Origin of the sequence: Psychrobacter aquaticus CMS 56 (assembly GCF_000471625.1) — a bacterium.
In the GTDB taxonomy this organism is placed as follows: Bacteria; Pseudomonadota; Gammaproteobacteria; order Pseudomonadales; family Moraxellaceae; genus Psychrobacter; species Psychrobacter aquaticus.
The window spans coordinates 57,672-115,342 of the sequence record NZ_AUSW01000033.1 but is presented as its reverse complement, the minus strand read 5'-3'; the positions used below and the strand labels follow the sequence as shown (position 1 = coordinate 115,342).

Sequence of the window (57,671 nt, the reverse complement as noted above, 5' to 3'; positions counted from 1 at the left end):
GTTATAGACCTACCGTTAGATACTTAACAAACCATGGAAGCTGCTATGAGCATTTTGGTAGAAAAGAGTACAGACACCGTGATGAACATCACTGTTTTATATTTTGCCAGCTTGGCGGATGAGGCCAATTGCTATGAAGAAAACGTCGCTGTGCAACAGTTGACTTCCTTAACCGAGTTGTATGAACAACTACGCCAAAAGCATCGCTTTAGTCGTCCACAGTCGGAGCTGCGCGTGGCGGTGAATGATTATTTTGCTAAATGGACAGATCAAATTTATGATGGCGACAGTGTGGTTTTTATTACACCCGTGGCGGGCGGTTAGTTTAAATAAGCCCTTATATTAGGACAAGTGTCGATGACGCTTACCTGATATAGGCGATTTAATTTAAAAAATCCCATGTGGCTGAGATGAATGTTTCGAAGCCTCTGTCTGCGACGGTACAGCAAACGTGGCGACAGATTTCCCTGATCATCTGCGCGCCCTATTTAACAATCTGTAAATGACGGCCTTTTAGCGATGCTCGTCTGGGCGTTTGATACTATCTGGGCTAGCATCATAAATGGCATCTAGCGCTTCTTTTGTTAGATAGCTCTCAACCATGGGAAACAGCTCACGTTCTTCAAAACGAATATGATCGTATAGCAAAGTGCCCAGTTTTCTGACTTGTATCATCGTGACGGGATTGCTTTGAGACTGCGTGGATTCTTGAATCTCTGCCATAAGTACGTGCAGGGATTTATGTTGCTCATCGAGGGTATTTAGCGCCGATGCTACTGCTGGTTTGGCGTTGCGATACGGCTGTAAAGCGTTGGCGATTAGGTTGTCTTCAATCTGAAAATGGTTTTGCATCTCATTAATATAAGACGTTAGATTCAGCCAATGTTTGGCAATTTCTTTAGGTTCATCAGTACATTCTTTTGCATGACGAGATATATTCAGGCCAAGGTGATGTTGACGGGATAATGGCTGTAATTGTGCGGCGCGTTTCATAATTAAATCCCTCAGACAATCAAAATAAAGTCATGTTTTATGGATTTTAAGAATATCCATTTATGCTTAACTACATACTCATACTACACCTATTAGGGGCAACTATCTGGACAGATGGACATTTAATTTTGACCTTGGTGGTCTTACCAAAAGCGCTGTCATCACGTAATACTGACCCCTGCCATCAAATCTGTACAATCAAACTTTCGATATTGTAATTATGAAACCTAACGATAAAAGCCAAACCACATTTGCCTTAACGATCTGAAGTCTTTAACACCTGCTGACACCGACCCCGCCTGCCTATATGTCGTTATTTGTACCCTTGGCTGTTAGCTTATTACTCATCAATGTTTTAATAGTTGACTTTTCATACAGTAGAATGTGCTTTGCTAATCGCTCCTCATTGTAGTACAGCTCGATGTATCTAATAATATCGTTGATGGCTGCAAATCTGGTTTTGTAATCCTGATGGTATAAAACCTCATTCTTCAATATGCCCTAGAAACTTTCTATTGGCGCATTATCAAAGCTATTACCTTTACCACTTATTGAGCCTGTAAACTTATACTGTTTGATGATTTTATGATACTTATAGCTATAGTACTGACTGCCTCTGTCAAAATGTACAATCAGCCCTTAGCTTGGTCATCTATTCTTAATTGCCATATTGGGTGCATGACAGACTCAGTCTGCTGTCATATGCTTATTGATGGATTAGCCAATCAGCTCTTTAGTTTCGTTATCGCATGGGATATTAAAACTATCAAATGGATGGTGTGGCTGGCAAGGTGGTTTTGAAATAATGAGCTTTTGCAGAATTAACTTATATGCATATATTTAAAAGTTATTAGATGTGACTACCTATAATATTACGGGTCTATAAATAGTATTTATAGATATACTGATCACTAACCAAAATATGAACACATTATATTGATAGTCTATCTAAGCCTATTTATATAGGGCTTACAGCACAAATTGCTAATAATAAGATTTATCAGGTGTCTTTGTAAAAATCGGGGTTTGAACCTGCGACCAAAGGATCATGAGTCCTCTACTCTAACCATCTGAGCTATAGGCACTTATTCTGAACAATAAAAAACCCACCAAGTAGTGGGTTTTATCTAGATCTATCAATTTTATTTGTCTTTAGATGCTAGCTTATTGATAAGGTTCTGAAAGTCCTCTTGTCGAGCTTCTGCATCTTCATACCAAGCTACAGCAAATTGTCTGGCATAACTTAAAACTACTTTTTGGTTAGGAGGACTCATAGTTGCTACATATGTAGCTTTTGTAATAGCTTTGACGAACTCAAAAACTTTATCGTCAAAATCTGCTTGTGTCAATTGCATCGTATATCCTTATTTGCACCATTGAACTTACTTATTTTGTGGTTGGAAATAGGATTTCAAGATGCTAGACAAAACTCAATCTTATCAACATAATCCTGAGCGCCTTCTACGCCTCTATTCGCTCTGTCCCGTAAAAATTTGAGCCAATAATCCTTGGCGCACGACTCTTTTACCTCATGATAATAATCATAGGCTTGCTGGTTGGTTAGTTCGCACATAGCATCCCTGCTAAATTTTGGACGTAAAAAAGCCCGCGTAATTGCAGGCATAAAAAAAGCCACCTTGTTACTAAGATGACTTGTTAATATTTCATTTGCTAATCTCGCTTACGCGAACATTAGTGTTTCGGCTGTATGTGTATGGTGGACGAAAAGCTTTTATTTTTAATCACTACACCTTTGGGTGCTAGTGGCTCAAAGTCTTGATTAAATATCGTCCCGTCTTCTGCAGGGATGACATACTGAGCCATGTAATTGTTGCCTTTGTCATCTTGAATATCAGCAAACGAGGCATAGTATTTATTATATTTTCCAGCATCTACCTCACTTTGAACTGGTTTTATAAATTTACCCTGAATTAACTCAAGAGGATTGGTAGAACCGTGCTCGCGCGCTATGAACCAATACTTTTCATATGGCACTAAGTTAAGGGTAGAAATCCCTATCTCAGCCAAATCAATCCAGTTAGCGCATTGCTGTTCAAACATTTTCGAACGTAAATCCGCTCCTTCAAGCCAAGCAATGGCCATGTTTGTAGCACGCCTAATCAAATGATCATCAACACTTGCATTACTACTGCCATCGCTAAAGTCGATCATCTCTTTAGCAAATTCTAGTGAAAGCTTTTCAACATCCGCCTGATCAAATCTTTTTGTCATTTATTTTTATTCCTAGGATTATATTATATTGTGCCAAAATCAGCATAACCTAAGTTGTGATGCATAACAATATTTCAATATGCGGATATCAAAAAAGCCCTATCGTTAGATAAGGCTTTTTACTATAACTCTACTTCTATTTTTTCAAACTTCGAATCTCTTAAGAACAAATCGATAGCGGTATTATATTTCGTCGTCGCTATCACTATTCGCTGCTTACGGCGGTGGTGAGCCAAACTATCTTTGTAGCTGCTATCAGCTAAACATGCACCGAAATTTTCTTTTTTTAGATTACTAATAATATCGGCTTGCTTTGAGCAATAACGCTCAACTATACGTTGAATCATCAAGACCTCATAAATCAATTGGCTTCACTTACAATTGCCAGTGTGAGAAATACAACATCAACTGTCAGTGAGGGTCAAGTGTTAACGCTTTTTTGGAAGTTTTGGCAGTGTTTGGTCACTAAAAATCATTTAAAGGAAAGTCTATATCAATTATTTTCCAGCTTAAACCATCGCGATGCAACATAACCTTTACAGTCTTATCTGACTCTGCGTTATTGATATTAACATGGAAATCGCTAAAAGAATCGTAACCAGTCTCATACTCTAAATTATTAGATTTGTTTGATTCTTCTTGTGTACTAGCAGCTTCTGTAGAGTCTTGATCTTGTTTCTCTGACATCATAGCTGCTATTCCTTCTGGCGTAATTAAGCCATCAACTAGCGGATCTATCATTGCTGTAGCAAGCATTGAACCTAACGCTTCAAAGCCGTCACTATTTTCGTTTGCGATCATTTCTGTAGCAAACTTAGCTTTGATTTGCTCTTTAACACCCTGTTTTACACTTGGGAAATCAATATAACTAGATAGTTTTTCAGCGTCTCGTGCTTTAGCCGCATTCTTTATACTATTTAATGCTAAGTAAGGTGATGCATATAGATAGCCTGCTATCAAGACCAATAAGCCAGCTATTAAGATAGATGTCTTTTTCACAAACAATTCCTTAACATGAAAAAACAATACTTTAACATAATCATAGTCAACTATAGTTATGTTTTTCATTTATCAGTAATTATTAATTATTTAACTCATATCGATAATTAGCCACGTCTTGGTTGATGGAGCTCATTAGTTAGTCAATATCGTCTAGCATCTTCTTGAGCTATGCTGAAGAAACCGTAGAGATAAACTTGGTAAACTAAGCGTATTAATCGGAGTTTACCATGACCAAGAAAATCAGAACTTATAGCACAGAATTTAAAGGTGAAGCCGTCAAAAAGATAGCAGACAATAACGGCAATGTTTCAGCGACCGCAAAGCAGCTTGGTATCGCCATGCAGACCTTATCTAACTGGCAGAACAAAGCGAATGAATGCAAGCTTGTCGGCACTAAGCAGTATGATCCTGAACTCATGGCTATTATAGAAGAGAATAAACGTCTTAAACGTGATCTCAAGGTTGCTCAGGAGGAACGAGAGATACTAAATGAGGAGGGATAAAGCGAAGCACTGCTTCGCCCCGACGCAAGATGATAGCTATGCTCGAATGAGGCCACCGCGTACTTCGCGTCCTAATGAATCTTGGGTCAGCGATATTACTTATATCTGGACAAGCGAAGGCTGACTGTACTTGGCTGGTGTTAAAGACTTATATACCAAAGAGCTCGTCGGCTACGCTATAAGTAAGCGCATGACCGCTGATTTAGTTTGCCGTGCATTGAATATGGCAGTCAAGAACAAGAGGCCAAACCAAGGGCTAATAATCCACTCTGACAAGGGCAGACAGTATTGCAGTCATGCCTACCACAAGATTATGAAACAGCAGCAATTTACAGGCTCCATGAGCGCTAAAGGTAACCACTACGGGACAGCCCTCCGTCTTGCACTCGGATAAGTGTCTCCCAGACACTTACTCTCCTCGCTCATTTGATAATGCGCCAATAGAAAGCTTCTGAGGTACATTAAAGAATGAGCTTGTGTATCACTAGAACTATAAAACAAGGTTTACAGCGATCAACGATATCATCGGCTATATCGAGCTTGAGTACAATGAGGAGCGACTAGCAAAGCACTGCTTTGCAGCGACGCAAGACAAGAGCTGTGCTCGCAGTGAAACAAGAATTCAAAAGGGTTTGGGCTATAAATCGCCAAGGCAGGTGTGGTTTGACCGTACGGATTTGACGGTAGGGGTCATAATATATCACTTCATAACTTTATATAACTTACGATGGCTTTTCATACAAGGTACCGAATATCTGGCATCAATACTTATGCCAATCCGATCATACTTTTAGGATGTCCAAACTTATTCAAGATATAAAAGTAACTCTCCACTCTCAAAATCAGAAAAGCCTTTCAAGCTTTATACTTAATAGCTTGAAAGGCTTTTTCGATCGCATATTTTTATCTAGGTAAGAGGTTTAATATTGTGGTTTGCCTAAAGCCGCTCTTAATCTAGCTTCAACATCGATTTTGCCACAGCTTCGGCCACTTTAATGCCATCAATCCCTGCTGATAATATTCCACCTGCGTAGCCAGCGCCTTCGCCTGCAGGAAATAAGCCTTTGGTGTTAATACTTTGGAATTCTTTATTGCGTTTAATACTTATTGGTGACGATGTTCTGGTTTCTACGCCAGTTAGTAAACCGTCGTCAGATGAAAATCCTTGGATTTTTTTATTAAACGCTGGAATGGCTTCACGTATGGCATCCACGGCAAAATCGGGCAGTGCTTTGCTTAAATCGGTTAAGGTAATGCCCGGTGTGTAAGACGGGTTAACATCACCTAATTCTGAATTTGGTTTACCTTTTAAGAAATCGCCAATGGTTTGCGCTGGTGCACTGTAGTCTTTGCCGCCTAATTCAAATGCTAAGGTTTCTAATTGTCTTTGTAAGTCGATACCAGCAAGAGGGTGGTTTGGGTAATCTCGCTCTGGGTCGATGCCTACAACAATAGCACTGTTGGCGTTACGTTCGTTTCTTGAATATTGGCTCATGCCGTTAGTGACAACACGGCCTTCTTCTGATGCTGCGGCAACAACGGTTCCACCTGGACACATGCAGAAGCTATAAACAGAACGACCATTTTTGCAGTGATGAACAAGCTTGTAATCCGCAGCGCCAAGTATTTCGTTTCCAGCATTGTCGCCAAAGCGTGCTTGGTCTATGGTTGACTGTTTATGTTCAATCCTAAAGCCAATCGAGAAAGGTTTTGCTTCAACATACACGCCTTTATCATGGATCATTTCAAAAGTGTCTCGGGCGCTATGACCAACAGCAAGAACAACATGGTTGGTTTTTAAGATTTCGCCACTATTAAGTGTCACGCCAGTTACTTTTGAGTCAGTTATATGCAAGTCGTCTACGCGAGTAGCAAAACGGACTTCACCACCGAGTTCTATGATCTCGGCACGCATTTTCTCTACCATGCTGACTAACTTATAAGTACCTATGTGCGGTTTACTTACAAATAAAATCTCCTCTGGAGCGCCTGCTTTCACAAATTCTGTCATTACTTTACGGCCATAATGATTTGGATCTTTCACTTGACTATATAATTTGCCGTCGGAAAAGGTACCTGCTCCGCCTTCACCGAATTGTACGTTTGATTCAGTGTTTAATTTACGCTGACGCCAAAAGCCAAAGGTGTCTTTGGTGCGTTGTCTTACTTCATTACCACGTTCAATAATAATAGGTTTAAAACCCATTTGAGCAAGGGTAAGTCCTGCTAATAAACCACAAGGTCCAAAACCAATAACAACAGGGCGCTCAGTTAAGTTCTCTGGTGCTTCACCTACATATTTGTAGCTGGTATCTGGTGTTGCTTTAACATGGTTGTCTGACTCAAATTGAACCAGTAAATTATTGGTTAAATCCGAGTCGGTAAGTGTGATGTCTAACGTGTAAATTAATTGGATATTTCTTTTATTACGAGCATCATAACCACGTTTAAACATCACAAATGAAGCCATTTGCTCAGCAGAAATTTTAAGTTTTGTCGTTATAGCAGTCGTTAGATCTTCAGGTGCATGATTTAATGGCAATTTAATTTCAGTTAAACGTATCATTGGTTACTCATAAACTAGTGTAGAAAACTGTCTTGCATTTTACTGGTACTGATACAAATAAGCGAATAAATATTTTACTTACGCAGGGTAAATTTACAGATTTGTATTGTAGTTTGAAAATGACCCCTGCCGTCAAATCCGTACAGTCAAACTTGGGAGATTTTAGTTACGCAGCCTGATGCTGAAAGCTAAACCACATCTTTTCTGGCAATAGATAACTCAAACCTTTTTCAATCCTAGTCCCACTACGATCATAGCTTTTGTCTTGCATCGCTGCAAAGCAGTCCTTTGCTGATCGCTCCTCATTATAATCAAGCTCGATATACCTAATGATATCGTTGATCGCTACAAATCTTGTTTTATAATCTTGGTGATATACTAGCTCATTAGCATAAAGAGATAAAATCTTGAGTGCAAAGTCATCGCTAGCCGCTGATGTTATAGCCTACCAAACATTTATTATCTTTAAAATTATTTAGGTGACTTTCTTAATATTGGGGTTTGCATATATAGATTCACCATTTTTATGGTGAAAGAACTTTGTATAGAACAGTTATTGATTACAAATATTTTTTGCTAATTATTTATTCTAGAAAAACAAGCATTCATATTTGAATGACTAATTGCTAAAATAGCGGTTTAACACTCTTATATGATTGATTAAATTATGAATGTAAGGTTTGATTTTTATACACCAAGTGAGATTTCCGAGATTTTAGGTGAACGCTTAAAAGCTCAGCGATTATCATTGAATCTAACCCAAGCGGCTTTAGCAGAGAAAGCAGGGATTGGTGTTAGTACGGTTGCTCGTATTGAGTCTGGTCAAGGCAGTACGCTCGATAACGTGATTCGAATAGCTATCGCACTTGGCATGATTAATCATTTTTCCCAGCTTTTTGAGGTTACGCCTAGCAATATTGAAGATATTATTGCTAAGCAAAACCCGCGCCTGCGAGCCTCAAATAAAAATGGCGAGTAACTCTATGTATCAACCGATATCTGTTATTGATGTTTATTATCGAGGATTCGGGGACAAGCGTCTTATTGGTAAATTAACGATGGATGGACGGCGCCCTGCCTTTGGCTATGATGCAGTGTGGCTGGCTGATGGACTGGAGCTGTCACCCATTGAGATGCCATTACGATCAGCACCTTATTATGGTACTCATGCGTCGAGCCATTACTTATGCGGACTATTATCAGACAGCTTACCCGATGGTTGGGGAATGCTACTAATGGATAGGTTCTTTCGAAAAACAATGCCTCATGCTGCGCCAATCAATGTCTTAGATCGCCTCGCTTATATTGGTAATTCAGCAATGGGAGCACTTAGTTTTGAGCCTGAGCATGACTTATCTGATGCTATTGATACGAGTGAGCTGCCTTTAGCTAAGCTTGCTGCCGCCAATCAAACCATTTTATCAGGTCAAGACAGTGACATATTAGCGGAACTTATCGTTATTGGTGGCTCCCCTCAAGGTGCTAGACCAAAAGCGCTAGTGTTATAAGATAACTCCAGTGACTTTATTACCACTGATTTAACCTATGAGTACTCATCTGCAACGCCATGGCTGATTAAGTTCCCTGCTCAATCTGAGCATAAAATCGTTTGTTTATTAGAATCGCTTTATGCTGATATGGCAAAGCAAGCAGGCCTAAATATGCAGGCTCATCATTATTTTGATATTGATAACAAACATGCTGCTTTTGGGGTTGAGCGTTTTGACCGCATGGGCAATCAACGCGTCCATATACATACATTGGCGGGTTTGTTAGATATTGACTTTCGAATTCCTTCAATAGATTATTTGCAGTATTTGCGCTGCGTGCGTATGTTGACCCAATCACAAGTTGCCGTAGAGGCAGCCTTTAGACATGCTGTATTCAATGTGATCTTTAATAATAAAGATGATCATAGCAAAAACTTTTCTTTTATAATGGACGAGGCTGGCAGATGGTCGTTATCGCCCATTTATGATATCGCTTATAATTCAGGTATGAGTGGTTATCATCAAATGGCTGTGGCAGGTGAAGCTTGTCACCCTACCCGATCTGACTTACTAAACCTGGCTAAGTTGGCTGATATTAAGCAAAATAAGGCTCAAGCAATGATTGAACAAGTAGCGTCAGTCGCTGAGAACTTTTTGAGTGTTATTAATAACTATGATATTGAAAAAGAATTAGCAAATCAGGTTGCTTATGATATACAAGCTAATATCAACCGGATGGCAAATGGATAGTGCCACGCAAGTTGTTAAATTTGTTGTTAAAAATAATTCCTACAATTATAAAAACCTTATAATAAAAGGCTTTCACTAAATTAGTCGTTGTGTGGTGGACGCACCAACAAACATTATTATATTTACCGATAAACCCTTGTAAGCTCCGTGCTGCAAGGGTTTTTTATTTTTATTTGCCGATAACTACGTTAGTTTACGGTATTCACTGATTACAAAAAATATTTTTATTTTCAGTGAGTCGAGACTTTAGCGTATTGATACCATTCACATGCGCCCTACGAGCCAGCGCCTTTTGATCGGAAATTGGAATAACGCCAAAGTGTGCTGCAAGTCTTAGCTTGTTTTCAGTGCGGCCACCAATGAGGCGTAGCACTGACGTACTATTTTCCAGAAACCCCATCGTGTTCCAATAGGGCTCAGGAGCGACAGACGCCAAAAATTTTTGAATAAGATAAGCGATACCAGCTTCTACCTTCTGATCTTTCAAAGCCTGGTAATCTACGTTCTCCATGATGTTTGGTTTTTTAATCACACCTTTAGCAATTAAAGCATCAGACTCAATTTCTTCCCATTCGATATCAGTGGCTTTAACAGTGATACCGTCTTTGGCCAAATCTTTAATACGACTACTGGCGCATTCTTTGTGAGATCCTGCGCTATAGCCTGTATCAGCGTAACGATAATTTTCATCGTTTGGGTTGTCGCTGTAATCGTCCTCACCTGCACCATTCAATTCATAATCGGCAGCAGCTTGTCGAACCTCTTTTAACGTTAAGTATCCTAACGCACCAATATCTTTTAACACGTTGGTAAGCTCTTTTGCGGCCGTTAAGCGCGCTTTAATATCTATTGCTGATTGGAGGCTGGCAAGCGCTGTCTGCAGTCGTTTTAATTTAGCGAGTCTTTGTTTCATGATAATGGGCCCAGTTGTGTGTTTCGATGACAAATTATGGCAAACAAAAGGGCTGCGTCTTTTATAGTGTTCCATAAAAAAACCCTATCAATAAATAGTATTTTGCATAGCCCTATTTATCTAAGCATACCTCACCCATTACAAGTAATCTCAATATAATTTGAGTCCATCAAAGAACTTTTTTTCTTACTAAAATATAAAGATTCCTTCCAAAATATAAATTATATGTATACTTAGGTAATGTTATATTATAACATAACAATTAATCCTATTATTGATTTGCATTCACCTAACTTTTAATTTTGGTACTCTCATGTCTAAAAATTTTCATATCAATAGGTTAAAAGAGCCTTATTACGCTCCTATATCTTCCTTTAATTTTAGTCTTAAACAAGCCACGGTTATATTCTCAGTGACCGCTGCTCTATGCATGGCAAGCTTACCAGTCATGGCTGAGGTAACTTTATCAACAGACATTGAACTTATTACCTCTGCTGATAATGGGACGTCTAGTATGACGATGCCTTCAACCACATTAGATACTATTGTTGTTACCTCAAACCCTTTACTCCCACAAGCAAACGAGATGGCGACAGCAACCAGCATTGTTACTGGTGAGGCGCTAGATTCTCAAGTCAACAGTACGCTTGGTGATGCATTGGCAAACGAGGTTGGCGTATCTACTGATAGTTTTGGACAAGGCGCGAGTCGACCAATTATTCGAGGACAGAGCGCACCACGTGTTCAGGTCATGCAAAATGGTTTAAGTGTTCAAGATGCCTCCCAGATTTCTCCTGATCACCAAGTGTCTGTACCTATATTAGGTGCCAGACAAATTGAGGTTATCAAAGGTACATCAGCGTTGATGTACGGTGGCGGCGCTATAGGCGGGGTGGTCAATATTGTTGAAAACACCATTCCAAACCAATCGTCTCAGAAAAACCTGAATGGTAAAGTTTCGCTAATCGGTCAAAAAGCCACCGATGGTTATCTTGGTTATGCGGAGCTTAATGGTGGTATTGGTGATCACTGGCTTTGGACTGGGCGTTATCAAAAAACGGACAAAGGCAATATTCAAGTACCGCATTGGGACACGGATGAGATTAGCAATAGTTGGTATACCCAAGAGAATGGCAGTATTGGGTTGTCGTATGTGACTGATTTGGGGTATATCGGCGGCTCGTACCAACGTCAGTCCTCAGAATATGGTCTGCCATTTCATGTTCATAGCGAGTGCTCGCCTAGCAGCACCAATCCCAATAGTCTTATTTGTGCAGGTGAGCACGACCACGGCCATGACCACGATCATGACCACGATCATGGCGAAGCGCCTTATGTGGATTTAACTTCAAACGTTTATCAGCTCTACGCCGAGCGTCAAATACCTATGATTGGAGTTGATAATATCAATACCAAGATTAGTTATACAGATTATCGCCATGATGAGATAGATGAAGGCGTGGCTGGCACTACTTTCAAAAATAGGGCCATCAGTGCGCGTACCCAAGCAACGCATGCAACTCATAAAACGGGTAATTTAGGTTTTATGAAAGGGGTTGTTGGCATAGATTATACCAATAGCGAGTTTTCAGCCGTAGGACTAGAAGGGTATCTTCCCAAAACGGATCGCACTCAAGTGGGACTATTTTTTATTGAACGACTAACGCCGAATTACCTTGGTGCAAAAATAGAAAATGTCGATAAGTTCGCCGACAATACGTTTTCATCAGCTGATAAACATGCGGGGCACAATCACGGTGACAGTGCGGATTCTACTGATGAGAGTGCTAGCACTAATGCTATCGTAAGCAAACAAGGGAGAAGTCCTTGGTACATCGAATTTGGAGGTCGTCAAGATTTCCAAAACCTGACCGATACCGAAAACAACATCGACAAAGCACATACTGGTACTTCTGTCAGCTTAGAAGGGGGTAAGTACCTTACGCCCAACACACAACTGTCTGCAAGAATAAGTCATTCTGAAAGACTGCCCTCCTCACAAGAGTTATTCTCTAATGGTGCCCATCTAGCAACCAATACTTGGGAGCGCGGTAATGATCAATTAAAAGAAGAGTCAACCAATGGTATAGAACTTACATTGCGCTTTGACAATGGCGATAGCTTTGAGACCAGTATTTCTGCTTTTTATAATGACAGCAAAGACTATATCTACGCTAAAACACAAGATGTCGTTACAGAAGGAGAATCAGCAGGTTTTAGATTGGTTGACTACGTTCAAAGCGACGCAAAACATTATGGTGGCGAAATTCAATCCCGCTACTATCTTAACAATAACATCAGTATCGGTAGCTTTGCTGACATCGCATTAATAACGCTAGACAGTAATAATCTCACCAGTAAATATGCACCAAGATTGGTCGCACCTCGCATTGGTGGTGACATTACGACTCAATTTGGTCAGTTCGATTTAGTCCTTTCTGGATATCACCGTTTTGAGCAAGACCATATTGCTGACTTTGAAACCAACACGCCCAGTTATAACATGATTGACGCCAAGCTTGTCTATCACAGTCCTAGCGCTTATGACTATACCGCCTTTCTCGAAGTTAATAACCTTTTAAACGAGCTGGCATATAACCATGCGTCTTATTTGGTTGAACATGTACCTATGCCAGAGCGTTCGTTAAATGCTGGAGTGACCTATCGTTTTTAACCATCAGTCATCTAAATATTGGCTTTTCTGACTTTTTAATAGCAACTAGTAAAAATAATACCCATGAATGGAGCACCTTTATGATTCAGTTTCACCCATTAAGTAAATCTATTGCGCTAGCTTTATCTACCTTACTAACGGTTACAGCGCTTAGCGGTTGTGGCTCAGATGATGATCGCAAAACACCAACAACGCAACCAGACGATGGTCATGACCATGACCATGACGAAGAGTCAGACGTAACCGCTGAGCTGAGACAAGGGCGGATACTCATTACCGAAAAAGACAGTAATAAAGCTTATGTTTATAGTCTTGCTCAAAACAAAGTTATTCAAAATTTGGACTTAACAGGTCAAGCTGATGCACTACAAACCAGTCCAAGTGGTAATTATGTGCTGGTACTCGACCGTACTAATCAAGGGGTAAACTTTTATCATAGCGGGCTAGAAATTGAAGACCATGGCGACCACGACCATCCTTATGCTCGAGACGTCAGTAAGATGCCACTACAGTTAAATTATACCCGTCCCGTACATTATCAAACGTATGGCGAACAAGCTGGATTGTTTTTCGATGGCTTGGGTGCGGCAGGTAATCCAATAGAGAACCCTGCACAGGCGGCTGGATTTGCCCTAGTAACGGATAAAGACATTGCAAATGGCAAACTTCCTTATCAAAAATTAAATACTAACATGCATGGTACAGCAGAGCCTCGCGGGAACTATGTTATCAGTACAGGACGTTATGATACAGTGGGTAGTGCGCTCGCTGATACAATCAGTGTCTTTGAACTTCACAATGACCACTATCATTTAAACCAGACGTTTGATACCAAATGTCAGGGTCTTCATGGCAGTGGTAGTGTCACTGACTATAGTATTTTCGCTTGTAGTGACGGTATTCTGAGCGTCAAGCAAGCTGGCGATGCGTTTAGTGCTGAAAAAATTATTTATCCTGTCAGCTTGACCAATAGCCAATGCACAAATGAAGATGGTAGCAGTAGCCCTGCTCGTATTGGCTCGTTTGCCACCAACCATCATCATAACTATTTGGTTGGCACTGCCTGTGGTCAGCCCTACCGTATTGATCCTGTCAGCAAAAATATTGCTCCTATTGTTTGGACGACGAATAACAGTCGCCGAGTCGTCAGCTATGATTTTGATGCTCATGGTGAACATTTAATGCTACTTGACGATGCAGGAACCTTGCATCTGCTTGATGTGACACAGAACTATAAACAAGTAGCCACATTAAACATTATTCCGGATGGAATCAAAAACTATAGTCATGGCGGGCCATCTTTGATCGTTAATCCAAATACTGAGATGGTTTATGTGATGGACAGCGAAAATAAGCAAATCGTCAAAATCAATCCCGACGCTAAAAAAATTGAGTCGAAGCTGAAATTGACCTTTGCACCATCGCAGCTGGCTTGGTTCGGGGTAAAAACTGCACACGACGATGAGCATCACCACGAATCATAACCGACTCTTTATAAAGGCCTAAATATTTTAGACTGAACTACTTGTCGCATTCTATCTTAATATAAATTAACAAACCTTTTCGTACCCTTATTTTGAGGGTATCCGCTAATACCTTGAAACAGGATACCCTCAAAATGGCAATACCCATCCATGTTAACGTCCAAATAATTGACAGCAAGGGTCAGATTATATACCATTGAAGACTCACCTTACTTATTAACCAATAAGATCCTATAGGAGTAACTCCATGAAATGGACTAAACCCGCTTTTGAAGACATCCGTATTGGTTTCGAAGTTACTATGTATTTCGAAGCACGTTAAAATTTACTAGACCTCAATACTTTAAAAGCCCTAGATGATTAGGGCTTTTGCTTTTTTGGAACTTTGGAAATATTGATTTATGTATATTCACGTTTTAGGCTCAGCGGCTGGTGGTGGTTTTCCACAGTGGAACTGTAATTGCGCTAACTGTCACGGTGTTCGTCAAGGCACAATTGACGCAAAAACCCGTACCCAATCTTCGATCGCCATCTCAGAAAACGGCGTGGATTGGATACTATTCAATGCATCACCTGATATTCGCCAGCAATTATTTGACTTTAAGGCAGCACAGCCCGCACGTCAATTGAGAGACACAGGCATCACAAATGTAGTGTTGATGGACAGTCAACTTGACCATACGACAGGGCTATTAACTCTGCGCGAAGGATGTCCTATTCCTGTGTGGTGTACTGATATGGTCTATCAAGATCTTACGACAGGATTTCCTATTTTCAATATGTTGAAGCACTGGAATGGTGGCCTGCAATATCATCAAATTGATCCAAAACAGACCTTTAACATTGAAGGCTTTAGTAATTTAGAACTGACGCCTTTGGTGATTAGAAGCTCGGCACCACCCTACTCGCCACATCGTAATGATCCACATGATGGTGACAACATTGCCCTGATTGTGAAAGATTTAAAAACAAAAAAACAGCTCTTTTATGCGCCAGGGTTGGGTAAGATTGATGATGACATTATGCAGATTATGAAAGCATCTGATTGCGTCATGATTGACGGCACGCTATGGACTGACAATGAGATGCAAGAATGCGGCGTCGGTACAAAAACCGGTCAAGACATGGGGCATTTACATATTAGTGGTGAAGACGGCTCACTGCATTATTTAGATCAACTCGAAAATACTCGCAAAATATTAATCCACATTAATAACACCAATCCAATATTGAATGAGCAATCTGAACAGGCAGCTCAATTAAAACAACACGGTGTTGAAGTGGCGTTTGATGGTATGCAGATCGAACTGTAAGGCAAAGACAAGGTGAAAACGATGCAAGAAGAAAAAACAGCACTTAGCGCAGAGGCGTTTGAACAGGCGATTATGGCTAAAGGTCAGTATTACCATATATACCATCCCTTTCATATCATGATGCATGAAGGACAGGCGACGCAGCAGCAGATCCAAGCATGGGTGGCTAATCGGTTTTACTATCAAATCAACATCCCATTGAAAGATGCGGCTATTATGGCAAATTGCCCCGATCAACGTGTGCGTCAAGAGTGGATTCAGCGCATGATTGACCAAGATGGCGTCTATCCTGATGGCGGTGGCCGTGAAGCATGGTTAAGTCTAGCAGAAGCGGTTGGTCTTAGCCGCGAGCAAGTGATTTCTGAAGAGTTGGTGTTACCGGGTGTGCGTTTTGCCGTCGATGCTTACGTGAATTTTGCGCGTCGTACGTCATGGCGAGAAGCCGCTAGTAGCTCACTGACAGAGCTATTTGCCCCGCAAATTCATCAATCGCGTTTAGAATCTTGGCCAAAACATTATCCTTGGATAAAAGAGCAAGGGTACACCTATTTCCGTTCACGCCTAAGTCAAGCCCGCCGCGATGTTGAGCATGGTCTGACCATTACACTCGACTCATTCAAAACAGCCGAGCAACAAGCGCGTATGCTAGAAATCCTACAATTCAAACTGGATATTTTGTGGACGATTTTGGATTCCTTGAGCTTGGCCTACGTCCACAACCAAGCGCCTTACCAAAGTGTCACGACTGACCATGTCTGGCATAAAGGATTGTTTAAATGAGTTTACCTGAGCTAGATCACTCCATCGTACCAGTATGGCGTCATGGTTATCGCTTTCAGTTTGAGCCGGCTCAGAATGCCTATGTCTTACTGTACCCTGAAGGGATGATCAAATTAAATGACAGTGCCAGCATCATCGGTCAGCATATTGATGGTCAGGCGTCCATTGCGGACATTATTAAAAAGGTGAAAGCCATGTTTGGAGATATTCCTGAGATTGAGCAAGACATTATCGAATATATGTTAGTGGCTCAACGTGAACATTGGATTGATTTAGTATGACTGCGCCTGTAGGACTTCCGTTATGGCTATTGGCTGAGCTTACCTATCGCTGCCCGTTACAGTGTCCTTACTGCTCGAATCCTGTTGATTATGCTCAGTATAAGCAGGAGCTGACGACTGGGGAATGGTTTGATGTGTTTGATCAGGCGCGACAAATGGGCGCGGTGCAGCTCGGTTTTTCTGGTGGTGAACCACTGGTTCGTCAAGACTTGGAAGAACTGGTCGCCTATGCGCATAACAAAGGTTTTTATACCAATCTAATCACCTCAGGCATGGGATTGAACGAATCTCGGATTGAACGCTTAAAAGAAGCGGGCCTTGACCACATTCAGATCAGTTTTCAAGCCAGTGATCCGACGGTAAACAATGCCTTAGCAGGTTCAAAACATGCTTTTGAGCAAAAGTATGAGATGTCACGTTTGGTCAAACAATATGACTATCCGATGGTGCTCAACTTTGTCATTCATCGGCAGAACATCGATCAAATTGATCAGATTATTGATCTCTGCCTAGAGCTTGACGCGGATACCGTTGAGTTGGCTATTTGCCAATTTTATGGTTGGGCGTTTGAGAATATAGAAGGTCTATTGCCGACCAAAGAACAAGTGGTCAGAGCCGAACGCATTACCAATGAATACCGCAAAAAGATTGAAGAACGTGGTATCAAGTGCAAACTGATCTTTGTCGTTCCTGATTATTACGAAGAACGCCCAAAACCTTGTATGGATGGTTGGGGCAAGATTTTTTTGACCGTCGCGCCTGATGGTACTGCCCTACCGTGCCATGCCGCCAGACAAATGCCAATACAGTTCCCTAATGTGCGAGAAACGCCGCTTAAAGATATTTGGTATGACTCGGCAAGCTTCAATCAATTTCGCGGTGACGATTGGATGCCTGACATGTGCCAAAGCTGCCCTGATAAAGAACGCGATTACGGCGGCTGTCGTTGCCAAGCGTTTATGCTGACTGGGGATGCCAAAAACGCCGATCCTGTATGTGGCAAATCGCCTTATCATTACCTGATTGAGGAGGCACGTGCAAACAGTGAAACGCCGGTTCCTTTTGAAGAGTTGCGCTTTCGCAATCCAAAAAACTCTAAACTATTGAGTAAAAAGCTATTGAGTCAAGAACAACTGATTCCTACTCGCATGGTAACGGAGTAAATATGAATGCTCAGTCTGTGATTTTTGATGGACACAACGATCTATTGACCCGCCTGTGGCTGAGTTCAGCCACAGATCCCGTGCATGATTTTATTTATGGCGCGCTGCCTGGACATTTAGATTTAAAGCGCTGCCGACAAGCAGGTTGGATGGGCGGATTATTCTCTATTTTCCTGCCACCTTATTCTTATGTAAAGAACAACCATCCTGACAAATTAGCCAACCCGTCAAACTCAGACTTCACTCCGCAAGAAATCGTCGATATTTGCTGCGCGCAATTAGAACTTGCCCAGCAATTGCAGGCGCGCTCTGAAGGTCAGATTCAAATTTGTACGTCTTTAGCGCAAATCAGAGCCTGCCAGCAGAATCAGCAATTGGCCATTGTTCTTCATCTTGAAGGTGCTGAGTTTTTGGCTATTAAGCCTGAGCTTCTGGATGTTTTTTATGAGGCAGGACTCAGAAGTATAGGGCCATTGTGGAATAGAAAAAGTCTCTTTGGTGATGGCTTAAATGCATCCTTTCCGCACTCGCCAGATACAGGCTCTGGTCTAACCCGCGAAGGCAAAGACCTTGTTTTGGCGTGCCGTGATAAGCATATGCTGATTGACGTGTCCCATATGAATGAGCGCGCGTTTTGGGATACGCTAGAAATTGCGGATCAGCCCATTGTTGCAACCCACTCCAATGCGCACGCCTTATGTCCGCAAGCAAGAAACCTGACTGATCGACAGCTGGCTGCTATCAAGCAAAATGGCGGTATGGTTGGGGTGAACTTTGATGTGGCTTTTCTGCGTGCGGACGGACAACGCAACACGCAAACCTCACTTGATGTGATTGTCGATCATCTTGCTTATTTGATTGACCATTTGGACGAAGATCATGTTGGCTTTGGCTCTGATTTCGATGGTTGTCTATTGCCTGATGAGTTATCAGATATCAGTCAAATCTCTAGGCTGATTGAGCGGATGCAACAACGACACTTTTCCGATGCGCTTATTGAAAAAATCACATCAAAAAATTGGTTCAATGTGCTGGATAAGATATGGCAGTAAACCTTTGACTGACTCACAGGGCAAACCAGCCAAAGAAACAGACAAGATTTTGCATCTTGCATGTAATCATCAAGTTGTATGATGCTAATTAGTTACCAGGCATAGAGATATAGTTCGGTAGTTGTTGTAGGCGATTCATCCATACCTGAATATTGCTATATTTATCTATATCAATATGGCCTTCATGCGCGATTGAGATGTAAGGATAAACGGCACAGTCAGCAATAGTAGGACGGCTGGCAGCCAACCAATTGTGTTTACTAAGATGATTGTCTATTAAGGTTAGTGTTTTATGTGCACGCTCTGAGGCTTGCGTCCAATCACTCTCCAAGCCGAATTTTTTAATCAAACGTGCTTCGCCGACACCATGTTTTATCTCATTCGATGCGGTAGATAACCACTGCATCACATCAGCTTGCAGATTCGCTTCGCTAGGCCACCATGCTTCACCGCCATACTTATTGGCCAAATATATCAATATGGCTTGTGAATCTCTTAGCACGATGTCCCCATCTTCTAAAACGGGAATTTCTCCCCAAGGATTTAATTGGAGAAATCCATCTGTTTTGTGTTCGCCGTTCATAAAATCAACGGGCACAATCGTTAAAGGAATATCGATAAACGAGGCAAATAGCCTGACTTTATAACAGTTTCCTGACACATCTAAATCATACAGTTTCATAGTTTGTTTCCTCAGATAATAGTTGATTGAATTCGAGTACATTGCCATCAGGATCACGAATGAATAAAGCAATCCTTCTTGGACCGAGTTTTTTAGGGCCTTCTGTGATGTCTATTCCTTCTTCAAGCAGCCAGTTTTGCAATGCAGTTATGTCATGAATAATAAAGGCTGGATGAGTCATGCCTGGTCTTTTAATCGGTTCGTCAAGTAACAGGTTTTTTTGGTTTTTTATCTTTGCGGCATTAAAAATAAGATTGATTCGTACGCCAGCTGATGTGACCATTTCATTGGCCTCGCCTTCAGGTATACGATAGGTTTCTTTGAATCCAAGACGCTCATAGAATGTAATCGCTTCCTGTCTATCACTGACTCGAATACCAACATGATCGTAGGCAAGCGCAATCTGTGAGTTTGCATGAGATAAGGTGCTCATAAGGTATGTCCCATATTGATTTTGACATAATCAGTATGGCACTTTGTCACTTAAAAGATAATACTGTAAATTCGATAATGATATTTTCAATAAATGAGATAATGATGGATCGATTACAAGCAATGTCTATGTTGATCAAAGTGGCGGAGATTGGTAGTTTTTCTGCCGCAAGCAAAAGCTTGAACGTACCATTGCCAACTTTAAGTAGAAAGATATCTGATCTTGAAAATCAGCTAGGTGTTCGTTTATTGCATAGAACCACCAGAAAGTTGTCTTTGACAGACGCTGGAAGCGATTATATAGAAGCCTGTAAGCGAATATTGGAACAGGTTGAAGAGGCAGAAAGTCAGGTAAAAGGAGAGTATTTAGAACCAAGAGGAGAGTTGGTGATAACCGCGCCCGTTATGTTTGGCAGATTGTACGTGCTGCCAATTATTATTGAGTTTTTATCTTTGTATTCCAATATAAATGTGCAGCTTTTATTATCGGATAGAAATATTAATCTTTTCGAAGATGACGTAGATATGGCGATTAGAATAGGCAAGTTGCCAGATAGTACAATGATAGCCACGCAAGTAGGCAGTATGCGCATCGTGACTTGTGCAAGCCAACCATTTTTATCTAAACACCGTAGCGTTGAATCACCTCATGATTTAACGCTACGCTCTTGTATATCGTTAGATACGGCAATGACTACTTCGCATTGGCACTATAAGTTTCCTAGTTCTGGGTTAACCGCTCATATAGATATTTTGCCAAGACTGACAGTTAATGATAGTGATTCAGCCGTGCAGGCTGCTATAAAAGGTGTGGGTATCACGCAACAATTACATTACCAAGTGAAAGAGGCGATAGATAAAGGCGATCTTAAAATCATATTAAATGAATTTGAACCTGATGAAATTCCCGTACATTTGCTTCACAAGACTCGGAAGTATTTGCCACAAAAAATGAAAGTTTTTTTAGAATTTATATCACCGAAACTAAAAAACAGCATTCATAACCTGTCAATTTCTACCTGATCCTTATTTACTAGCCAGTCTAAAGCTTGTAAATTGCGGTGGAGACAAGTATTTCTTATAACGCACTTGCAAACCTCTATCAGAGACTTTTTCCACAACAGGTGCTTTATACATAGAGAGTAGATATTACAATCGGTAAGATAATCAAGGTAATTGTCATCAGTTTAGATGACAATTACCTATCAAATATAAACCCTAAGAGATATTACTCATCTCAATGAGAATGAATTCGTCAACTGTCTCCACCACCACCTTTATTATGTCAGCTTTATATAGTGCTAAAAATCCAAGCTTTGTTGCAGCCCTTTATACAGACCAACCTTCTAATACAATCTTGCCATGCGCTTGCTGGTTTTCTAGCATTTGGTGCGCACTGCGTAAATGCTCAGCCGTGATAGTGCCAAGATGATAAGCAACCGTGGTTTTAATCTCGCCCGCGTCAATCATTTTTGCGACGTCCGTCAATAAACGATGCTGTTCAATCATATCTGGCGTATGGAACATAGAACGCGTAAACATAAATTCCCAGTGCAGGCTTAAGCACTTAGTTTTAAGAAGATTGGCATCTAATGATTTTGGATCATCAATGAGTCCAAGTTTACCTTGTGGCTTTAAGCATTTAATGATTTCTTCATAATGCTCTTCTGTATTATTGAGACTGATCACGTAATCTACTTCAGTGATGCCTGTCTTTTGTAGTTCATCATGCAATGGATTTTGGTGATTAATCACATGATCTGCGCCCAAATCCTTTAACCACTGTACGCTCTCCTCTCTTGACGCGGTGCCAATAATCGTCGCAGAAGTACGTGTTTTTAGTAACTGCGTTAAGATAGAACCAACCCCGCCTGCCGCACCAACGACCAATACTGAGACGTCATTAGCACTCTCATCACTACCATTTTTATCTGATGCACTATCAGAGACAGGCACTTGTAAACGCTCAAACAACATCTCCCAAGCCGTGATCGTCGTGAGTGGCAATGCCGCTGCCTCAGCAAAAGACAACGATGCTGGCATACGCCCAACGATACGCTCATCAACCAGCTGATACTCAGCATTGCTACCTGAACGGGTTAAATCACCTGCATAATAGACCTTATCTCCTACTGAAAATAGACTGACGTCTTCGCCTACAGCTGTCACTATGCCAGCAGCATCCCAACCAATCACCGCATACTCATTCTCTGGTGCAGGGCGCGATTGACGGATTTTATAATCGACTGGATTGACCGATATTGCTTTCACTTCTACTAGAATGTCATGACCTGAGGCAATCGGCTTATCGAGGGTAATGTCTTGTAGTGCTTGTTCATTATCGATGGCGAGATTGTCTTTATAACCAATGGCTTTTATTGTTTGAGGCTGCATTTTTTATTCCTAATAATAAATGGGTTAGATAGAGTCGCGACATGAGCAGTCATTAGGTGCTGTAGAGCATTCGATCATGGAACTGACTCCTCGCTTTTATCATTGGGGCTAATCATGAAGGTTCAACACATCCTAAATTTATAAATAAAAATAAGGCCTTAGATGGCCTTATTTTGTTTACTATTTGCTGTCAAAACTATTCGCCATAGCGAGGATAATCACTATAGCCGAGTTCAGTGCCACCGTACATCGTGGCAGGATCTGCCTCATTGAGCGGCCAATTGTTAGCCATGCGTTCAGGCAAATCGGGATTGGCAATAAAAGGACGACCAAAAGCAAATAAATCACCATAACCCTTGGCTAAAACATTGACCGCTTTTTCTACTGTATATTTTCCTGCATAAATAATACGGCCTGAAAACTCAGCTCTGACTGCTTGATAAAAAGGCTCTGGCAAATCAGGTGCATTGTCCCAATCGGCCTCTGCAATGGATAAGTAAGCAATACCTGCGTGTCCGAGTACTTTAATCGCTTCAATGTAGGTATGATGGGGATCTGACTCTACCAGTCCCAAGTACACACGAGTCTCATCCGTACTTGCAAACAACGGCGCAAAGCGTACCCCTAAACGATCCGCCCCAACCACATCACTGACAGCGGCAACCACTTCCTTTAAGAAACGCAGACGATTGGTCAATGAACCCCCATATTGATCATCACGGGTATTACCATGCTCAGAAATAAACTGATTTACCAGATAACCATTGGCACAATGCAGTTCCACCCCATCAAAACCCGCCTCCAATGCATTGCGTGCGGCTTGGGCATACATCATTACCAGCTCGCCAACCTCATCAGTACTGAGTGCGCGTGGTTCACTGGGGTCGGCTAACGTGCCTTCGCCTGGGCCTGTTTCGATAAATACTTTGACATTGTCAGCAGTGATGGCTGATGGACCAATAGGCTGAGCACCTTGCGGCTGTAAGCTGGTGTGAGACACACGCCCAACATGCCATAGCTGAGCAAAAATAATACTACCTTTAGCATGTACCGCTTGGGTGACTTTTTTCCAGCCTTCAATTTGTGCTTGCGAATGTATACCTGGCGTCCATGCATAACCTTGACCTCTTGGCTCAATCTGCGTACCCTCAGTGACCATAAAACCTGCTGTAGCCCGCTGTGCATAATAGCTTGCCATTAAATCATTAGGAATATTGTCAGGTTGCGTGCTACGAGATCGTGTCAACGGTGGCATTACAATACGGTTTTTGAGCGTATAAGGTCCAAGTTCTACAGAGGAAAATAATGTACTTGTATTTGAAATAGGTTGTGTCATAAATGTCTCTTTTAAAGCGAGCTGATGGCTTATTATTGAATGCCTTTGACCTGTTTTGATGCTTAGTAGCTACTTAAACAATGTCAGTCAGCATAGAGTTTTATGGGTACAATTAGAAACAACTACTTATTGTTTAATATACAATTATTAATGGTATGCATGATGAATGGTATAAATCGACTCGATATTAAGCAACTTAGAGTTTTACAAGCCCTACTTGATCTAAAAAATCTCTCACAAGTCGCGCGCAAAATGGGTTTGACCCAACAAGCCATCAGCGAGCAGTTGCGTAAATTACGTGAGTTGTTTGATGATCGTTTGTTTATTCGCCAAGGCAATAGCATGGTGGCAACGCCAAAGGCATTATCGATGCAGCAACCCATTGACCGTATATTAAAACAGTTAGAATTGCTGTTAGAGCCGGATATTTTCACACCGCAAACGTATAAAGGCGTATTTACGATTAGCGCAACCGACTATGCAACGCAGGCATTATTGCCGCAATTGTTTAACATCACGCGCTGTGCCGCACCAAATTTGAAATTAATCGTCCGCGATTTTGCCTCAGACAATATCAATCAACTGATTGCGGCAGGTGAGCTTGATTTGCTAATTACCTTTCCCGAGTTTATTCCTGATAACTTATCCTATGTTACTCTGTTTGAAGAACAACATTTATGCGTCACTGGTTGTGAAAATACGTTGGCAACAGACATATTAACACTGGCACAAGTTGCCGCTTACCCGCAGCTGGTGGTATCACCTTCGCGTGCTAATTTACGAGGCTCTCATGACCAGTGGTTTGCAGAAAAAGGTCTAAAACGAAATATTGTCATGTCAGTTCCTAGCTTTTCAGCAGTACCAGATATTTTGCACACAACCGATATGATTGCGTTTTATCCTTCACGGTTGTTGCCAAGCGACAAGGTTAAAGAACTTAGAATAGAGGCATTACCCCCTACCTTTAAGGTCATAGCAGCATGGCACCCACGTACCAGTGATAGTGGTATACATCGTTGGTTAATTAAACAGTTACAGAACCTATGATGGCTTATGAGAGCTAGGACGTGTTCTCATTTTAAAAACGGTGATAAAAAAGAAGACAAGCCCTAGGGCGTGTCTTCATACAACGGTATCGATCTGATCTAAACGTTATTCACCATGGTGTTTGGTGATAAAATCGCTGCTAGCTCCTCATCACTGAGCAACTTCTCTTGTTTGACCAATTCGGAGACGCCCAAACCGCTCAATAAAGCGTGGCCTGCGATACGACTGGCATTGTCATAACCGATATGTGGCACCAATGCCGTCACAATACCGATGCTGTTTTCTACATGCTGCGCACAGCGTTCTTTGTTGGCGGAGATGCCCTGAATACATAGCTCATCCAGCATGCGAATGGATTTTTCTAACATACGCGCATTGTTAAGCAAATTATAGATAATCAAGGGTTCCATGGCATTTAACTGCAACTGCCCTGCTTCTGCCGCCATGGTCACGGTCAAATCGGTGCCCATGACTTGAAAAGCCGTCTGGTTCATCGCTTCAGGAATCACAGGGTTGACCTTACCCGGCATAATGGAGGAGCCCGGCTGCATAGCTGGCAGGTTGATTTCACCTAGACCCGTGCGCGGACCGCTAGACAGTAAGCGCAGATCATTGCTGAGTTTGGAGAGTTTGATTGCCAAACGTTTTAGCGATCCTGAAAAGGTAATAAAAGCACCCATATCGGCACTTGCAGCCACAAGATCTTCTGCAAGCCTGACTGGTAAACCACTGATCGTCGCCAGCTCACTGATGGCCAAATCCGCGTAGCCTCTAGGCGCATTGATGCCTGTACCAATAGCCGTACCGCCTAAATTCACTTCACATAACTGGAGACACGTGTGTTCTATACGAGCAGTCTCACCGCCCAAATCACTGGCAAAGGCATTAAACTCCTGCCCCAACGTCATCGGCACAGCATCTTGCAGCTGAGTGCGGCCCATTTTTAACACATCACTGAACGCCTCTCCTTTGGCCGCCAAGCTATGCTTTAACTTAGTGATAGCAGCCATCAGCGGCTGTGCGGCAAAGACAATCGCTAAGCGAGCGGCAGTGGGATACACATCGTTGGTCGACTGAGAGCGGTTGACATCATTATTGGGATGTAAATGCTGATACTCACCATACTCAAAACCCATCTTAGCCAAACCAATATTGGCAATCACTTCGTTCGCATTCATGTTGGTCGACGTGCCCGCCCCGCCTTGGATTAAGTCAACAATAAACGCTTCATGATGCTCGCCGTCAATAAGATCCGCACAGGCATCAGTGATGGCATTGACTTTATCATCACTAAGCAGGCCATGTTGGTAGTTGGCTTTGGCAGCAGCATGTTTTACCATCGCCAATGCTTTGATCAAATCGGGAAAATGACTAATAGGCACGCCTGTAATATTAAAATTCTGATACGCTCGTTGCGTTTGAATACCATATAAAGCAGTAGAGGGAACGGCTTGTTCACCAAGTAAATCTTTTTCAATACGAGTAAGGATTGTGTCATTGGTCAGGCTATCGGTGTGTGTCATGATTTTAGGGCTTCTTGAGAATGAGTTGAATTAAAGTGATAAAAGCGGCATATCTGTATAGTTACATTGGGCATTGCTAAAAAGCAGACCCATCGTAACCGAGAATACTGCGCAAGAAAAACGTAAATATTCCGCTCTCAGACCCAAAAATTTTAGTGCTCAATCAAAAGTATCATAGATAAAATTGTGCTATAACTGCGTTGACCCTAGCCTCGTCAATAGTACAAATAAAGGCCTATTCTCAGTAAAATATAGATGGCTTAAAATAAATACGCTGTAGAACTCACAGTCCCAACACTTGCTTTAAGGCATTGATCTGTGGGCGCTGGCGATCCGCATAACGATAAGCCAGCACAACTTCTCGAACCAAACTGTTATCACCTAAATGATGAATTTGAACTGGCGCTGTACTTCTAATCCATAATCCTGCATAAGGAATCAAAGCCACCCCCAAACCCGACTCAACCATCCTAACAATGGCATCCAGATCGTTAATCTCCATGATGGTATTGACCTTGATATCTTGTTGTTTGAAGAACCTGCTTAACTTTGCGCCAGCTGAGGACTGTAGACTGTAATGGATAAAGGGATGTTGCTCGAGCGTCTGTCTGAGACTATAAAAAGGCCACTTCTTGGGACTGATCAGCACATACGGTTCCGTCATAATAGACTGGGTGACGATGTCTTTGGGCAAAGCAAAAGCAGGCTGTATCGTTATAGCTGCATCTATACTCCCTACTTCCAGCTTCTCGAACAACTCTATAGAACGTCCTGGGATAATTTCCGTTTGCATTAAGGGGGCTAACAAGGTAATGGCTTTTAAAGCCTCTGGGAGAATACCCACTTGTACTGAATTGATAGCACCAATTTTTAGCTGCCCGTAATAGCTAGCAATGTCGGTATCTGAGGGCAGTTGCATGGTTGCATAAAGTGCCAAAATTTCTTTGGCAATAGGCAGTATACGGGTGCCTTGCGGATTGAGGGTGATGGCTCTAGCGGAGCGGGTAAATAGCGCCAAACCTAAATTGTCCTCTAAGGTTTTAATTTGTGCACTGACCGCAGATTGGGTAAGGTTGATATGCCGAGCAGCCGCAGCAAAACTGTCTAACTCGCAAACGGCCACAAAAGTTTTAAGTTCTCTTATCATTTATTTCATCACAATTATTATTAGGATCACAAGTTATTAAGATCACGAGTTATAGTCGATTCTAAATAAAACAGAACCATTATAACCTGCTGCTAGCATAATCTTTCTCGCTATGTCTGCGCAGACAGAGGCTACGAAAATCATTTTAGCAGTACTATATTCATATTATAGTGGATTGACTATATCTTGACGCCATCTCATAAACGCTCTATTTTATTAAGAAAGATAACACAACTATTCTGCTAACTAATTTGATAAGAGAGCCAAGGATGATTATAGATAACGACGTATTACGGGAACGCATCAGCTTACTGGCTTCATTCCTCGGTGACGCGATCGCTCGCCAGACTGGGGAACAGACCATCAATACCATCGAGACCCTGCGAAAAGGGTTCATCCAGCAGCGCCGTGAGCCTAATGAAGCGCATAAGCAGCAACTCATCGACTTTATTGCATCTTTAGAAAATCAAACACTTAAAAATGTCATCCGCAGCTTTTCTATTTATTTTTTCTTAGCCAATCTTAGTGAAGAAAACTACTTACGTGAGCAGCGTCAAGTCATGCGCATGCAATCAGAGCACAGCTGGGAAGGATCGTTTCGTCGCACCTTGCTTGAGTGCCGTGAACGCAATATTGAACCTGCGCAAATGCAGGAACTCATTGATCAATTAAAATTCATCCCTGTCTTTACCGCGCATCCCACCGAAGCACGCCGCCGCACGACCATGAATATCTTGCAAAGTCTATTTACCCATAGCGATGCGCTAAATAACTTTGATGAAAACAGTTTTTCGTATGAACAAGCAAAAGAGCAAACCGCACAAACCATTGATTTACTGTGGTCATCTGATGAAGTGCGTACCCGTAAGCCCTTGGTTTACGACGAGATAAACAACGGTCTGCATTACTTTAACGCCAGCTTATTTAATGCCATTCCCAAAGTCTATCGTAATATGAAAGCCGCCATTGTCGATATCTATCCAGAGCTGATCGACTACCCTTTACCTGCCTTTATGAGTTTTGGCTCTTGGATCGGTGGCGACAGAGACGGCAACCCGTTTGTGACGTTTGAGACCACAGAACTTGCCGTCCTTATGCACGCCGATACCGTACTACGTCACTACCAAGTATTGCTAAAGAAGCTGCGCCGCCAGCTGATTCATAGCGATACCATCGTTACGGTTGCCCCTGAGGTATATGACAAAATCAGCCATTATGCTGAACTCGATCAGCGGGTGTTTGATTACAATTTTGATGATTATGGCAATGAGCCTTATCGCCGGTTACTTTCTTTAATTCTGAATAAAGTCAAAGCCACCAATCAACTGATTCAAAGCAAAGGGGATGACAGCGACGCCAAAAAAGACGCTTATGCCAACCCGCAAGAACTGCTAGAAGATTTGCGCATCATTCGTCAAAGTGTCAATACTCATGACACAGCACATGGCGACGGGTTATTGCTCGATATGATTCGTCTGGTCAAAACCTGTGGCTTTCATCTGGCCGCCCTCGATATTCGCCAAGAGTCGTCCTATCATAGCGAAGTGATTGCGGATATTTTTGCTAGTGCCTCAAATTTGCCAGACTATCAAGCGCTGAGCGAAAAAGAGCGGCAAGAATGGCTGACGCGCTTGCTCGAAAAACCCGGTACACCGCTCATTTATACCGACAATCTAACAGATAAAACCCGCGAACAATTGGCCTTAATGAACTCTGTGGCGACATTGCGTAAACTGGTTGGGCAAGACACCTTTGGCAGTTACGTTATTTCGATGACCAACAACGCCAGCCAGATACTAGAAGTGCTACTGCTTATGCGGTTTGCTGGCTTATGTAGAGTCAATGACGAGGGGCAATTGTCTGCCGACTTACCCGTCGCACCCTTGTTTGAGACGATTGAAGACCTGAAAAATATCGATCAAATTCTACCTGCCGTCTTGGACAATCCCCTGTATCGAGGATTGCTGAAGCATTCAGATAACACTCAAGAAATCATGCTGGGTTATTCAGACTCATCGAAAGATGGCGGCATTATCACTTCTGCATGGCAGCTTTATAGCGCGCAACAAACCATTGATCGTATTGCCGAAGAGTATGATATCAAAACGCGCTTGTTCCATGGGCGTGGCGGCTCTGTCAGTCGTGGCGGTGGCTCGACACACAATGCCATTGCCGCCCAGCCAGCGGGGACGCTACATGGTCAGATCAAAGTAACCGAGCAAGGCGAAGTGCTTTATGCCAAATACGCCAACACCGATACCGCGGTGTTTGAGCTGACCATGGGCATTACAGGTACCCTTAAAGCCTGCTCGACTAGATTTGTGGTGCAACCCGCTGAGCTGCCACATTATGAGTCGCTCTTTGCGCGTTTGGCAGATGCAGGCGAGCAGCGTTATCGCAAGCTTACCGACCATACTGAAGGGTTTTATCAATTTTACTCACAAGTCACCCCTGTACAAGAAATCTCTTTATTAAACATTGGCTCACGTCCATCGCATCGCAAAAAAGGCTTGCCAAGCAAAACCACCTTGCGAGCGATTCCTTGGGTCTTTGGTTGGTCATTGGCACGCTTTACGTTACCAGCTTGGTATGGCGTCGGTAGTGCGCTGCATAGTGTGAAAGCAGATGAAGATTTGATGAAAGAGATGAATACTCATTGGCCATTTTTTAGCGTATTTATTAGCAATATCGAGATGGCATTTACCAAATCTGAGATGAGCATTGCTCAGGCCTACAGCCAATTATGCGACGATGAAGCATTACGTGACAAGATTATGCAAGCGGTCATCGAAGAGCACGAACTGACTTATTCAGGCCTGAATGCTTTACTTGAGCAAACATCGTTATTATCAAATCAGCAAAATCTTGCCGCTTCGCTGCAATGGCGAAATGCGTATTTAGACCCCATTAACTATATTCAAATTGAGCTGTTAAAACGTGCCAGACAACAAGGCGATGCGCAAAACCATGAAAGTATCAAGAACAATATCGACGTTGAAGACCCATTAATCCGTAGCATCAATGCTTTGGCGGCTGGTTTACGCAATACAGGTTAAGCTCTATAAGGGCTTAACCTGTATTGCGTAAAAACCCCTTGTAAGCACTACGCTACAAGGGTTTATTTACTCTGAAAGACTTAACCACTAAATAATACAAATACAATGCCTCCACTACTACTGATTTGCTGTAGGTGTTTTAGCCAAAATCGTATAAGCGGCTTTAACCCGTTCAATATTGGGATAGTTTTTGTTGGCTAAAATGACAATACCTGTTTTTTCAGTGGGCATATAAGCAATATAAGCGCCAAAGCCATTAGTCGACCCATTTTTATTGACCCACACATTATTTAGCACAGGCATCGGTGGCTTATTCACTTGTATAGGCTGAGGGTTTAAGAGCGTTTCTGTTGAATTGCCCGCAACCAGCCTTTGCGATGTTGTCGGTAGAGGATACATCTCCCACGCCAGTCCTTGCGTGAAGTGCTTGGTTTGATAGTAACCTTTTCTATTGTTATTTAGTGCTTGCTGCATTTGGTTGTCTAAAGACACCAAACTAGAAGAAGACATTGCACCGCGTCTGCTGTATATGAAAAACATGATTGAGAGCAATTTATATATTAGCTAGCACGATCTGTTGCTTAGACTATAGTGGTCTATAAAAAATTGGCTCCAGAGATACTGCCAGAGCTTAAAAAGCAAGCCAATAAGACAGGTAAAAAGAGCGCTAGACTACATCAAACGCTAACTAGTGATGTAGGCCACCTTAAGCTTAGGGAGCATTTAGCTTCTATCGTGACTTTAATGAAGGTATCTGAAGATAAAGATAGTTTTTTTGAAAAGGTTAATCTTAATCATCCTGATTTCAATGAAAACTATCACATAGATTTTGATGAGTAGACATGACTACTTTTATTGATCAAGCCTTACATCATTGTAGGGCTTTTTTATTGCCAGTGTTTAATTGCTCGCTTGTTACTAATCGGTTATAGTTGGGCTTTAATCGACTGGACAAAAGACATGAAAAAGTTATTGCTGGGCTTTGGGTTAGTGGTATTGCTATCAGCATGTGGAACAGGTAATGAACCTGCAATAGAGGCTGAGCCTGATACTAGCGAACAAAGCTTAGAAGAAAGCGAAGTTATCACAGAGACGGAAGAAGTGGTGGCAGTTGTAGAGCCTGAACCCGTTGTTGAATCTGAGCCTGAGCCTATTGCTGAGCCTGATATTCCAGAAGATGACAGTGTGGTTGAAAGTAAAAATAGCGACATGGACTTCTCAACCTGCGTAACGCAACAAGCAACAATGGCAGAAGCTATTTTATCTAGCGGAAATTATAAGGTCATACCTATTGTGGACACAGAGCTTCGATCTATGGTTAAGTTTTGCACCAATGATGGTTCTGTAATTCATGCTTGTAGCGGGCTAGACAATACGATGGTAGTTACCAAGTCAACCGATAGAGAGGGGTGCTAGTTGTGAAAACCATTCTTAATGGTTATCGCTATATCACTCACAACGCTCAATCCAGCTTATGCTGAAGAATTGACGGCTATGGATTATTGCAATCAAATATTGTAGTGGTCAACTAATAAGAGATTTTTGTTGAAGTAGCGTCCCACACGTCGAGCAAACAGGTCTAGAACAACCGCTAAGTAACACCAGCCACCTTTGATACGAATATAAGTCACATCACCTGTCCAAACTTGATTAGGCGCATCTGGGCTAAACCTGCGGTCTAATATATTATCATGGGTTTTATGCGCTTGATCAGCGTGCTTGTACTTGTGAGACTTAAGCTGGCAACTGACCAAACCCATTTGCTTCATAAGCTTAGCGGCTAAGTAGCGCGTCAACCTAATGCTATGCTCATTCCACAGCATGGAGATAATGGTGCGAGTGCCTGCTAACTGCTTTGATTCGTTGAATACCTGACGTATCAAAGCTTTGAGTTTGACACGCTCAACATCAATGGGCTTAGTCTGGATGCCATAGTAGTAACTACTTCTCACTATACCAAACAGGTTGCACAGCTTCTGCTTGCTTAATCGTTTGTCCTGCTCTACAAGCTTACTTATCAGTAGTAGCTTTTGAGACTGTCCGATGCCAGTACAGCTAGCCGTACAACAAATGGTGACCGAACTCATAGATAGCCGAGTTCGCGTCATCTGTGACTTTTCTCATAGTATTCAAGACATGGTCGCAAGCGGCAGACTGTCATATGGCATTATAAAATTAACGGTCGATACTTCAGAAGATCTTCAGTCTTTTGGCTGGGCCAGCAACCAAAAGGTGTCTTTTGATGAATTAGATAAACTGCCCATCGTCTCCGCGCATAATGGTTGTTTTGTGCGGCATATTATAGAAGATACCTTAAACGACAGCGGCAAACGTTACTATTTTAGTTATTTAGCGAGCCATTTACAGCACCAAGTGGCGGCCATTCATGCAGGATTTGGCATAGGGTTATTGAGTAAAGACTTCATAAGTCGTACTGCCAATCTTGAGCTGCTCGGAAAAGACGAAGGCTTTCCTATGTTACCCAGCTATCAATACCGCCTGATAGGAGATGCCGATACCCACATCAAGCAAAAAATCGAGCAGCCTTTAAAACACTTTGTGGCGAGTATAAGAGATTAAATGCTTAGGACTAAACGTAATGCCCTATACTTAAATGTGCCCTATAAAAATAACGATTCATCCCCATCAACTATTCAAGCGCTAATTATATAAGCCATATAAGTCATTTATATCGCTTTTGCCTATTATTTTCCGTGCCTTTAAGCTAGGCGCGTTTTTTGAGGATTCACCATGAGCCAACTTTTTTCGCCTTTAAAACTTGGGCAAATCACACTAGATAATCGTATTATTATCGCACCCATGTGCCAGTACTCTGCCAATGATGGCGCGGCAAGCGATTGGCATACGATCCATTTAGGCCAAATGAGTTTGAGCGGCGCAGGACTACTTGTTTTAGAAGCAACTGCGGTCAATCCACAAGGACGTATTAGCTATGCTGATTTGGGATTATGGGATGACAGGACGCAAACAGCACTGGACAAAACGCTAACCGCAATCAGGCAGTACAGCCCTATGCCGATAGGCGTACAACTTGCCCATGCTGGGCGTAAAGCGTCAACTGAAAAACCATGGGACGGCGGCGGTTCGATTGCCCCTGATCAGTTAAATGGCTGGCAAACGGTGGCACCATCGGCGCTCGCTTATGACGAAAATTCTACTGTACCCACAGCAATGGATCAAAATGACATTGATGCACTAATAAGCGATTTTGTAAATGCGGCAAAACGCGCCGATGCGCTGGGCCTTGACTTGATTGAACTTCACGGTGCGCACGGTTATCTATTACATCAGTTTTTATCGCCTCTTTCTAACAAACGTGAGGATAAATACGGCGGCAACCTTGAGAATAGAATGCGCTTGTTACTTGAGGTATTTACAGCGGTTCGAGCTGAATTTCCAAGTGAAAAGCCAGTGGGTGTGCGTGTTTCTGCAACCGATTGGGCCCAAGGCGGCTGGGATCTCACACAAACGATCGAGCTGGCTAAAGCATTAGAGGCATTAGGCTGTGATTATATCCATGTGAGCACCGCAGGACTTAGCCCAGAACAGCAAATTCCTGTGGAAGCTAACTTTCAAGTGCCTTTTGCCACAGCAATAAAAGAAGCCGTCAATATACCAGTAATCGCAGTAGGCTTGATAACCGAAGCCCAACAAGCGCAAAGCATCATTACTGAGCAGAAAGCGGACGCAGTTGCATTGGCACGCGGCATACTTTATGACCCACATTGGCCTTGGCACGCTGCTGCAGAGCTTGGCGCAAAAGTAAAAGCGCCTAAACAATATCTGCGCTCAAGCCCACACGGCCAGCCCTCCCCAATAGAATAACTGCATAGACAATACTGGCTCAATTGGTTAAAACCGATTGAACCAGTATTGCCGTTATAAATAGAGACGTTAATGAGCGCTTTCCAGTCTAAAAGTGGTTAAAACGCTAGGTTATGCTGTTTTGTACAATTGAAAGAGAGGTATAGATTTATGCTGTATAAGTGTTGATAGTCAACTTCATAACATGCGCGGATGGTGGCAATCTTAATTACTCGTTTCGATAGATTAGCTTTTTGTTAGTTTATAAATTCTTGCATTATATGAGAGAAACCGTAGATAAGACCTTCATACTTATTACCTACAGAACACTTTAAGAACAGATTCATTCTTAATTTTATATTACCTTCAACAAATAAACCTATTGAGTTAGTTATAGGGTTGATTTATTCGATAATGAAGTACTCGCTATAGGACTTAAAGACACTTTCAAAGCCATCTACTGCAGATATAAACAACTAGCTGACTTCCTTCACATTAAATGATGCGTTTACCTCAGTTCCTGTATTTTCATTTGCATGAAAAACAGACGAGAATGAAATAGTAACCAAGAATTTTTGGTGAAACTTTATTCCATTTATGTCTTCATAATTCAACGTAACTGAAGCGCTTGGGAAGTCTGGTATTTCAAAAGGGCCGGTAGTTTCAGTTTGTGGACGATCCAAGATTCCTAGTTGAACATATTTCTCGAAAGCTGATATAAAATAGGAAGGTAGCTTAATAGAAACCTCTTTTTTATTTTGGCTTACAGGGACTGCCTCAAGAAATATAATTTTTTGATTATGGATAGCATGAAAAGATTTATCGATTTCTACAAAACCCTTTTTATGACTAAATTTCATTTGCTTATAAGGATCAAAATATTTTAATGCATCTACCAATTTATCTAGGCTTATATCCCACTCAGCTGCAAGATTGAGTGAAGGCCCTGTACCAAAGTTTATCAAATTCAAATCTATAAAATGAGACGATTCTTTATTTTCCCACGCCCATTCTTTACTCTCCTTCTCGACAATCGCTTTGCTATATTTAGATAGCAATTTAAGAACAGGTTTTGTTGTGGCTGTTCTTTGCTTTCTCATTTCAAAAATTATAAATGAGTTTGCCAAGGCGGTTAGCAGCGCAGCTAATGCTGTAACTGTAGCAACAATATCCATCAATATTCCAATAGTAGATTAGGTTTACAAAGTTATTCTGTCTGATTTTGGTGGTTTATAACACCCCAAAATGACCTATATTACATACTCCAATAATTTCAACAAGAATTATCTTTGCAAGTTATTGAAATAGCCAAAAACCATGATCTGTTAGACCATAATCTCCGTAACAATTTCAGTTTTCACCGAGTTAGCAATAAAGCATTGCTCATGCGCTTGATGATGCATTTTTTCAAGTTGCTCCATTGTCGGCTGTTTATCACCCGAAAATTTAACATGTGGTTTCAATATCACTTTAGTCATTGAGACTTTACCATCACTGTCTTTTTCCATGATACCCACAGCATTGTCTACATATGAATCAATCACATATTTTCTTTTTGCTGCAATAGACAAAAAGAAAATATGTGACAACTAGAAAGAGAGGCAACAAAAGCTTCTTCGGGATCTACATTTTCCTCAACAGAATAAGGCACGGAAACAACGTGAGGAGAAGATGAGGCTTGGACGACGACACCACCATCAAAAATCCATTCGTGCCCTCGGCTATATTTGTTATCAACGTAACTTTCACTGCTATCTCTAACCCAGTTGATTTTGGCAAAATACTCTGACATTTGAACTCCGTAAAGAATAGCTATTCTGGACTATAGCATTTACCCCCTTTCACTATATATGTATTACGAAAAAAAATTTACAATCAAAGAAAAAGCGCCATCCTAATAAGATGGCGCTTTTTGGTTCCTAATGGCTACTCTGCAACCAAAAGTTTACTGACCTAATTGCTTATAAGTTTGGGTTTACAATGATTTTTACCGCAGACTCATTGTTGTGAATCAGCGTATCAAATCCTTTTGAAATCAAATCATCCAAGGCAATGCGCTGAGTGATAAAAGGCTCAAGATTGACCAAACCGTCTTCGACCAGTTTAATGGTGTCTTTGTGATTGTTGACATAGCCAATAGTGCCGCGAATATCCAGCTCTTTCATCACCACGCTATGGACATTGACGGAGGCTGGATGACTCCAGATGGAGACAATCACCACCACGCCAGCAGGCTTGGTCAGCTCGACTAGCGAGTCAAGCACCGCATTGACACTGGTGCATTCAAACGCCACGTCCGCACCGCGATTATTGGTAATTTTCATCACCTCTGCGTTCAAATCTACTTCCGTCGGATCTAAGATATAATCCGCAACGCCACTCTCGCGGGCTTTTTCTTTGCGCTTGGCACTCAGCTCCGTGAGTATGACGGTCAGACCTTTGGCTTTTAAGACCGATGACAATAACAAACCAATAGGGCCACCGCCGCCGACCAACGCGATATCACCTGCCTGCGCGCCACTACGCACAAAAGCATGATAGCCCACAGATAGTGGCTCAATTAAGGCCGCTTGGTCTAGTGGAATATCATTGGAGATGGGATGTACCCAGCGGCGTTTGACGGCGATTTTTTCAGACAATCCGCCCCCACGTCCACCCAAACCGATAAAGTTCATATTTTCTGATAAGTGATAGTTTTCGCCCTCAACAGTGGAGACGTCATCAGCAATTATATACGGCTCAACCACCACGTGCTGACCGACTTCAATGTCATCAACGCCCTCGCCGACTTCGTATACCACACCTGAAAACTCATGCCCCATCGTGATGGGTGCAGACTCGCCTGAGATGGGATGCGGATGACCACAAGGAGGAATGAAAATAGGCCCTTCCATAAACTCATGCAAATCCGTGCCGCAAATACCGCACCATGCCACATCGATACCGACCGTACCTGCCGCTACCGTAGGCTCTGGAATGTCTTCAATACGGATGTCACCTTTGTCATAAAAACGTGCTGCTTTCATAGTAGTCTCCTTTGAGTGTTGTGATAAAAACGATTACCGCGATGAAAGTAAGGATTAGTTACTGACATCATGCCCAGATTAAAGTTGGCCTGTCAATCATCCAACCATACGCAGTTGTTGGTGAACAGTAACGCCACTGCACGCATTTAGCCAAGCTACTGATATCAATCACTATCTGTCATTACATGATTTTCTCTATCAAATGATGACTATTTATAGTCCATAAAACTCTTATGAATATTCTAAGAGAGATAGTAAAACAGACATCTAATAGCGTCTATTACTGGGCTAATTCCTTATAGTGTTGGCTGATATTGATACGCCAATAATCGAATTAAACAATAAAAGTGATAAGTTGTCAGTGTTGCCAAACTTTTGGTTGCATCTGTCACTCATTACGCCTAGTATTTCGCCCCTGCAATAATTCTACTTCTCAAAACAGAGCCCTAGTAGAGACATCTATTCACAATAAAGAAGGATTTATTATGTCAACTAACAACATTACGATTATTGACGGCGGTATGGGCCGAGAATTGGCAAAACGCGGCGCACCATTCCGCCAGCCTGAGTGGTCGGCGCTGGCGATGATAGAAGCGCCCGAGATCGTCCGTGACGTACACCGCGCTTTTATCCAAAGTGGTGCAGCGGTCATCACCACCAACAGCTACGCCCTCGTACCGTTTCATATTGGGGATGAGCGCTTTGCCAATCAGGCTCAAGAATTGGCAGCCTCAGCGGGCGAGATGGCGCGTGCAGCGGTCGAAATGGAAGGGGGCACGACTAAGGTAGCAGGCTCTATCCCGCCACTATTTGGCTCATATCGTGCTGACTTGTTTGACGCTGAGCATGTCGAAGATATCGCGACCCCACTTATCAAAGGTCTGAGCGCACACGTGGATTTTTGGCTGGCAGAAACCCAAAGCCTGATTGCAGAATCCGTCGCGGTACGTAAGCTATTAGATACGCTAGATACAGACAACAAACCATTGTGGGTATCTTTTACCTTAGAAGACAGCGAGCATCTTGATGTACCACGCTTGCGCTCAGGCGAGACGGTACAAGAAGCTGTTGCGACATTGGCAAATCTGAATATCGAGGCGATACTATTCAACTGCTGCCAGCCTGAGGTGATTGATCAAGCACTAGACGTCGCACAAAGCACTTTGCAAGATAAGAATGCAATGCACATTAAGCTTGGCGCTTATGCCAACGCCTTTCCGCCGCAGCCAAAAGACGCCACAGCAAATGATGGTCTCGATGAAGTGCGTGATGATCTCACACCGCCTGCGTATCTGGTATGGGCACAAAAATGGCAAACCCAAGGCGCATCATTGATCGGCGGCTGCTGTGGTATTGGTCCAGAACACATCGAGGCATTGAGCCAGCATTTCACAAGTACTTTGACAACAGGTACGTCGACAAAATAGAGATAGTGCGATGCAAAATGGACAAAAAATTGGGCTAACCATGCTCACCGCCCTCGTGTTCAGCTCGATGGTGGGTGCTGGTATTTTTAGCCTACCGCAAAACATGGCCGAAGTGGCAGGTGTGGACGCCATCATCACCGCATGGATCATCACTGGCGTGGGTATTTTATTACTCGCGGGCTGCTTTTTGCACTTATCACGCCTCAAGCCTGAATTGGACGGTGGTATTTATACCTATGCTAAAACAGGGTTTGGCGATTTGGCGGGCTTCTTTTCGGCATGGGGTTATTGGCTGTGCGCCACCATCGGGGTGGTGGGCTATTTGGTGGTGGCTTTTGCCGCGCTGGGTAGCTTTATTGATACGCCAACCAGTATTGTCTTTGGCGAAGGCAACACGATTGGCGCACTAATTGGTGAGTCGATCATCTTATGGCTGGTGCATTATTTGGTGCTGCGCGGTGTCAAACAAGCCGCCTTTATCAACTTACTTGCCACCTTGGCAAAGAGCCTACCGCTCATTGCCTTTATCGTGTTTGCCTATTATGCCTTTGATATGCAAACCTTTAACACCGACCGCGCGGGCACCACATTGGAAGCGCCCTTTATGGAGCAGGTGAAAGGGACGATGCTCATCACCTTATGGGTATTTACCGGTATCGAAGGGGCGATTGTGTTGTCGCAGCGCGCCAAAAAACGGTCGGATATCGGACGCGCTACTTATATTGGCGTGATTTTGGCACTGGTACTGTATGTCGCTATCACCCTGCTCTCGCTTGGGGTGATGAGCCGCGTTGATGTGGCTGCTTTAAGCAACCCCTCAATGGCAGGCATCATGGCACAAATGACGGGTAGCGTGGGCAAATGGGCCATCAGCATTGGACTTATCGTTTCGGTATTGGCATCTTATCTGAGCTGGATTCTCTACTCTGCAGAAGTGCCGTATACTGCTGCCAAATACAATGCCTTTCCGCGCATTTTTACCAAGCAAAACGCACAAGGCACGCCAACTGCCTCGCTGTTGTTGACCAGTGCTACTGTTCAGCTGTGCTTATTGATGATCTTTTTGACAGGTGAGGGTTATAACACCTTAGTGATTATCTCCACCTCGATGATTTTGATTCCTTATTTTTTGGTCGGGGCCTATTTGGTCAAAGTCTCATTTGCGCAGTCAGAACGCTGGAGCATCAAAGCCATCGGTTTGGGTGCGAGTGTCTATGGCGTTTGGCTGATTTACGCTGCTGGTGTAGACAACTTGCTGCTATCACTGTTTTTATATATACCCGGTCTGTTGATTTATTACTATAGCCGCTACCAAGCAAAGCGGACGCTTAAACAATAGCGCTAAAAGCTGTGTCTTAAAATAGAACAAATAAAGCAAAAAATGAAAGGGGTATAAGTCATGTGACTTATACCCCTTTTGTTTGAGCTATTCTACTTTAATGACTTATGAGTAGTTAGCAGAGCCTCTACGCACCCTCTTTACTTCTTACCTATTTTTTATTTCTGCCGCTTACGTTGCACAAGCAAACAATCACTGCCCTCCAATATCTACGACATAGCGCTGCTTATCATAATGAGCAGCATAAGCGGCGCCAGTGGTTGAATGCGTTCTTTGCGCATAGTCGATATAGTCAATAGTGATAGAGTCTTCAAACTCTGTATATTGAATCTCATACTTATAAGCAGTATGGGCTGGCAGATTACCCAACATATCCACTCTTTTGGTACTGGCATATATGGCCTTAACATCAGATATTGGATGATCACTGTTGTTATTAATCACAATCGTGCCTTTTTCTTGCTGACTCTCTGTGCATGCTACCAACAGTAATATAATAGTGGCAAAGCCTACGCGGTAATCAAACATAGTTTTTCCTAATGACAGCATGAAGTTGATAAGAGACTAAAACCCCGCGTTTTTGGATTTGTTTTATATTGATGAGTGTCGCTTATCAACCATCTTAACAGCAGTTATGTGGCTAATGCCTCCAAATCAATCACTTGATGGCAATAATGCCTCATAATATGATGATCGTGACTGACCATTACCAAGGTGCAATTTTGCGCTTTACATTGCGTCACGAGCAGATCCAGCGTTTCTTTTTGGGTAATGGGATCGAGTCTAGAGGTCACCTCATCGGCAAACAGCAAAACTGGATTAAAGAGTAGCGCACGCAAAATTGCCACCCGCTGCAACTCACCGCCTGAGACATTGAGCGCATTGCGAGTGAGAATTTGCTTATCTAGCTTTAGCTTTTCTAACAACTCAGGCACGCGGCTAGCATCTAAGCGGTGCTTTTTAATCACGTCATTTAGCAAAGTCTGTAGGGGTACATGCGAGGCAAAAGCGGCTGGTGGATCTTGATATAACTTAAGCACTTGATGGCTCTTTGGTTTTTGTTGCCAAGTAATGACGCCGCTGGCAGGTTTTAATAAGCCGCATAACGCGTCGCCCAATGAGCTTTTACCAATACCACTACCCCCAATCACGCCAAGCACTTCGGCCTTTTGTAAGCTAAAATTTAAGCTCTCAAACAAGACCCGTTTACCACGCGCCAGACTCAAGTCTTGGACAGTGAGTAATGGGCTGTCTTGAATGAGGCTTCTGTCTTGACTTTGCCAATTATACGGCGCGGCGGCAATCAATTGTTTGGCGTAGTCTGAGGTCGGTTGATTGAGTACTTGTACGCCACTGCCTTGTTCTAACAACTGGCCTTTTTTCATGACCATGATACGGTCATTAGCACGACCACTTAACGATCTTGCCACCTCGATATCATGAGTAATGGTCAAAAGTGTGCCGCCATTTTCGCTAACATTTTTTAGTAATGTAATGACCGCTTGTTTGTTGGCATCATCCAAGCCTTTGGTGGGTTCATCAGCGATGACAATATACGCACCGCCAGAGGTGGCAATCGCAAAAGAAGCGCGCTGTGCCATGCCGCCCGACAACTCATGTGGGTAATACTCTGCCGATTTTGCCAGTCCTAAGCTATCGATTTTTTCTTTTGCCAACTGCTTACTGGTCTTGTTGTCTTTTTGAGCCACAAAATAAAGACTTTCCCATACTTGGTCGAGCATGGTCATGGTGGGATTGAGTGAACGGCTTGGCTCTTGCGGCAACATCGCCATACGTCTGCCCCAATACTGGCGCAGTTGTGATTTGTTTAGAGCTTGATTTTCGATGAGGATATCACCTTGAGCGACCAATTCATCAGGCAATGCGCCCATGATGGCTTGCGCCAGTAAGCTTTTGCCTGAGCCTGTTTCGCCCAAAATAGTGACATTTTGCCCTTGATGTAGCGTCAAACTGATAGGCTCAACCAAACTTTGTCCCAACTTGGTAAACACCGCCACGTTATTGGTTTGTACCAAGATGCTGTCTATCGATGATTCTTGTACCGATGCGTCTGCTATCATTTTATTTTTCCTGAAATCAATTGTAAGCTTAAAACTAAAACGAAGACCGCGATAATAGGCTGTAGGAAAATGAAAGGCGCTTGATAATAATAAGGAAACAATTCAGTCATCATCAAGCCAAGCTCAGCCGTGGGCGGGCGCAAACCCACATTGATAAAACCCAGTGTGGCAAGAGCCAATACGGCATTACCAGCGGCAAAGGCACTGAGCGTCGCGATAACTGGCAAAATCTTCGGTAAAAAATGACGCTTGAAACAATAAAAGAAGTCCATACCCATCAACCGTGACGATTCGATTTCGCGGCTGCTGGCAATCGTTTGCGTCATGGCGCGTACCATACGAAAAAACTCGACCCACAACACCAATGAAATCCCCAAATATAACGACCAAAAACTGTTAGGCGCAATAGCCGCAAACAACAATACAAATAGTAGTCCTGGTAGCGCCATGACGATGTCACACAAAAACCGACAGACAAAGTCTATCCAGCCACCAAAATAACCGCTCAACACTCCCATCAGTAATCCAAAAAACAACGCAAAACCCACCGACAACACAATCAGCGAAAACGACAAGCGAATGGCAGATGCCACCCTTGCCAGCATATCTCGGCCAAAATGATCGGTGCCAAACCAATGGCTTATACTCGATGGCTGTAACATGCTACTGAGATTTTGGGCATTGGCATCCATTGGATAATAAATCGGCTGTAAAAAGGCAAACACCAATAGTAAGAGTAGTAAAATAGTCCCAAAAACTTGTACGGGTTGCAGTTTGTTAAATAGTTTAAACACATTCATAAAGTCAGCTTTCCTAGTGTTAATGGTGGATTTAGTGGTAATAAAAGTTAGCGCGCTAAATCCACGCGCGGATCAATCAGACCACTTAATAAATCCACCACCATATTTAGTACCACAAACATGGCGCCCATGATTAACGCCGTGCCTTGTATCATCGGCACATCACGGGCAACAATCGCATGTACCAATGCATGACCGCTACCAGGCCACGCAAACAAACTCTCCACAATCACCACCCCTTCCACCAAATACACCAGTTGTACTGAATGGTAGGCCAAAATGGGAATGGCCACATTGCGCAGACCATGCCGACAAAACGCCGTCCATTTACTCAAGCCCTTAAGCTCGGCAAAATGATAATACTCAGACGTTTGTACTTGCACCATCGCATGGCGACTGACTCGGATTGAGACCGCTGCCAACCCAATCGCCAACGTCAATGCTGGCAAGATGTAATGTTGCGGCGTGCCATAGCCGGCGGCTGGCAACCATTTGACTTGTACGGCAAGTAGCGTAATTAAAGCGATACCGATAATAAACACTGGGACGGAACGCAGCACGGTACTCACCACCAAAGTCAAACGGTCAAATATCCCGCTCGGTCTTTGCGCTGCCAGTAAGCCCAGAGGTGGCCCAATGACCAGCGATATGACCAGTGCGACCAATGCCAGCGCCAGAGTATGTCCGAACTGATGCGCAATCTCCGACCATACCGACTCCCCACTTACCAATGAATGCCCCAAATTAAACTGTGCCAAATCGACTAACCAATCAAAGTAGCTCTGCCACCACGGCTGATCCAAACCAAGCTCAGCTCGCACCAATGCAGCGGCGGCGGCATCCGTCTGATCATAACCGTAGCGACTGGCAGCGATGCGGTAAGCCATGTCGCCCGGTAAACTACGGGTCAGAATAAAAGTCAAAGTGCCAACCGACCAGACGACAAAGACCAGTTGTAATAAACGCTGGGAAATATATTTCAACATAGTTATCAATCACAATTTTTTTACGTTTATAAAGCGAGTTACGGCAATCGTCAGTTACTAACCACTGACTACCAATCACCAAGACAATTTATTCAAATAAAAATTTCGTTCTAAACCATCAATTTCCAAGCCCTTTAATGACTTATGCGCAGCGGCGTTCTGTTGGTAATACACCACAGGCACGATAGGTCGCTGGTCATAGATGATTTTTGACACCTTTTGTTTGGTCGCAATGTTATTATCACTGTCATTGTCCTTAGTCGTCTCTAGCTTTGATAAACTGTCGCTCAGCTCAGAATCTTGCCAATTCATCACGCCCCAGTCGCTGCCTTTTGGGTCAAAATCTTCGATCAGTGAACCCACAGGATCGGGCGTCATGCCATAGTTACGCGCATACAATGCCATCTCTAACGTGCCATCTTGATGACCAGCAGGAATCTCTGAAAAATTACCCACGGACACGTCTACATCCACCCCAATTTTTTTCCATTGCGCTTGCAGCGCCGTGGCAATGATTGGCAGCTCTGGACGGTCTGAAAAAGTGCGTAAGGTAAATTTGAACGGTTTGCCCTCTTTTTGTAGCATGCCCGTGGCATCAGCCGTAAAGCCCAAATCCAGCAAACGTTGTTTGATGGCTTGTGGATCCGGGGTTTGAGTTGGCGTTTTGATTTGCCAGTCTTTAAAAATTGGTGGCAATATTTGATTGGCTACGGCATTGTCTGCCCGCATCACAGACTGAGCAATGCCTTGTCTATCGATCGCATCACTGAGCGCTTGACGGACGTTGACATCACTAAACAAAGGATTTTTGGCATTGACTTTGTATTGAATGGTACGCGCCAGCGATTTTGATTTAACCTGTAAATTAGGATCTTGTTGCAAGCGCGCAAGGCTCGCTGAATCTAGCGTGAATACCAGATAGTTGGGTTTACTTTGCGCCAATAACGTGCGGGTTTCACTACGACTGTTGGCCAGATACGTGACGTCCTGAATTTTAGCTTTTTCGCCCCAGTAATCGGCAAAGGCTTTTTGCTCAATTTTTTGGGGCGGCTCAATTTTGGTGACGTAATAAGGGCCAGTTGCGATCAGCTCTTTTATTTCATTATTATCGTCAAACGAGGATTTTGCCAAAATAATACTGGTTGCATGTGCCAAATAAGCCGGAAAAGACATCAATGGCTTTTCTAACGTAATCTCTACCGTTTTGCTGTCAATTGCCTTAATTTGTGAAATCAGTGCCGACTTCAAAGCCGTGGGCTTGGTTAATGCCACGTCCAAGCTTTTTACCACGTCATCAGCGGTCAGTGGCGAGCCATCATGGAACTTGACGCCATCGCGCAATACAAACGTCCACACATCGCCTTGGTCATTGGCAGACCAGCTTTGCGCAAGCATGGGCTGCAAATCGGCATTTTGCGCAGCATCAACGAGCGTTTCGGCAAGCTGTAAACGCTGAAAAATAAACCCTGACTTACTTGGATCAGTAGACGTTATTTCCCAAGGTGTAACCACGATTAAGTTTTGTTGTTCATCGCCCTGAGGCGTAGAAGCTGTCTGACCCTCTGACGGCTTAGCGCCAGCAATGAAATACCATGCTAGTCCTGCTAGGGCTAATAGCACAGAAATTAAGGCAATTTTTCTCATATACTTTTCCGTTATAGTATAACATTTCAAAAAAAACGTTATGTTATAACGAAAGTCATAGAAGGTAAACCATTAATATGAAAATAATTCTCATTTGGCTCTGAATCAGTATCTCGCAACTATAAAATGAGACGCCGCGCAAACTAAATGCCTTGACCATGCAGCGTTACCAACATGTAGCGTTACCAATAAGGGGAGCGCTGCATCTCTTCAGCGAGAAAATCCATAAACTGTCTTTGTAATGGCGTGACCTGTTTTCGAGTGGCATAAATCACATAAACACCCAAGGTTTTAGGTTGCCACTCAGGCAATAGTACGATTAATTGGCCCGATTCAATCAAAGGCTGTACCGTTCCTAATGGCTGCAAGCTAATGCCATGCCCATTCAAAGTGGCGTCAAGCAATACTTCAGGGATGTTGGCGCTGATATTGCCCGAAATGGGAACAGATTCGGGGCCATTTGGACCATCGAAAACCCATGCAGACCGACCAAAATAAGCAAAAGATAAGCAGTTGTGATGTACCAAAGACTGTGCATCCGTAGGCTTTCCTCTTTTTTGCAGGTATTCAGGGGCAGCACAGACAATAGATCGACACTCTCCAATACGTCTGGCAACAACGTTTGGTTGCAAATCATTGGTAATACGAACAGCCAAATCGATACGGGAGTCAATCAAGTTGACTGAATCATCGGTTGCCAGAATATCAATCGCCGTCTGCGGCCAATGCGAGACAAAGCGCCTAACCACCTTCATCAAAAAACTGTCAATCAGTGAATAGCTGGCAGTAATTCGCAGCTGACCTTTCAACTCCAGGGTGTTTTGGTTACGGATATCATCTAGCGTCTGAGTCAATCCAAGCAGCTGATGCGCAACCTCAAGCGTCTGCTCACCCGCTGTCGTAAGGCTTAAGCGTCTGGTAGTGCGATGTAATAAGCGCACATCCATCCAACTCTCAAGCTCTGTCAAATACCGTGATACTTTGGCGCGAGACATGTCTAAATTCTCTGCGGCTCGGCTCAAACTACCTTGCTCAACAATAGTGACAAATACATGCATCGCTGTCAGTCTGTCCATCTTTTTATCCTTATTTGCTCGAAATATGCAACAGTAAACACCGGATTATAGGGTATTTCAACGGAATATAATCAAATAGAATGGCTTCTAACAATCAATATTCCACATAACATGTTTTATTTACCCTACTACAAACAAAGGTGTCTTATGAACAAACGAATAGCAGCTTCTGTGGTGGCCACCGCCCTACTACTTGCCGCACAAACCAATGCCGCTGACTTACAGCTCCAAGAATATAAAGCCAATAAAGACGCGATTTTTCCCGTAACCTCCGTACTGGCAAGCGGTGAAAGAGACGCCATTTTGTTTGATGCGCAGTTTAGCGTCAGCGATGGTAATGCGTTGGTTGATATGATCAAAAAGAGCAACAAAGACCTAAAAATGATTTACATCACCGCAGGCGATCCAGATTACTACTTTGGTCTTCAGCCATTACTGAACGCCTTTCCTAATGTCAAAGTGGTGGCCAGCCCTGCCACTGTTGAACACATCGAAGCCACCAAAGATGCAAAATTAGCACATTGGGGCCCAATCCTTGGCAAAAATGCGCCGACGAAACTCACCGTACCGCAAGCGCTCAATCAATCAACATTGACGCTAGAAGGTCACCATATCGAAATTAAGGAAATGGGAACACATCAAGCATATATGTGGGTGCCTGAGTCAAAAACCGTTTTTGGTGGCGTATCGGTGACATTGGGCCTACATGTTTGGACTGCTGATACTCAGACCAAAGAATCTCGTAGCGCTTGGATACAGTCGCTAGAGCAAATGAAGTTGTTAGCGCCAAACGTGGTCATTCCAGGCCATTATTTGGGCAATCGTCTCAAAAAAGGCCACGCGATTGACTTTACGATCAGTTATCTAAACACTTTTGAGCAAGCGCTTGACGAAGCCAAAAAACAAGACATAAAGCAGTCAGAAAAAGTGATTTCAGTTATGAAAACAGCCTATCCGGCATTGTCTGGGGAGAGTAATTTAGAGTTGAGCAGTAAAGTCAACACAGGTGAGATGGCATGGTAAACACAAACCATTAGTACATAAAACCCCCATAAGTTGGATTCAACTTATGGGGGTTTTCTCATTTATAGTGCAGTGTGATTGCTCGGACTTTTTAAATGGTAAGAAATAGCAATCTTAGTGCTTAAAAATTAACGCTGACATCGAAGATATAATAGCGACCCGGTTCATTAAACGTACGGGCACCAGCATTGGTCGTCGTCCCTTCTCGTTTGATTTGCTTATCAAACAGATTCTTGACACCAGCACCAATGGTGATGTCATCTGTTAGATTATAGCGTGTGCTGACATTGGCAAGGGCGTATGGATCACGATCCAGTTTCGGGGTGGTAAGTGCATCACCCGTAGTGACAGCCACTTCAGGCGCTTCAATGGTTCCATAGTAGCTAACGCCAAAGTCCGTGTTCCAGCGAGGGGTAATATCCCAACTGACATTTGAGTTCATGGTGAATTTAGGGATTAAGGATAACGGCTCACCCGTGTCTTTACGCTCTGAGCGGATATTCCCTGTCAAATTGGTAGACCATGAGACCGTATCAGTGACGGGTACTTTTACAAACCCTTCGATACCTTCAATGATAGCATCCCCTTGGTTTTCCCACTGAAACACAGAACGTTCTGCGGCGATACCATCCGCTATGACACCGACCACACCCACACGCTCTACACCAGCGCCGATACGATTGTCATAATCATTGTGATAGTAAGTCAAGCCTGCATTCAGTCCCGTGTCATCTTTATAAGTGAACGTCAGCTCTTTGTTCCAAGAGGTCTCGTGCTCTAGATCAGAATTACCCAAGACATAGCAGCCACGCTGATCGGTAGGTACGCTGGATGGACAACCATTACTACGCGTATAATAAATGTAGTTCGGATCAAGCTGATACAGTGAAGGGGCTTTAAACGCACGACTGGCACCCGCTTTTACTGACCAGTTTGGACTGAAGTTCCAAGTGGTGTTCAGACTGGGCGACCAATTGCTACCAGCTTGGTCATGATAATCAAGGCGTACACCAGGCGTAACATACCAGTCAGGCGTGATTTGATAGTTGTCTTCTAGATACGCACCAATAAGGTAAGCATCTGTCACTGGATCACGCTTGGCAGGATCGGCCTCGGTATCACCAAAATCAAAGCCTTCATCAAACTCTACGGTCGAAACCAAGGGATTGTCCAATCTTTCGCCGCGGAACTCGGCACCAGCCGTCAAGGTGTGACGATCAAAGTAGATATCCCACTCTGATTTTGCATTTAATGTGTCATAGGTCGCTTCTGTCCAATTATATTCAGCCTCTCCTTCAGGTTGCGAGATTTCACCTTCATAACGACCGACATTGCCTTCATTCAGACGTTCATTAATGGTGCGCGTATATTCAAGATAGCTGTTACTGCTGCTATTGTCATATTCACCGCGGTGAGTGAATGCAGCACCATAGCGCTCCATCTTATTGGTTTCTTGACCTGCCAACGCATTAACCAAGTCATCATTGATCGTCTGGAACTGTGAATCACCTGCCCAGCGATTGCTCTGGTTGCTATAGTTAACCTCAAAGCCGACGGTGTTCATCGCATCCATGGCATATTCAAAAAGCTGGCGCGCGTCTATATTTTCGACCCCTTCGCGGCCTGCAGCAACAGAAGCGACTGGCTCGCCACGATCGTCAATGACTTGCGCATCTTCTACATTGATATAAGGGTCGTCGCCTTCGCTATCATGGTAGCCAAGTGTGGTACGGAACGACAGCTTGTCCGTCAATGGGCCTGCCATATTGATGTTCGTGCGCCAATTTTCACCCTCAAGATCACTTTCTGGTAACTCGTAATGACCTGTGACCGAAAACTCCTTTTTGGTTGGGGCTTTGGTGATGATATTGACCACCCCGCCCATACTACCAGAACCATAACGCGCAGCCGCTGGACCACGCAGTACTTCGATGCGTTCAATGGCGCTTGGCGGTACCCATTGTGAGTCACCGCGAGTGTCTTGCTCGCTGCCACGACCAGGACGCACCGCATTACGCGAAGTAACTGGACGACCATCGATTAAAATGAGGGTATTATTCGGTCCCATACCGCGCAAATCGATTTGACGTTGGTTACCACGCTGCCCTGACGTAGACGATCCTGAGAGATTCACACCCGGCATCTTACGCACGATTTCTGAGATATCATTAGAAAGCGAGGCTTTTTCAATCGCCTCTTCATTAATAATAGACAGACCAGGCGCTTGTACCAACTCATCCCTTGCCGCCAGTACGACAATGGTATCTAACTCAGTGCTAGGCATATCTTGTTGTTCGGCAGCTTCTTGAGCGGCTGTCTGCTGTACCGTAAGCTCATTACTCTCAGCTGCCAATGCAGTGGTGCTAAAAACAGAAGCAATGGCAAGGCTCAGCAAGGCTTGACGAGTCGCGAAATGTGGCGGTTTTTGTGAGTAAAAATATTTTTTGGAGGCAGAAGAGGTGGATAACATGGGCATAAATAACAATCCTGAAAGTATTTGGTTGTATCGATAGCTTTCCACTTTGCCGATAGATGAAGTACCACATAACATCACATATACACGCTGCAAAAACATGAATACAGGCTGACGCTACCCTTCTTCGACTACCACTGACATAAGCTGAATGGCTAAAGCTTTCATACAGTTCACATTTTAAAAACAACAAGACCGAAGCGCTATTAACGTTTCGGCAATAAAGAACGCATACTTTAGCAACATTATAAAAATAATACAAACAATAATGATAATTATTACTATTTAGTTTTATAAACTTTGTTTTTGATGACGTTATTAGGGCGTGTTGAGTGAAAAGTGCACCCTCTCAGTGAGACAAAATACGTTACTATCAACGCGGCAAAAGCATTAAGATAAAATATGGAAAATAACTAATAACAAAACATTGATAATAGTGATAAGGATATAGCAGGTCATGGACAGAATCGATGCGATGCGGGCGTTTGTCGCCGTGGTGGTTGAAGGCAGCTTTAGTAATGCCGCAGCAGCCATGCAGCTGTCGCCGCAATTGGTGAGCAAATACGTCTCCAAACTAGAAGAACGACTTGATGTGCGGCTGTTTAATCGCACCACTCGTAAGGTAAGCCTGACTGAAGCAGGTACTCACTACTTTGAACATGCACAACAAATTTTATTGAGTATCGACAACATGGAATCTCAGTTGGGCGGCTTGCATCAAAACCCCAAAGGCACGCTAAGAATAAGCGCGCCTGTCTCATTTGCTATGAAACACATGGCCAAATTGGTCACGGATTTTCAGACGTTATATCCTTCCGTCACTGTCGATTTGCAACTGACTGACCGAAAAGTAGACATCGTTGAGGAAGGGTTTGATGTTGCCCTGCGTATCGGCGAGCTAAAAAGCTCTTCACTGATTGCAAAACTGGTTGCGCCCATTCGAGTGGTACTGTGCGCCTCACCAGAGTATCTTGCAAAGTATGGCATGCCTCACGAACCCAAAGACCTGAAAAACCATCGCTATTTACACTACAGCTATATGGAGAGAAATACGAAAGAAGTCATTCATCCATGGCTCACTACAGAGAGTGGTCAGCATCGCGGTGAATTAACCAGCAATAACGGCGACCTGCTCGTCAATGCGGCCATTGCAGGCGCAGGGTTGGCTGTGCAGCCGACATTTATTGCAAGCGAGGCCATTCGTAAAGGTGAACTGGTCATCGTGCTGCCTGATGACGAACCCAAGACGCTGGGTTTGTATGCGGTGTATGCCCACAGAAAGCTACTGCCCCATAAAATTCGATGTTTTATTGATTTTATTGATGGGTATTACGGTTCACCGCCCTATTGGGATGAACCGATACAAAACATATGAGAAGTGGGTATGACTGATAAATATAACTGCTAAATGTCTGACAGTGGTTACGCTCTCAATCAGTTGATATCCAAGCAGATATATTTGGTCTCTACGTACTCTTCAATGCCGTATTTTGAGCCTTCACGACCCAAACCAGATTCTTTGACGCCGCCAAATGGTGCCAATTCTGTGGTGAGCATGCCTGTGTTGACACCGACCATTCCCACTTCGAGCGCCTCAGCCACACGCCATACCCGTCCAATATCTCGACTATAAAAATAACCCGCCAAGCCATATTCTGTGCGATTGGCTAAGGCAATGACTTCTGCTTCTGTATCGAATTTAAAAACTGGCGCGATTGGTGCAAAGATTTCTTCATCCGCCACCCGCATGTCATTATTAACATCTGTCAAAATGGTTGGCTCAAAGAAGTTTTTATCCATCGCCACTCTTTGACCGCCGCACAGCACAGTAGCGCCTTTGGCTTTGGCATCGTTGACAAGTGCCTCTGCATTATCGGCAGCAGATTGAGAAATCAGTGGGCCTTGCACCACACCTGCCTCTAACCCATTACCGATTTTTATGGCGCGTACTTGCTCTGCCAATTTTTGTGTAAATGCTTCATAGACACCCGCTTGTACAAATAAGCGATTGGCGCAAACACAGGTCTGACCGCTATTACGATATTTACTCATCATTGCGCCTGTTACAGCCGCGTCAATATCAGCATCGTCAAAGACGATAAAAGGCGCATTGCCGCCCAGCTCTAACGACATTTTTTTGACGGTGTCAGCACATTGCTTCATCAATATTTTTCCGACACGCGTAGAGCCTGTAAAGCTGATTTTTTTGACCAAAGCATTGGTAGTCATCTCTCCGCCAATAGCGACTGGATCACCAGTGACCACACTATAAATCCCATCAGGCACGCCCGCTTGCTGAGCCAAATACGCCATCGCCAACGCTGAATATGGCGTTTCCATAGCGGGTTTGACAATCATCGGGCAGCCAGCGGCCAATGCAGGGCCTGCCTTACGACTGATCATAGAATGAGGGAAATTCCATGGGGTGATAGCGGCAGTAACACCAACGGGTTGTTTAATCACTATCAAACGCTTATCTGCCATATGACCCGGAATCACGTCACCATAAATGCGTTTCGCTTCTTCGGCAAACCATTCTAGATAATCCAGTCCACTTTGGATTTCTCCTTTGGCCTCAGCCAGTGGTTTGCCTTGCTCATGGGTCATAAGCAAAGCCAAATCCTCGATGTTTTCGGCAATCAGCGTGTGCCAACGGCGTAAAACGGTGCTACGTTCTTTGCCTGTTTTTTTTACCCATGCTGATTGAGCGATGTCTGCCGCTTCAATGGCACGGCGGGTTTCATTGCTTCCCATATTTGGTACTGTACCAATGACTTCACCGGTGGCTGGGTTCAATACTTCTTGGGTTTGCCCGTTATCCGCATCACACCACACACCATTGATAAAGGCTTGTTGTCTAAACAACGCATTGTTTTTTAATTGCATTTCTGTCTCCAATTATTTTTTAGGATTCTAACAACCCACGAGTAGTCAATACTTGACGGGCAATGCGAAAACATTCCACACCTTGCGGTACACCGCAATAAATCGCAATCGCATGAATAGCGGCGCGAATTTCTTCCACAGAGCAGCCATTATTGATTGCGCCATTTAAATGCAGCTCCCACTCATGCATTTTGCCAAGAGCGGCAATCATGGTTAGGTTCATTAATGAGCGGGTTTTGGCATCGATTGCCTCATCACCCCAGCCAAAGCCCCAGCACCATTCGGTCATGGCTTCTTGGAACGGACGGTTGAAATCATCGGCAGCTTGTAGGTTTTTTTCGACATACTCAGCCCCCAAGGTGGCTTTGCGCTGAGTAAGTCCCAACTCAAATCGTTGTTTATCCATGACTAATCCTTAGTATTTATTGTTGATTAAGATGGTTGTTTATTGAGATGCAAGCCCATACGGCAGGCTTCATCAATATGCTTGCGGCAAGCTTTGACTGCCGCCTTGCTATCCCCTTGAGCGATATTGCTTACAATCTCTTGCAAATTACTTGGGCCTTTGACTGCGCGCTCTTGGGTAGACAAGGTCATAAAGCGCAGACGACCAATACGTCCGTTCAATCGCTCTGTCAACTCCCACGCGACCGTCATACCAGCCGTCATGAATAGACGCTCATAAAACGAATATGAATGCCCAAGCGCCTTTACCACGTCGCCTGCCTGCAAGTTATCGCGAATCTGTACCAAATGATTTTGCAATGTTTCTACCAATTCAGGCGTCACTTGTTCGGCACAATAACGAACCGCTTCGCTCTCTAACATCGCACGCAGATGATAGATTTGGCGGATTTCATCACTTTCTAATACGGCAACCGAAGACCCTCCAGCAGAAACAGTCACTAAATGCTCGCTTTCTAAATGCCTGATACATTCACGTACGACAGTTCGACTAACCCCTAACTGCTCACAAATCGTGCGCTCTACCAGCCTTTTACCGGGTGCGAGCTGGCCGATCATAATAGCCAAGCGCAATTGTTCCAGCGCCGTCTCTTTTAAAGTCTTTGGTTTTTCTACTTTTTCTAACATAAGGTTTTTACTCTCTCAAATATAAATAAAGAGTATAACGTCTATGGCGCAGAAAAACAGTACGCTTTCATATCGTATTACGGTATACCATAATATTTATTTTCAAAAAAAGCTAGTAATTTATTTAATACCGTATTATGGTATACCAATATTGTTAGCCATCATTCATCGATAGAAGGAACTTGTCATGTTAAAACCAGATATTAGAAAAATCGTCACTTTTGAAGAAGAGATTTTAGTTGAAGGTTATAAAAAAGCCGACACGCCTCTGCGTATGTTTGCCGTCGCGGCAGTGCTTACCAATCCATGGGCGGGTCGTTATGCAGAAGATTTGAAGCCTGAAATTCAAGCGTTCGCTCCCGTCTTAGGTAAGCTACTCACCGACAAAATCGTCACTTTAGCAGGGGGTGCGGACAAAATAGAAGCCTACGGAAAAGCCGCTGTGGTCGGCTTGAATGGTGAAGTTGAGCATGCCTCAGGCTTGATTCATACCTTGCATTTTGGCAATTTTTATCGTGAAGCATTGTCTGCCAGTACGTATTTGGCATTTACCAATATACGCGGCACAGCCAATACTCCCATCATGGTGCCACTCATGGACAAAGACGATGCGGGTCGTCGCTCGCATTATCTGACGATTCAATTTGCCATTCCTGATGCCCCTCGCGACGATGAAGTGGTGATTGTGCTAGGCGGAGCAACTGGCGGTCGTCCACATCACCGAATTGGTGATCGTTATCAAGACTTGCAAGATCTCGGTCACGATTTGAATAACCCAGCTGCCGTTTAAGGAGCATCTACTGATGAAATGGTCACGCAAAATTTCTAATGGCATTGCCTATTATCATAATGATAATAAAAGTGACAAAGCCACTCCGGTCGTTTTTGTGCATGGCGTGGGCTTGCGAGCAGAAAGCTGGTATCAGCAGGTATCTGCATTTGACGGCCAATATCGCTGTTATGTGATTGATATGCCGGGACATGGAGAGAGCGACTTGTTGCCTAACCCTGCATTGACGCTATCAGACTTTGCTGAGGTACTGAGCACTTTTATTAATAATGTAATTGGCGAGCCTGCCATCATCGTTGGGCACTCACTCGGCGCGATGACCGCTTTACAAACGGCGGTGCGTCATCCGCAAGTGGTACGAGGGATCGCTGCTCTTAATGCCATTTATGATCGTCCAGACAATGCCGCCCAAAATGTACAGAACCGTGCCGAATCCCTACTCAATGATCTTGACCAAAATGTGACGGATCAGCCGATTGCCAGATGGTTTGATGGCGATTCGCAATACCGCCATGAGGCTGAGTTATGCCGATTGTGGCTAGATACTGGCAATCGCTTAGGATATGCGCAAGCCTATCAGATGTTCGCGCATTTACGCGGCATTGCAGCAGCAGATTTGCAGACCATCAGCGCGCCCACACTACTGCTAACGGGCGAGATGGATGTAAATTCTAGTCCTAAAATGTCATTAGCGATGGCTAATATATTGCCCAATGCCAATACTGTCATCGTGCCTGAAGCCCGACATATGGCACAAATGACCCATGCCAATGCGGTTAACGCAGCATTGGCAAGATTTTTTATCCAGTGCGAGTCGCACTCCACGGTCAACACCTAATTTACAAACGCCCCATTTAAAAAAGAGGTTCCCATGAAACAACTTGATCCTAAAATGTTACGCAACGCCTTTGGCAGTTATATGACTGGGGTGACCGTGATAACCGCCATGAGTAATGACGGCACGCCCGTCGGCTTTACAGCCAATTCATTTACGTCGGTATCGCTTAACCCGCCGCTACTATTGGTTTGCCCAGCCAAATCGCTATCGAGCTTTGATGTATTTGCCAATTGTAAAAGCTTTGTTGTCAATATCTTAAGCGAAGACCAGCAAGCCATCTCCAACATATTTGCAGGCTCAAAAGCAGACCGTTTTAGTCAAATTGAATGGCACAAAGACGAACAAGGCAATCCTGTCATCGATGGCGCATTGACGCATTTTTCTTGTAAAACCGATCGTAATCTAGAAGCTGGCGATCACCATCTGCTGGTTGGTGAGGTTGTTGATTTTTCATCTCGCGAAGGCCACGGCTTAGGATACGCATCTGGCGGTTATTTTAGCTTAGCACTAGAACGTGAAGCAGCAGAAATCAGTACGCAAGAAAAACATGTATGTGTGGGCGTCATTATCGAACACAATGGCAAAGTCTTGCTCAGTCAAAAAGATGGCAAAGTATCTCTACCCAGTACAACGACTGATGACAATACCAATGCTGTCAGTACTATTCAGCAGTTTTTGGCAGACAATGGTATTGATGCTCAGTTGGGTGCAGTCTTTTCTATTTATGAGAACAGCAAAACAAATACTAATTACATTTTTTACCGCGCCATTGCACAATCATCAAACACTAAAGGGCTGGGCGAATATGTCGCTATCGATGACATCGCAACACAAGATTTTGCTACCTCAGCCATGAATTCGATGATGACTCGCTATGCGACTGAAAGCAAAAATGGCCTTTATGGGGTGTATGTTGGGCAAGAAGAACAAGGCCGTGTCCATTAAACTTTATATCTAAACGACATTTAGACAAACATAACATTTAACCAAAATAAGTTAAAACAAACAGCAAAGGATTTGCCTCATGAAATTTTCACTATTTTTACATATGGAACGCCTCGACGAATCACAGACGTATCAACAACTTCACGCTGATTTTATTGAGCTGGCAAAAATGGCTGACCAAGGCGGCATGCACGCGATTTGGACAGGCGAACATCATGGTATGGATTTTACCATCGCCCCCAACCCATTTTTAAACCTGATCGATTTATCTCATCACACCAAAAATGTGCGTTTGGGCACAGGTACAGTGATTGCACCATTTTGGCATCCGATCAAACTGGCTGGTGAAGCTGCGATGACGGACATTATCACGGGCGGCAGATTGGATTTGGGTATCGCGCGCGGTGCTTATAATTTTGAGTACGAGCGTTTGATGCCCGGTATGGATGCTATGGAAGCCGGTGGCCGCATGCGTGAACTTGTCCCTGCTGTACAGAATCTATGGAAAGGGGATTATGCCCACGATGGTAAATTTACCCAATTCCCATCTACCACCTCAGCGCCAAAACCTTTACAGAGAGGTGGTGTACCCATGTGGATTGCGGCA

General features: G+C 43.4%; 57 protein-coding genes and 3 pseudogenes (2 of these 60 cut by a window edge). 29 read left to right on the top strand and 31 right to left on the bottom strand.

Annotation, left to right across the window (positions count from 1 at the left end; genetic code table 11):
- Both moaB and M917_RS09405 read left to right on the top strand, forming a co-directional pair.
- Positions 1-7, top strand: the end of a protein-coding gene (moaB, locus tag M917_RS09410) for a molybdenum cofactor biosynthesis protein B (protein WP_021814582.1). The gene continues 527 nt to the left of window position 1, outside the view; the window shows 7 of its 534 coding nt (coding positions 528-534); its start codon lies off the left edge, out of view; the stop codon is at positions 5-7.
- 38 nt (positions 8-45) lie between these two features.
- Positions 46-324, top strand: a complete 279-nt coding sequence (locus tag M917_RS09405) for a MoaD/ThiS family protein (RefSeq protein WP_021814581.1) — start codon at positions 46-48, stop codon at positions 322-324.
- Between the two features lie 189 nt (positions 325-513).
- On the opposite strand, the gene M917_RS09400 is transcribed toward M917_RS09405, so the two are convergent.
- The 6 genes and pseudogenes from M917_RS09400 to M917_RS09375 form a co-directional block, all read right to left on the bottom strand.
- A complete protein-coding gene (locus tag M917_RS09400) occupies positions 514-993 on the bottom strand; it encodes a hemerythrin domain-containing protein (RefSeq protein ID WP_021814580.1) in 480 nt (159 codons plus the stop codon).
- A gap of 303 nt (positions 994-1,296) precedes the next feature.
- Positions 1,297-1,740, bottom strand: a pseudogene (locus M917_RS14030) (transposase); the annotation flags it as partial.
- A gap of 395 nt (positions 1,741-2,135) precedes the next feature.
- The gene (locus M917_RS09395) at positions 2,136-2,348 is read right to left on the bottom strand and encodes a hypothetical protein (RefSeq protein ID WP_021814579.1); all 213 of its coding nucleotides are present in this window, start codon (positions 2,346-2,348) and stop codon (positions 2,136-2,138) included.
- Between the two features lie 337 nt (positions 2,349-2,685).
- Positions 2,686-3,225, bottom strand: a complete 540-nt coding sequence (locus M917_RS09385) for a hypothetical protein (RefSeq protein ID WP_021814577.1) — start codon at positions 3,223-3,225, stop codon at positions 2,686-2,688.
- A gap of 122 nt (positions 3,226-3,347) precedes the next feature.
- Positions 3,348-3,572 (bottom strand): hypothetical protein, encoded by a 225-nt coding sequence (locus tag M917_RS09380; protein ID WP_021814576.1) that lies wholly within the window; start codon positions 3,570-3,572, stop codon positions 3,348-3,350.
- Positions 3,573-3,690: 118 nt separating this feature from the next.
- Positions 3,691-4,224, bottom strand: coding sequence for a DUF2939 domain-containing protein (locus M917_RS09375; RefSeq protein ID WP_021814575.1), 534 nt, complete (start codon positions 4,222-4,224; stop codon positions 3,691-3,693).
- Between the two features lie 230 nt (positions 4,225-4,454).
- On the opposite strand from M917_RS09375, the pseudogene M917_RS14025 reads away from it, so the two are divergent.
- Positions 4,455-5,299 (top strand): annotated as a pseudogene (locus M917_RS14025) (DDE-type integrase/transposase/recombinase); the annotation flags it as partial.
- A gap of 380 nt (positions 5,300-5,679) precedes the next feature.
- Here M917_RS14025 and M917_RS09360 read toward each other — a convergent pair.
- A complete protein-coding gene (locus tag M917_RS09360) occupies positions 5,680-7,296 on the bottom strand; it encodes an NAD(P)/FAD-dependent oxidoreductase (RefSeq protein WP_021814573.1) in 1,617 nt (538 codons plus the stop codon).
- Between the two features lie 166 nt (positions 7,297-7,462).
- Positions 7,463-7,684, bottom strand: a pseudogene (locus M917_RS14145) (hypothetical protein); the annotation flags it as partial.
- 279 nt (positions 7,685-7,963) lie between these two features.
- Between M917_RS14145 and M917_RS09355 the strand changes: the two are divergent.
- The 3 genes from M917_RS09355 to M917_RS13730 are packed head-to-tail and all read left to right on the top strand — an operon-like array spanning position 7,964 to position 9,536.
- Entirely contained in the window at positions 7,964-8,275 is a 312-nt protein-coding gene (locus M917_RS09355) for a helix-turn-helix domain-containing protein (RefSeq protein WP_021814572.1), read from the top strand.
- A gap of 4 nt (positions 8,276-8,279) precedes the next feature.
- Positions 8,280-8,804 carry a HipA N-terminal domain-containing protein gene (locus M917_RS13735; protein WP_021814571.1) on the top strand — a complete coding sequence of 175 codons (525 nt, stop codon included), beginning with the start codon at positions 8,280-8,282 and terminating at the stop codon, positions 8,802-8,804.
- An 18-nt stretch (positions 8,805-8,822) separates the two neighbouring features.
- Entirely contained in the window at positions 8,823-9,536 is a 714-nt protein-coding gene (locus tag M917_RS13730; protein ID WP_161626697.1) for a type II toxin-antitoxin system HipA family toxin, read from the top strand.
- A 202-nt stretch (positions 9,537-9,738) separates the two neighbouring features.
- Here M917_RS13730 and M917_RS09345 read toward each other — a convergent pair whose 3' ends face one another.
- The gene (locus tag M917_RS09345; RefSeq protein WP_021814569.1) at positions 9,739-10,449 is read right to left on the bottom strand and encodes a hypothetical protein; all 711 of its coding nucleotides are present in this window, start codon (positions 10,447-10,449) and stop codon (positions 9,739-9,741) included.
- 313 nt (positions 10,450-10,762) lie between these two features.
- Here M917_RS09345 and M917_RS09340 point away from each other — a divergent pair, with 313 nt between their 5' ends.
- The 8 genes from M917_RS09340 (at position 10,763) to M917_RS09310 (ending at position 19,196) form a co-directional block, all read left to right on the top strand.
- The gene (locus tag M917_RS09340) at positions 10,763-13,123 is read left to right on the top strand and encodes a TonB-dependent receptor (protein WP_040642494.1); all 2,361 of its coding nucleotides are present in this window, start codon (positions 10,763-10,765) and stop codon (positions 13,121-13,123) included.
- An 80-nt stretch (positions 13,124-13,203) separates the two neighbouring features.
- Complete coding sequence (locus M917_RS09335; protein ID WP_021814567.1) at positions 13,204-14,607, top strand: YncE family protein; 1,404 nt, start codon at positions 13,204-13,206, stop codon at positions 14,605-14,607.
- A gap of 247 nt (positions 14,608-14,854) precedes the next feature.
- A complete protein-coding gene (pqqA, locus tag M917_RS14020) occupies positions 14,855-14,929 on the top strand; it encodes a pyrroloquinoline quinone precursor peptide PqqA (RefSeq protein ID WP_084606225.1) in 75 nt (24 codons plus the stop codon).
- Positions 14,930-15,008: 79 nt separating this feature from the next.
- Positions 15,009-15,920 carry a pyrroloquinoline quinone biosynthesis protein PqqB gene (gene pqqB, locus M917_RS09330; protein ID WP_021814566.1) on the top strand — a complete coding sequence of 304 codons (912 nt, stop codon included), beginning with the start codon at positions 15,009-15,011 and terminating at the stop codon, positions 15,918-15,920.
- Between the two features lie 21 nt (positions 15,921-15,941).
- Positions 15,942-16,700 (top strand): pyrroloquinoline-quinone synthase PqqC, encoded by a 759-nt coding sequence (gene pqqC, locus M917_RS09325; protein WP_021814565.1) that lies wholly within the window; start codon positions 15,942-15,944, stop codon positions 16,698-16,700.
- Complete coding sequence (pqqD, locus tag M917_RS09320; RefSeq protein WP_021814564.1) at positions 16,697-16,981, top strand: pyrroloquinoline quinone biosynthesis peptide chaperone PqqD; 285 nt, start codon at positions 16,697-16,699, stop codon at positions 16,979-16,981. Before pqqC ends, pqqD begins: the two co-directional genes overlap by 4 nt.
- Complete coding sequence (gene pqqE / locus M917_RS09315; protein WP_021814563.1) at positions 16,978-18,144, top strand: pyrroloquinoline quinone biosynthesis protein PqqE; 1,167 nt, start codon at positions 16,978-16,980, stop codon at positions 18,142-18,144. Before pqqD ends, pqqE begins: the two co-directional genes overlap by 4 nt.
- Before the next feature lie 2 nt (positions 18,145-18,146).
- Complete coding sequence (locus tag M917_RS09310; protein WP_021814562.1) at positions 18,147-19,196, top strand: dipeptidase; 1,050 nt, start codon at positions 18,147-18,149, stop codon at positions 19,194-19,196.
- Between the two features lie 88 nt (positions 19,197-19,284).
- Here M917_RS09310 and M917_RS09305 read toward each other — a convergent pair whose 3' ends face one another.
- Positions 19,285-19,878, bottom strand: coding sequence for a glutathione S-transferase family protein (locus tag M917_RS09305; RefSeq protein WP_021814561.1), 594 nt, complete (start codon positions 19,876-19,878; stop codon positions 19,285-19,287).
- Positions 19,865-20,311, bottom strand: coding sequence for a VOC family protein (locus M917_RS09300; protein WP_021814560.1), 447 nt, complete (start codon positions 20,309-20,311; stop codon positions 19,865-19,867). The genes M917_RS09305 and M917_RS09300 overlap by 14 nt, the downstream gene beginning before the upstream one ends.
- A gap of 5 nt (positions 20,312-20,316) precedes the next feature.
- Here M917_RS09300 and M917_RS09295 point away from each other — a divergent pair, with 5 nt between their 5' ends.
- Entirely contained in the window at positions 20,317-21,333 is a 1,017-nt protein-coding gene (locus M917_RS09295; protein WP_021814559.1) for a LysR family transcriptional regulator, read from the top strand.
- A 306-nt stretch (positions 21,334-21,639) separates the two neighbouring features.
- On the opposite strand, the gene M917_RS09290 is transcribed toward M917_RS09295, so the two are convergent.
- Complete coding sequence (locus tag M917_RS09290) at positions 21,640-22,689, bottom strand: zinc-binding alcohol dehydrogenase family protein (protein ID WP_040642540.1); 1,050 nt, start codon at positions 22,687-22,689, stop codon at positions 21,640-21,642.
- A 211-nt stretch (positions 22,690-22,900) separates the two neighbouring features.
- A complete protein-coding gene (locus tag M917_RS09285; RefSeq protein ID WP_021814557.1) occupies positions 22,901-24,040 on the bottom strand; it encodes an alkene reductase in 1,140 nt (379 codons plus the stop codon).
- A gap of 162 nt (positions 24,041-24,202) precedes the next feature.
- Between M917_RS09285 and M917_RS09280 the strand changes: the two genes are divergently transcribed.
- Positions 24,203-25,087: a LysR family transcriptional regulator gene (locus M917_RS09280; protein WP_021814556.1), complete on the top strand. Its 885-nt coding sequence runs from the start codon at positions 24,203-24,205 to the stop codon at positions 25,085-25,087.
- 98 nt (positions 25,088-25,185) lie between these two features.
- Here M917_RS09280 and M917_RS09275 read toward each other — a convergent pair whose 3' ends face one another.
- Positions 25,186-26,610 (bottom strand): aspartate ammonia-lyase, encoded by a 1,425-nt coding sequence (locus M917_RS09275; RefSeq protein ID WP_021814555.1) that lies wholly within the window; start codon positions 26,608-26,610, stop codon positions 25,186-25,188.
- Between the two features lie 283 nt (positions 26,611-26,893).
- A complete protein-coding gene (locus M917_RS09270) occupies positions 26,894-27,757 on the bottom strand; it encodes a LysR substrate-binding domain-containing protein (RefSeq protein WP_021814554.1) in 864 nt (287 codons plus the stop codon).
- Between the two features lie 269 nt (positions 27,758-28,026).
- Here M917_RS09270 and ppc point away from each other — a divergent pair, with 269 nt between their 5' ends.
- A complete protein-coding gene (gene ppc, locus M917_RS09265; RefSeq protein ID WP_021814553.1) occupies positions 28,027-30,813 on the top strand; it encodes a phosphoenolpyruvate carboxylase in 2,787 nt (928 codons plus the stop codon).
- A 117-nt stretch (positions 30,814-30,930) separates the two neighbouring features.
- On the opposite strand, the gene M917_RS09260 is transcribed toward ppc, so the two are convergent.
- Complete coding sequence (locus M917_RS09260) at positions 30,931-31,323, bottom strand: serine hydrolase (protein ID WP_227500831.1); 393 nt, start codon at positions 31,321-31,323, stop codon at positions 30,931-30,933.
- Between the two features lie 81 nt (positions 31,324-31,404).
- On the opposite strand from M917_RS09260, the gene M917_RS09255 reads away from it, so the two are divergent.
- Both M917_RS09255 and M917_RS09250 read left to right on the top strand, forming a co-directional pair.
- A complete protein-coding gene (locus tag M917_RS09255; protein WP_021814550.1) occupies positions 31,405-31,653 on the top strand; it encodes a P63C domain-containing protein in 249 nt (82 codons plus the stop codon).
- Positions 31,654-31,773: 120 nt separating this feature from the next.
- Positions 31,774-32,229, top strand: a complete 456-nt coding sequence (locus M917_RS09250) for a hypothetical protein (RefSeq protein WP_021814549.1) — start codon at positions 31,774-31,776, stop codon at positions 32,227-32,229.
- Between the two features lie 92 nt (positions 32,230-32,321).
- Here the strand turns inward: M917_RS09250 and M917_RS09245 are convergent, their stop codons facing one another.
- Entirely contained in the window at positions 32,322-32,900 is a 579-nt protein-coding gene (locus M917_RS09245; RefSeq protein ID WP_161626696.1) for a DDE-type integrase/transposase/recombinase, read from the bottom strand.
- Here M917_RS09245 and M917_RS09240 point away from each other — a divergent pair.
- Positions 32,857-33,393: a type 2 periplasmic-binding domain-containing protein gene (locus tag M917_RS09240; protein ID WP_021814547.1), complete on the top strand. Its 537-nt coding sequence runs from the start codon at positions 32,857-32,859 to the stop codon at positions 33,391-33,393. The genes M917_RS09245 and M917_RS09240 overlap by 44 nt on opposite strands.
- A 171-nt stretch (positions 33,394-33,564) precedes the next feature.
- On the top strand, positions 33,565-34,659 hold the full coding sequence (locus M917_RS09235) for an NADH:flavin oxidoreductase/NADH oxidase (protein WP_021814546.1): 1,095 nt from the start codon (positions 33,565-33,567) through the stop codon (positions 34,657-34,659).
- 455 nt (positions 34,660-35,114) lie between these two features.
- Here the strand turns inward: M917_RS09235 and M917_RS09230 are convergent, their stop codons facing one another.
- The 4 genes from M917_RS09230 to M917_RS09220 form a co-directional block, all read right to left on the bottom strand.
- Positions 35,115-35,813, bottom strand: a complete 699-nt coding sequence (locus tag M917_RS09230) for a hypothetical protein (protein WP_021814545.1) — start codon at positions 35,811-35,813, stop codon at positions 35,115-35,117.
- 150 nt (positions 35,814-35,963) lie between these two features.
- Positions 35,964-36,182, bottom strand: a complete 219-nt coding sequence (locus tag M917_RS14530; RefSeq protein WP_200861754.1) for an OsmC family protein — start codon at positions 36,180-36,182, stop codon at positions 35,964-35,966.
- Positions 36,179-36,430, bottom strand: a complete 252-nt coding sequence (locus M917_RS14525; RefSeq protein WP_021814543.1) for a putative redox protein — start codon at positions 36,428-36,430, stop codon at positions 36,179-36,181. Before M917_RS14525 ends, M917_RS14530 begins: the two co-directional genes overlap by 4 nt.
- Before the next feature lie 169 nt (positions 36,431-36,599).
- The gene (locus M917_RS09220; RefSeq protein WP_021814542.1) at positions 36,600-37,664 is read right to left on the bottom strand and encodes a 2,3-butanediol dehydrogenase; all 1,065 of its coding nucleotides are present in this window, start codon (positions 37,662-37,664) and stop codon (positions 36,600-36,602) included.
- A 500-nt stretch (positions 37,665-38,164) separates the two neighbouring features.
- Here M917_RS09220 and M917_RS09215 point away from each other — a divergent pair, with 500 nt between their 5' ends.
- Entirely contained in the window at positions 38,165-39,091 is a 927-nt protein-coding gene (locus tag M917_RS09215) for a homocysteine S-methyltransferase family protein (RefSeq protein ID WP_264629461.1), read from the top strand.
- A 10-nt stretch (positions 39,092-39,101) separates the two neighbouring features.
- Entirely contained in the window at positions 39,102-40,430 is a 1,329-nt protein-coding gene (locus M917_RS09210) for a basic amino acid/polyamine antiporter (RefSeq protein ID WP_021814539.1), read from the top strand.
- A 192-nt stretch (positions 40,431-40,622) separates the two neighbouring features.
- Here the strand turns inward: M917_RS09210 and M917_RS09205 are convergent, their stop codons facing one another.
- The 6 genes from M917_RS09205 to M917_RS09180 form a co-directional block, all read right to left on the bottom strand.
- Positions 40,623-40,958 carry a hypothetical protein gene (locus tag M917_RS09205; RefSeq protein WP_021814538.1) on the bottom strand — a complete coding sequence of 112 codons (336 nt, stop codon included), beginning with the start codon at positions 40,956-40,958 and terminating at the stop codon, positions 40,623-40,625.
- Between the two features lie 104 nt (positions 40,959-41,062).
- Positions 41,063-42,511, bottom strand: a complete 1,449-nt coding sequence (locus M917_RS09200) for an ABC transporter ATP-binding protein (protein WP_021814537.1) — start codon at positions 42,509-42,511, stop codon at positions 41,063-41,065.
- Positions 42,508-43,311, bottom strand: a complete 804-nt coding sequence (locus M917_RS09195) for an ABC transporter permease (protein WP_021814536.1) — start codon at positions 43,309-43,311, stop codon at positions 42,508-42,510. Before M917_RS09195 ends, M917_RS09200 begins: the two co-directional genes overlap by 4 nt.
- Before the next feature lie 47 nt (positions 43,312-43,358).
- Positions 43,359-44,297 (bottom strand): ABC transporter permease, encoded by a 939-nt coding sequence (locus M917_RS09190; RefSeq protein WP_021814535.1) that lies wholly within the window; start codon positions 44,295-44,297, stop codon positions 43,359-43,361.
- Between the two features lie 75 nt (positions 44,298-44,372).
- Positions 44,373-45,941, bottom strand: coding sequence for an ABC transporter substrate-binding protein (locus M917_RS09185; RefSeq protein ID WP_021814534.1), 1,569 nt, complete (start codon positions 45,939-45,941; stop codon positions 44,373-44,375).
- A gap of 182 nt (positions 45,942-46,123) precedes the next feature.
- Entirely contained in the window at positions 46,124-47,017 is an 894-nt protein-coding gene (locus M917_RS09180; protein ID WP_021814533.1) for a LysR family transcriptional regulator, read from the bottom strand.
- Between the two features lie 147 nt (positions 47,018-47,164).
- Here M917_RS09180 and M917_RS09175 point away from each other — a divergent pair, with 147 nt between their 5' ends.
- A complete protein-coding gene (locus M917_RS09175; protein ID WP_021814532.1) occupies positions 47,165-48,040 on the top strand; it encodes an MBL fold metallo-hydrolase in 876 nt (291 codons plus the stop codon).
- A gap of 121 nt (positions 48,041-48,161) precedes the next feature.
- Here the strand turns inward: M917_RS09175 and M917_RS09170 are convergent, their stop codons facing one another.
- Positions 48,162-50,516: a FepA family TonB-dependent siderophore receptor gene (locus M917_RS09170; protein WP_040642486.1), complete on the bottom strand. Its 2,355-nt coding sequence runs from the start codon at positions 50,514-50,516 to the stop codon at positions 48,162-48,164.
- A gap of 454 nt (positions 50,517-50,970) precedes the next feature.
- On the opposite strand from M917_RS09170, the gene M917_RS09165 reads away from it, so the two are divergent.
- Entirely contained in the window at positions 50,971-51,888 is a 918-nt protein-coding gene (locus M917_RS09165; RefSeq protein WP_021814530.1) for a LysR family transcriptional regulator, read from the top strand.
- A 59-nt stretch (positions 51,889-51,947) separates the two neighbouring features.
- Here M917_RS09165 and M917_RS09160 read toward each other — a convergent pair whose 3' ends face one another.
- The 3 genes from M917_RS09160 to M917_RS09150 are packed head-to-tail and all read right to left on the bottom strand — an operon-like array spanning position 51,948 to position 54,491.
- Positions 51,948-53,399: an NAD-dependent succinate-semialdehyde dehydrogenase gene (locus M917_RS09160; RefSeq protein ID WP_021814529.1), complete on the bottom strand. Its 1,452-nt coding sequence runs from the start codon at positions 53,397-53,399 to the stop codon at positions 51,948-51,950.
- Between the two features lie 19 nt (positions 53,400-53,418).
- A complete protein-coding gene (locus M917_RS09155; protein ID WP_021814528.1) occupies positions 53,419-53,805 on the bottom strand; it encodes a carboxymuconolactone decarboxylase family protein in 387 nt (128 codons plus the stop codon).
- A 26-nt stretch (positions 53,806-53,831) separates the two neighbouring features.
- Positions 53,832-54,491 (bottom strand): GntR family transcriptional regulator, encoded by a 660-nt coding sequence (locus M917_RS09150; RefSeq protein WP_021814527.1) that lies wholly within the window; start codon positions 54,489-54,491, stop codon positions 53,832-53,834.
- A 187-nt stretch (positions 54,492-54,678) separates the two neighbouring features.
- Between M917_RS09150 and M917_RS09145 the strand changes: the two genes are divergently transcribed.
- The 4 genes from M917_RS09145 to M917_RS09130 all read left to right on the top strand — a co-directional run.
- On the top strand, positions 54,679-55,281 hold the full coding sequence (locus M917_RS09145; protein WP_021814526.1) for an amino acid synthesis family protein: 603 nt from the start codon (positions 54,679-54,681) through the stop codon (positions 55,279-55,281).
- A gap of 13 nt (positions 55,282-55,294) precedes the next feature.
- Complete coding sequence (locus M917_RS09140) at positions 55,295-56,119, top strand: alpha/beta fold hydrolase (protein WP_021814525.1); 825 nt, start codon at positions 55,295-55,297, stop codon at positions 56,117-56,119.
- A 33-nt stretch (positions 56,120-56,152) separates the two neighbouring features.
- Entirely contained in the window at positions 56,153-57,064 is a 912-nt protein-coding gene (locus tag M917_RS09135) for a flavin reductase family protein (protein WP_021814524.1), read from the top strand.
- 79 nt (positions 57,065-57,143) lie between these two features.
- Positions 57,144-57,671, top strand: the 5' portion of a protein-coding gene (locus tag M917_RS09130) for an LLM class flavin-dependent oxidoreductase (protein ID WP_021814523.1). The gene runs 510 nt beyond the window's last position; only the first 528 of its 1,038 coding nucleotides appear in the window; its start codon is at positions 57,144-57,146; the stop codon falls past the right edge of the window.

Excerpts from the sequence above, each read along its gene's own strand:
- M917_RS09360 (WP_021814573.1), bottom strand. The coding sequence starts at position 7,296 with ATGATACGTTTAACTGAAATTAAATTGCCATTAAATCATGCACCTGAA.
- M917_RS09240 (WP_021814547.1), top strand. The coding sequence starts at position 32,857 with ATGCCAGTACAGCTAGCCGTACAACAAATGGTGACCGAACTCATAGAT.
- ppc (WP_021814553.1), top strand. The coding sequence starts at position 28,027 with ATGATTATAGATAACGACGTATTACGGGAACGCATCAGCTTACTGGCT.
- M917_RS09150 (WP_021814527.1), bottom strand. The coding sequence starts at position 54,491 with ATGTTAGAAAAAGTAGAAAAACCAAAGACTTTAAAAGAGACGGCGCTG.
- M917_RS09275 (WP_021814555.1), bottom strand. The coding sequence starts at position 26,610 with ATGACACACACCGATAGCCTGACCAATGACACAATCCTTACTCGTATT.
- M917_RS09200 (WP_021814537.1), bottom strand. The coding sequence starts at position 42,511 with ATGATAGCAGACGCATCGGTACAAGAATCATCGATAGACAGCATCTTG.
- M917_RS09235 (WP_021814546.1), top strand. The coding sequence starts at position 33,565 with ATGAGCCAACTTTTTTCGCCTTTAAAACTTGGGCAAATCACACTAGAT.
- M917_RS09145 (WP_021814526.1), top strand. The coding sequence starts at position 54,679 with ATGTTAAAACCAGATATTAGAAAAATCGTCACTTTTGAAGAAGAGATT.
- M917_RS09335 (WP_021814567.1), top strand. The coding sequence starts at position 13,204 with ATGATTCAGTTTCACCCATTAAGTAAATCTATTGCGCTAGCTTTATCT.
- M917_RS09300 (WP_021814560.1), bottom strand. The coding sequence starts at position 20,311 with ATGAGCACCTTATCTCATGCAAACTCACAGATTGCGCTTGCCTACGAT.
- M917_RS09380 (WP_021814576.1), bottom strand. The coding sequence starts at position 3,572 with ATGATTCAACGTATAGTTGAGCGTTATTGCTCAAAGCAAGCCGATATT.
- pqqC (WP_021814565.1), top strand. The coding sequence starts at position 15,942 with ATGCAAGAAGAAAAAACAGCACTTAGCGCAGAGGCGTTTGAACAGGCG.
- M917_RS13735 (WP_021814571.1), top strand. The coding sequence starts at position 8,280 with ATGTATCAACCGATATCTGTTATTGATGTTTATTATCGAGGATTCGGG.
- M917_RS09310 (WP_021814562.1), top strand. The coding sequence starts at position 18,147 with ATGAATGCTCAGTCTGTGATTTTTGATGGACACAACGATCTATTGACC.
- M917_RS09355 (WP_021814572.1), top strand. The coding sequence starts at position 7,964 with ATGAATGTAAGGTTTGATTTTTATACACCAAGTGAGATTTCCGAGATT.
- M917_RS09260 (WP_227500831.1), bottom strand. The coding sequence starts at position 31,323 with ATGTCTTCTTCTAGTTTGGTGTCTTTAGACAACCAAATGCAGCAAGCA.
- M917_RS09170 (WP_040642486.1), bottom strand. The coding sequence starts at position 50,516 with ATGCCCATGTTATCCACCTCTTCTGCCTCCAAAAAATATTTTTACTCA.
- M917_RS09140 (WP_021814525.1), top strand. The coding sequence starts at position 55,295 with ATGAAATGGTCACGCAAAATTTCTAATGGCATTGCCTATTATCATAAT.
- M917_RS09160 (WP_021814529.1), bottom strand. The coding sequence starts at position 53,399 with ATGCAATTAAAAAACAATGCGTTGTTTAGACAACAAGCCTTTATCAAT.
- M917_RS09270 (WP_021814554.1), bottom strand. The coding sequence starts at position 27,757 with ATGATAAGAGAACTTAAAACTTTTGTGGCCGTTTGCGAGTTAGACAGT.
- pqqD (WP_021814564.1), top strand. The coding sequence starts at position 16,697 with ATGAGTTTACCTGAGCTAGATCACTCCATCGTACCAGTATGGCGTCAT.
- M917_RS09400 (WP_021814580.1), bottom strand. The coding sequence starts at position 993 with ATGAAACGCGCCGCACAATTACAGCCATTATCCCGTCAACATCACCTT.
- M917_RS09190 (WP_021814535.1), bottom strand. The coding sequence starts at position 44,297 with ATGTTGAAATATATTTCCCAGCGTTTATTACAACTGGTCTTTGTCGTC.
- M917_RS09205 (WP_021814538.1), bottom strand. The coding sequence starts at position 40,958 with ATGTTTGATTACCGCGTAGGCTTTGCCACTATTATATTACTGTTGGTA.
- M917_RS09155 (WP_021814528.1), bottom strand. The coding sequence starts at position 53,805 with ATGGATAAACAACGATTTGAGTTGGGACTTACTCAGCGCAAAGCCACC.
- M917_RS09405 (WP_021814581.1), top strand. The coding sequence starts at position 46 with ATGAGCATTTTGGTAGAAAAGAGTACAGACACCGTGATGAACATCACT.
- M917_RS09195 (WP_021814536.1), bottom strand. The coding sequence starts at position 43,311 with ATGAATGTGTTTAAACTATTTAACAAACTGCAACCCGTACAAGTTTTT.
- M917_RS09175 (WP_021814532.1), top strand. The coding sequence starts at position 47,165 with ATGAACAAACGAATAGCAGCTTCTGTGGTGGCCACCGCCCTACTACTT.
- M917_RS09250 (WP_021814549.1), top strand. The coding sequence starts at position 31,774 with ATGAAAAAGTTATTGCTGGGCTTTGGGTTAGTGGTATTGCTATCAGCA.
- M917_RS09295 (WP_021814559.1), top strand. The coding sequence starts at position 20,317 with ATGTCCCATATTGATTTTGACATAATCAGTATGGCACTTTGTCACTTA.
- M917_RS09165 (WP_021814530.1), top strand. The coding sequence starts at position 50,971 with ATGGACAGAATCGATGCGATGCGGGCGTTTGTCGCCGTGGTGGTTGAA.
- M917_RS09180 (WP_021814533.1), bottom strand. The coding sequence starts at position 47,017 with ATGGACAGACTGACAGCGATGCATGTATTTGTCACTATTGTTGAGCAA.
- M917_RS14525 (WP_021814543.1), bottom strand. The coding sequence starts at position 36,430 with ATGTCAGAGTATTTTGCCAAAATCAACTGGGTTAGAGATAGCAGTGAA.
- M917_RS09245 (WP_161626696.1), bottom strand. The coding sequence starts at position 32,900 with ATGAGTTCGGTCACCATTTGTTGTACGGCTAGCTGTACTGGCATCGGA.
- M917_RS09210 (WP_021814539.1), top strand. The coding sequence starts at position 39,102 with ATGCAAAATGGACAAAAAATTGGGCTAACCATGCTCACCGCCCTCGTG.
- M917_RS09220 (WP_021814542.1), bottom strand. The coding sequence starts at position 37,664 with ATGAAAGCAGCACGTTTTTATGACAAAGGTGACATCCGTATTGAAGAC.
- M917_RS09285 (WP_021814557.1), bottom strand. The coding sequence starts at position 24,040 with ATGACACAACCTATTTCAAATACAAGTACATTATTTTCCTCTGTAGAA.
- pqqB (WP_021814566.1), top strand. The coding sequence starts at position 15,009 with ATGTATATTCACGTTTTAGGCTCAGCGGCTGGTGGTGGTTTTCCACAG.
- M917_RS09340 (WP_040642494.1), top strand. The coding sequence starts at position 10,763 with ATGTCTAAAAATTTTCATATCAATAGGTTAAAAGAGCCTTATTACGCT.
- M917_RS09305 (WP_021814561.1), bottom strand. The coding sequence starts at position 19,878 with ATGAAACTGTATGATTTAGATGTGTCAGGAAACTGTTATAAAGTCAGG.
- M917_RS09135 (WP_021814524.1), top strand. The coding sequence starts at position 56,153 with ATGAAACAACTTGATCCTAAAATGTTACGCAACGCCTTTGGCAGTTAT.
- M917_RS09345 (WP_021814569.1), bottom strand. The coding sequence starts at position 10,449 with ATGAAACAAAGACTCGCTAAATTAAAACGACTGCAGACAGCGCTTGCC.
- M917_RS09385 (WP_021814577.1), bottom strand. The coding sequence starts at position 3,225 with ATGACAAAAAGATTTGATCAGGCGGATGTTGAAAAGCTTTCACTAGAA.
- M917_RS09280 (WP_021814556.1), top strand. The coding sequence starts at position 24,203 with ATGAATGGTATAAATCGACTCGATATTAAGCAACTTAGAGTTTTACAA.
- M917_RS09395 (WP_021814579.1), bottom strand. The coding sequence starts at position 2,348 with ATGCAATTGACACAAGCAGATTTTGACGATAAAGTTTTTGAGTTCGTC.
- pqqE (WP_021814563.1), top strand. The coding sequence starts at position 16,978 with ATGACTGCGCCTGTAGGACTTCCGTTATGGCTATTGGCTGAGCTTACC.
- M917_RS09185 (WP_021814534.1), bottom strand. The coding sequence starts at position 45,941 with ATGAGAAAAATTGCCTTAATTTCTGTGCTATTAGCCCTAGCAGGACTA.
- M917_RS09230 (WP_021814545.1), bottom strand. The coding sequence starts at position 35,813 with ATGGATATTGTTGCTACAGTTACAGCATTAGCTGCGCTGCTAACCGCC.